48 protein-coding genes and 2 pseudogenes (2 of these 50 only partly in view) are annotated in these 57,671 nt (G+C 61.5%); 21 read left to right on the plus strand and 29 right to left on the minus strand.

The features are described 5' to 3' along the window. Positions 1-1,843: the 5' portion of a tetratricopeptide repeat protein gene (locus J2W46_RS10865; RefSeq protein ID WP_310353551.1), read on the minus strand. 308 nt of this gene lie to the left of the window's left edge; 1,843 of the gene's 2,151 nt are visible here — the first part of the coding sequence; the start codon lies at positions 1,841-1,843; its stop codon lies beyond the left edge, outside the window. A gap of 211 nt (positions 1,844-2,054) precedes the next feature. Between J2W46_RS10865 and J2W46_RS10870 the strand changes: the two genes are divergently transcribed. The 3 genes from J2W46_RS10870 (at position 2,055) to J2W46_RS10880 (ending at position 6,573) form a co-directional block, all read left to right on the plus strand. After that, positions 2,055-2,456: a DUF2946 domain-containing protein gene (locus J2W46_RS10870; RefSeq protein WP_310353553.1), complete on the plus strand. Its 402-nt coding sequence runs from the start codon at positions 2,055-2,057 to the stop codon at positions 2,454-2,456. A gap of 91 nt (positions 2,457-2,547) precedes the next feature. Then, the gene (locus J2W46_RS10875; RefSeq protein WP_310353555.1) at positions 2,548-4,992 is read left to right on the plus strand and encodes a TonB-dependent receptor; all 2,445 of its coding nucleotides are present in this window, start codon (positions 2,548-2,550) and stop codon (positions 4,990-4,992) included. 54 nt (positions 4,993-5,046) lie between these two features. Beyond that, complete coding sequence (locus J2W46_RS10880) at positions 5,047-6,573, plus strand: PepSY-associated TM helix domain-containing protein (RefSeq protein WP_310353558.1); 1,527 nt, start codon at positions 5,047-5,049, stop codon at positions 6,571-6,573. A 41-nt stretch (positions 6,574-6,614) separates the two neighbouring features. Here the strand turns inward: J2W46_RS10880 and J2W46_RS10885 are convergent, their stop codons facing one another. From J2W46_RS10885 to J2W46_RS10900, 4 genes are all read right to left on the minus strand, one after another. Then, the gene (locus tag J2W46_RS10885; protein WP_288828152.1) at positions 6,615-6,947 is read right to left on the minus strand and encodes a DUF2322 family protein; all 333 of its coding nucleotides are present in this window, start codon (positions 6,945-6,947) and stop codon (positions 6,615-6,617) included. A 77-nt stretch (positions 6,948-7,024) separates the two neighbouring features. Further along, positions 7,025-8,941 carry an SMP-30/gluconolaconase/LRE-like region family protein gene (locus J2W46_RS10890; RefSeq protein WP_310353565.1) on the minus strand — a complete coding sequence of 639 codons (1,917 nt, stop codon included), beginning with the start codon at positions 8,939-8,941 and terminating at the stop codon, positions 7,025-7,027. A 75-nt stretch (positions 8,942-9,016) separates the two neighbouring features. Continuing rightward, the gene (locus J2W46_RS10895) at positions 9,017-9,658 is read right to left on the minus strand and encodes a DsbA family oxidoreductase (RefSeq protein ID WP_088173382.1); all 642 of its coding nucleotides are present in this window, start codon (positions 9,656-9,658) and stop codon (positions 9,017-9,019) included. A 118-nt stretch (positions 9,659-9,776) separates the two neighbouring features. Next, positions 9,777-10,775, minus strand: a complete 999-nt coding sequence (locus J2W46_RS10900; RefSeq protein ID WP_310353568.1) for an SDR family oxidoreductase — start codon at positions 10,773-10,775, stop codon at positions 9,777-9,779. Positions 10,776-10,944: 169 nt separating this feature from the next. On the opposite strand from J2W46_RS10900, the gene J2W46_RS10905 reads away from it, so the two are divergent. After that, complete coding sequence (locus tag J2W46_RS10905; RefSeq protein WP_020068281.1) at positions 10,945-12,780, plus strand: thiamine pyrophosphate-requiring protein; 1,836 nt, start codon at positions 10,945-10,947, stop codon at positions 12,778-12,780. Between the two features lie 126 nt (positions 12,781-12,906). Beyond that, entirely contained in the window at positions 12,907-13,491 is a 585-nt protein-coding gene (locus J2W46_RS10910; RefSeq protein WP_310353572.1) for a glutathione binding-like protein, read from the plus strand. Between the two features lie 80 nt (positions 13,492-13,571). Here the strand turns inward: J2W46_RS10910 and J2W46_RS10915 are convergent, their stop codons facing one another. Next, positions 13,572-14,672 carry a lactonase family protein gene (locus J2W46_RS10915; protein WP_087753839.1) on the minus strand — a complete coding sequence of 367 codons (1,101 nt, stop codon included), beginning with the start codon at positions 14,670-14,672 and terminating at the stop codon, positions 13,572-13,574. A 42-nt stretch (positions 14,673-14,714) separates the two neighbouring features. Beyond that, entirely contained in the window at positions 14,715-16,265 is a 1,551-nt protein-coding gene (locus tag J2W46_RS10920) for a methyl-accepting chemotaxis protein (protein WP_020068278.1), read from the minus strand. Between the two features lie 287 nt (positions 16,266-16,552). On the opposite strand from J2W46_RS10920, the gene J2W46_RS10925 reads away from it, so the two are divergent. After that, positions 16,553-18,226 (plus strand): FAD-dependent oxidoreductase, encoded by a 1,674-nt coding sequence (locus J2W46_RS10925; RefSeq protein ID WP_310353582.1) that lies wholly within the window; start codon positions 16,553-16,555, stop codon positions 18,224-18,226. A gap of 3 nt (positions 18,227-18,229) precedes the next feature. Here J2W46_RS10925 and J2W46_RS10930 read toward each other — a convergent pair whose 3' ends face one another. From J2W46_RS10930 to J2W46_RS10965, 8 genes are all read right to left on the minus strand, one after another. Further along, positions 18,230-18,922, minus strand: coding sequence for an OmpA family protein (locus tag J2W46_RS10930; protein ID WP_020068276.1), 693 nt, complete (start codon positions 18,920-18,922; stop codon positions 18,230-18,232). A gap of 45 nt (positions 18,923-18,967) precedes the next feature. After that, positions 18,968-19,732, minus strand: coding sequence for a flagellar motor protein (locus J2W46_RS10935; protein ID WP_020068275.1), 765 nt, complete (start codon positions 19,730-19,732; stop codon positions 18,968-18,970). 89 nt (positions 19,733-19,821) lie between these two features. Then, on the minus strand, positions 19,822-21,057 hold the full coding sequence (locus J2W46_RS10940; RefSeq protein WP_310353586.1) for a Crp/Fnr family transcriptional regulator: 1,236 nt from the start codon (positions 21,055-21,057) through the stop codon (positions 19,822-19,824). Between the two features lie 233 nt (positions 21,058-21,290). Then, the gene (locus J2W46_RS10945) at positions 21,291-22,142 is read right to left on the minus strand and encodes a carbohydrate ABC transporter permease (RefSeq protein WP_204522968.1); all 852 of its coding nucleotides are present in this window, start codon (positions 22,140-22,142) and stop codon (positions 21,291-21,293) included. A gap of 10 nt (positions 22,143-22,152) precedes the next feature. Then, a complete protein-coding gene (locus tag J2W46_RS10950) occupies positions 22,153-23,124 on the minus strand; it encodes a carbohydrate ABC transporter permease (RefSeq protein ID WP_204522969.1) in 972 nt (323 codons plus the stop codon). 127 nt (positions 23,125-23,251) lie between these two features. Next, the gene (locus J2W46_RS10955) at positions 23,252-24,505 is read right to left on the minus strand and encodes an ABC transporter substrate-binding protein (RefSeq protein ID WP_374726819.1); all 1,254 of its coding nucleotides are present in this window, start codon (positions 24,503-24,505) and stop codon (positions 23,252-23,254) included. Between the two features lie 88 nt (positions 24,506-24,593). Then, a complete protein-coding gene (locus J2W46_RS10960) occupies positions 24,594-26,579 on the minus strand; it encodes a beta-galactosidase (protein WP_310353589.1) in 1,986 nt (661 codons plus the stop codon). 11 nt (positions 26,580-26,590) lie between these two features. Beyond that, entirely contained in the window at positions 26,591-27,742 is a 1,152-nt protein-coding gene (locus J2W46_RS10965; protein WP_310353590.1) for an ABC transporter ATP-binding protein, read from the minus strand. Between the two features lie 191 nt (positions 27,743-27,933). On the opposite strand from J2W46_RS10965, the gene J2W46_RS10970 reads away from it, so the two are divergent. The 5 genes from J2W46_RS10970 to J2W46_RS10990 all read left to right on the plus strand — a co-directional run bounded on the left by J2W46_RS10970 (position 27,934) and on the right by J2W46_RS10990 (position 33,586). Next, positions 27,934-28,965 carry a LacI family DNA-binding transcriptional regulator gene (locus J2W46_RS10970; protein ID WP_310353592.1) on the plus strand — a complete coding sequence of 344 codons (1,032 nt, stop codon included), beginning with the start codon at positions 27,934-27,936 and terminating at the stop codon, positions 28,963-28,965. 414 nt (positions 28,966-29,379) lie between these two features. Continuing rightward, positions 29,380-30,384 carry a sugar ABC transporter substrate-binding protein gene (locus tag J2W46_RS10975; RefSeq protein WP_310353593.1) on the plus strand — a complete coding sequence of 335 codons (1,005 nt, stop codon included), beginning with the start codon at positions 29,380-29,382 and terminating at the stop codon, positions 30,382-30,384. A gap of 87 nt (positions 30,385-30,471) precedes the next feature. Further along, positions 30,472-31,458, plus strand: a complete 987-nt coding sequence (locus tag J2W46_RS10980) for an ABC transporter permease (RefSeq protein ID WP_020068266.1) — start codon at positions 30,472-30,474, stop codon at positions 31,456-31,458. Between the two features lie 73 nt (positions 31,459-31,531). Continuing rightward, complete coding sequence (locus J2W46_RS10985) at positions 31,532-32,329, plus strand: ATP-binding cassette domain-containing protein (RefSeq protein ID WP_020068265.1); 798 nt, start codon at positions 31,532-31,534, stop codon at positions 32,327-32,329. A 30-nt stretch (positions 32,330-32,359) separates the two neighbouring features. Then, positions 32,360-33,586 carry an ROK family transcriptional regulator gene (locus J2W46_RS10990; protein WP_310354140.1) on the plus strand — a complete coding sequence of 409 codons (1,227 nt, stop codon included), beginning with the start codon at positions 32,360-32,362 and terminating at the stop codon, positions 33,584-33,586. A 21-nt stretch (positions 33,587-33,607) separates the two neighbouring features. On the opposite strand, the gene J2W46_RS10995 is transcribed toward J2W46_RS10990, so the two are convergent. Next, positions 33,608-36,694: a transglycosylase domain-containing protein gene (locus J2W46_RS10995; protein WP_310353599.1), complete on the minus strand. Its 3,087-nt coding sequence runs from the start codon at positions 36,692-36,694 to the stop codon at positions 33,608-33,610. A gap of 192 nt (positions 36,695-36,886) precedes the next feature. Beyond that, complete coding sequence (locus J2W46_RS11000; protein WP_310353601.1) at positions 36,887-37,936, minus strand: LysR family transcriptional regulator; 1,050 nt, start codon at positions 37,934-37,936, stop codon at positions 36,887-36,889. A 200-nt stretch (positions 37,937-38,136) separates the two neighbouring features. Between J2W46_RS11000 and J2W46_RS11005 the strand changes: the two genes are divergently transcribed. From J2W46_RS11005 to J2W46_RS11015, 3 genes are all read left to right on the plus strand, one after another. Further along, positions 38,137-39,069, plus strand: coding sequence for a dihydrodipicolinate synthase family protein (locus J2W46_RS11005; RefSeq protein ID WP_310353603.1), 933 nt, complete (start codon positions 38,137-38,139; stop codon positions 39,067-39,069). Positions 39,070-39,141: 72 nt separating this feature from the next. Next, positions 39,142-40,431, plus strand: a complete 1,290-nt coding sequence (locus J2W46_RS11010; protein WP_310353607.1) for an NAD(P)/FAD-dependent oxidoreductase — start codon at positions 39,142-39,144, stop codon at positions 40,429-40,431. A 224-nt stretch (positions 40,432-40,655) separates the two neighbouring features. After that, positions 40,656-41,366 carry a TetR/AcrR family transcriptional regulator gene (locus J2W46_RS11015; RefSeq protein ID WP_310353609.1) on the plus strand — a complete coding sequence of 237 codons (711 nt, stop codon included), beginning with the start codon at positions 40,656-40,658 and terminating at the stop codon, positions 41,364-41,366. Positions 41,367-41,455: 89 nt separating this feature from the next. On the opposite strand, the gene J2W46_RS11020 is transcribed toward J2W46_RS11015, so the two are convergent. From J2W46_RS11020 to aroQ, 3 genes are read right to left on the minus strand one after another with little or no spacing between them, the layout of a single operon-like run. Next, the gene (locus J2W46_RS11020; RefSeq protein ID WP_310353612.1) at positions 41,456-42,823 is read right to left on the minus strand and encodes an MFS transporter; all 1,368 of its coding nucleotides are present in this window, start codon (positions 42,821-42,823) and stop codon (positions 41,456-41,458) included. Between the two features lie 58 nt (positions 42,824-42,881). Then, a complete protein-coding gene (locus J2W46_RS11025; RefSeq protein WP_310353613.1) occupies positions 42,882-43,772 on the minus strand; it encodes a shikimate dehydrogenase in 891 nt (296 codons plus the stop codon). An 8-nt stretch (positions 43,773-43,780) separates the two neighbouring features. After that, on the minus strand, positions 43,781-44,236 hold the full coding sequence (gene aroQ / locus J2W46_RS11030; protein WP_020068256.1) for a type II 3-dehydroquinate dehydratase: 456 nt from the start codon (positions 44,234-44,236) through the stop codon (positions 43,781-43,783). 414 nt (positions 44,237-44,650) lie between these two features. Between aroQ and J2W46_RS11035 the strand changes: the two genes are divergently transcribed. The 3 genes from J2W46_RS11035 (at position 44,651) to J2W46_RS11045 (ending at position 47,598) form a co-directional block, all read left to right on the plus strand. Beyond that, positions 44,651-46,534, plus strand: coding sequence for a bifunctional sugar phosphate isomerase/epimerase/4-hydroxyphenylpyruvate dioxygenase family protein (locus J2W46_RS11035; protein ID WP_310353616.1), 1,884 nt, complete (start codon positions 44,651-44,653; stop codon positions 46,532-46,534). Positions 46,535-46,840: 306 nt separating this feature from the next. Beyond that, on the plus strand, positions 46,841-47,173 hold the full coding sequence (locus J2W46_RS11040) for a hypothetical protein (RefSeq protein WP_020068254.1): 333 nt from the start codon (positions 46,841-46,843) through the stop codon (positions 47,171-47,173). Between the two features lie 164 nt (positions 47,174-47,337). After that, positions 47,338-47,598, plus strand: coding sequence for a hypothetical protein (locus J2W46_RS11045; protein WP_020068253.1), 261 nt, complete (start codon positions 47,338-47,340; stop codon positions 47,596-47,598). Between the two features lie 8 nt (positions 47,599-47,606). Here the strand turns inward: J2W46_RS11045 and J2W46_RS11050 are convergent, their stop codons facing one another. The 4 genes and pseudogenes from J2W46_RS11050 to J2W46_RS11065 form a co-directional block, all read right to left on the minus strand. Continuing rightward, positions 47,607-47,936 carry a hypothetical protein gene (locus tag J2W46_RS11050; protein ID WP_027777611.1) on the minus strand — a complete coding sequence of 110 codons (330 nt, stop codon included), beginning with the start codon at positions 47,934-47,936 and terminating at the stop codon, positions 47,607-47,609. 10 nt (positions 47,937-47,946) lie between these two features. Then, a complete protein-coding gene (locus J2W46_RS11055; RefSeq protein ID WP_310353619.1) occupies positions 47,947-48,714 on the minus strand; it encodes an AraC family transcriptional regulator in 768 nt (255 codons plus the stop codon). 271 nt (positions 48,715-48,985) lie between these two features. Next, positions 48,986-49,096, minus strand: a pseudogene (locus J2W46_RS11060) (2Fe-2S iron-sulfur cluster-binding protein); the annotation flags it as partial. Positions 49,097-49,174: 78 nt separating this feature from the next. Further along, positions 49,175-49,897, minus strand: coding sequence for a response regulator transcription factor (locus J2W46_RS11065; RefSeq protein WP_020068249.1), 723 nt, complete (start codon positions 49,895-49,897; stop codon positions 49,175-49,177). Positions 49,898-50,291: 394 nt separating this feature from the next. Here J2W46_RS11065 and J2W46_RS11070 point away from each other — a divergent pair, with 394 nt between their 5' ends. Both J2W46_RS11070 and J2W46_RS11075 read left to right on the plus strand, forming a co-directional pair. Continuing rightward, positions 50,292-51,593, plus strand: coding sequence for an MFS transporter (locus J2W46_RS11070; protein ID WP_020068248.1), 1,302 nt, complete (start codon positions 50,292-50,294; stop codon positions 51,591-51,593). Positions 51,594-51,796: 203 nt separating this feature from the next. Next, positions 51,797-53,278: an MFS transporter gene (locus J2W46_RS11075; protein ID WP_310353624.1), complete on the plus strand. Its 1,482-nt coding sequence runs from the start codon at positions 51,797-51,799 to the stop codon at positions 53,276-53,278. Positions 53,279-53,411: 133 nt separating this feature from the next. Here J2W46_RS11075 and J2W46_RS11080 read toward each other — a convergent pair whose 3' ends face one another. The 5 genes and pseudogenes from J2W46_RS11080 to J2W46_RS11100 form a co-directional block, all read right to left on the minus strand. Then, the gene (locus J2W46_RS11080) at positions 53,412-53,684 is read right to left on the minus strand and encodes a hypothetical protein (protein ID WP_020068246.1); all 273 of its coding nucleotides are present in this window, start codon (positions 53,682-53,684) and stop codon (positions 53,412-53,414) included. A gap of 73 nt (positions 53,685-53,757) precedes the next feature. Continuing rightward, entirely contained in the window at positions 53,758-54,189 is a 432-nt protein-coding gene (locus J2W46_RS11085) for a DoxX family protein (protein WP_020068245.1), read from the minus strand. 139 nt (positions 54,190-54,328) lie between these two features. Beyond that, the gene (locus J2W46_RS11090; RefSeq protein WP_310353629.1) at positions 54,329-54,793 is read right to left on the minus strand and encodes an RbsD/FucU family protein; all 465 of its coding nucleotides are present in this window, start codon (positions 54,791-54,793) and stop codon (positions 54,329-54,331) included. 26 nt (positions 54,794-54,819) lie between these two features. Continuing rightward, complete coding sequence (locus J2W46_RS11095) at positions 54,820-55,128, minus strand: hypothetical protein (RefSeq protein WP_310353631.1); 309 nt, start codon at positions 55,126-55,128, stop codon at positions 54,820-54,822. Between the two features lie 50 nt (positions 55,129-55,178). After that, positions 55,179-55,547: pseudogene (locus J2W46_RS11100) on the minus strand (nuclear transport factor 2 family protein). Positions 55,548-55,773: 226 nt separating this feature from the next. Here J2W46_RS11100 and J2W46_RS11105 point away from each other — a divergent pair. Continuing rightward, complete coding sequence (locus J2W46_RS11105; protein WP_227471152.1) at positions 55,774-56,652, plus strand: helix-turn-helix domain-containing protein; 879 nt, start codon at positions 55,774-55,776, stop codon at positions 56,650-56,652. A gap of 200 nt (positions 56,653-56,852) precedes the next feature. Continuing rightward, a protein-coding gene (locus J2W46_RS11110) for a YeeE/YedE family protein (RefSeq protein ID WP_027777596.1) crosses the window boundary here: on the plus strand, positions 56,853-57,671 show its 5' portion. The gene runs 405 nt beyond the window's last position; the window shows 819 of its 1,224 coding nt (coding positions 1-819); its start codon is at positions 56,853-56,855; its stop codon lies off the right edge, out of view.

Raw genomic sequence — 57,671 nt, forward strand, 5'->3', positions numbered from 1 at the left:
CGGCAGGCGGATTTCGGGCTTCGTCCTCGCCCTGCCCCTTTTGCAGACTCACGAAACTCACGCCGTCTACGCTCCACAGCGGCGCAAGCGTAGCGAGTGACGGAATCGAGCGGTTCGCGTCGTTATGATGCTTCGCGTTGCCCTTCCATACGAGGCCGATCCTGCGACCTGGCGGCAGCGCGTCGATAACGGTCTGCCACCGTTCGACGAGCGACGGTTCCACCGCAAGCCGGACCGGTCGCGGGATGGTGTCGACAGCCGTGCGCAGATGCAGCGGCGCACTCAGCAGACTCGTCCAGCAGTCGTAAGCGGAGGCGCGCGCGACGGCCGTGTCGTGGTCGAGTACGGCATCAACGCCGTCTACGCGAGCCATCAGCCTATGCAGCGCAGGCGCACAGGCGAACGCGATATGCGCTGCGCCCTGCGCCTTGAGCAAGGCGAAATAACGGCTGAATTGCAGCATATCGCCGAGACCGTCTTCCTGCCAGACGAGCAGCGAACGCCCCGACAGCGCGTCGCCCTGCCACTGCGGACAACTCAGTCTCTGAGCAGAGTGCAGATGCACGAAACCGGCTAGTTGATAACGGCATTCGTATAGCCGCCACCCTTCGTCGAAACGCCCCATGCCGAGTAACAACGTAGCTAGCCCGAAGCGCGCTTCGCCGTAATCCGCACGTAATACAAGCGCGCGACGATACGCACTCTCTGCTTCGGGCCAGCGCTTCAGCTGTGCGAGCGTAGCACCGAGGTTGTAATGCGCTTCAGCGAGATCGGGATGAACGGATAGAGCCTGCTCGAAGCACTCAACAGCTTCAGGCAAACAATCGAGCAGGCGCAGCACGCAGCCGAGATTGTTGTGCGCGGGCGCGATGCCGGGCCGCAGACGAACCGCATCCCGGTAAGCCTCTGCGGCCTCGATCAGACGTTCGAGCTTGAAGAGTGTAATGCCGAGGTTGTAGTACGCCTCGGCGTAATCGGCACGAAGCGCGATTGCCTTGCGGTAGGCCGCCTCCGCCTCGGGCAGCCGCTGCAGATCGGTCAACGTGGCCCCGAGATTTACGTGGGCTTCCGCGTAATCGGGCCGCATGGTCAACGCAAGCCGGCACGCAAGTTCTGCCTCGGTCAGACGCTGCGCTGCCTTGAGCGCGCCCGCAAGATTGTTCAATGCCTCCGGATATTGCGGCCTGATCGTGAGCGCCTCGCGATAAGCCGCGTCCGCTTGCGCGACGCGGCCAAGGTCCATCAATACGTTGCCCAGGTTGTTGTGTGCTTCCGCATGCGCCGGCAATCGGACGAGCGTCTCGCGATAAGCGGCTTCGGCCTCATCCAGGCGTTGCAGTGCGTGCAGCACGACGCCGTGGTTGTAATGCGCTTCTGCGTGATCCGGGCGTAGCACGACCGCCCTGCGGTACGACGCTTCCGCATCCTCGTGGTAGCCCTGTGCATAAAGTACTGCGCCTAGCTGATTGTGGGCATCCGCATGGCCGGGCTGCAGAACGATCAGTTGCCGGTAGATTGCCTTTGCCGCGGACAGACGTCCACGCGCTTTCAGCAACGCGCCGAGGCTTTCATATACCTCGACGTAGCCGGGCATCATGCGCAGACACCGGCGCCAATAACGCTCGGCATCGTCCGGCTCGCCGAGACGGCACGAAGAAGCGCCCGCAAGGTTGAGCGCGTCGGCCATTGCGTGAATCGTAGCGTCGTCCAGCGCGCTTTCGTCCCGCTCGATCACCGGCATGACGGTCGATAATGCCGCAGCGAATTGATCCGCGGAATAAAGCGCCATCGCCTGCTGGTTCAGTTCGGTAATAGAAGAGGCGAGCGTCTGCGTGAGATTCATGAGTCGGGTTACGTTGCGGTCTGGCATTCGCGCACGGAGTCGCGCATGTTGCACGAAAGCGAACATGTAGCACGCAGATTAAGCGATGCGGCGCGATTGTAACGGCGCGAAATGAGCGGTTTTACACCGTCAATCCGCTGCTATAGCCGGGATCAGGCAGAAAAAAGCGGCGCGCAATGCTAGAATCGCCCGCGTTTCCTTGCTCATCGCCATGACTCCACGTTCCCGCAACCGTCTGACCGCCTGGCTTGGCCTCATCGCCATGTGGCTCGTCGTGTTTGCGCCTGCCGTGAGTCAGGTGCTGGCGTCAAACCGCGCGCAGGAGCCGATCGCCGCGTTGTGTTCGGCGCTGCAAACGGTCCCGCCCGGCGCGGCGAATCAGGCAGCCCACGCCGATGCAATGGCGGTGCATCTCAGTCACGACGACGCCTTCGGCGCTTGTGGGTACTGCCATCTCCTGCAACATCACGTGGCAATGCCCACGGTTGCCGCAACGCCCGCGCCGCTAGCCGTTATGGCTGCGGGCACTGCACCGCCTGTTCTCTCCACCCGCTTTACACCGCTCGGCGCGTTCCCGTCCGGGCGCCCAAGAGCACCCCCTGTCGTTTCCTGATTGTCGTTGTTCCTGATCGCGCATTGACCGCATTCGTCGCATCCGTCGACGGCGCGCGCGATCGTCCGTTCAATGCATCAAGGAAACTGTCATGTTCATCTTCGCGTTGCGAAGGTTGCCCGCTCGCGTCCGCTTCGAGCGTGGCGCCGGCGTCGCCACTCGTGCCGTCCACACCTTCCGGGGTTTCACATTCGCGCGATTGCATTGCGCTTCATTTGCGTCGTATTTGCACGCCTTGTTCCCGGCTGCTGTGACGGGCCTGGCATGGTTCGCGGCGTTGTCAGCGTCGCCCGCTCGTGCCGATACAGTCAGCGCCGACACCACGTTGCCCACCGTAAGCGTGAGCGCGAATAGCTCCGCCGATCAGAGTGCCGCAACGCGCGCGATCGATCCGGATCTGCCCGCCACGGTCGAAACGCTTACGCGCGATCAATTCTCCAATTGGAATGTCGTCAACACCGAAGACGTGTTGAAGTACATGCCGAACCTTGCGGTCCGTAAGCGTTTTATCGGCGATCTGAATTCGATCATTGCAGTACGCGGCACAAGCAACACACAGAGCGCACGCGGTCTCGTCTATGCGGACGGCCTGCTGCTCAGCAATCTGCTCGGCAACAGCTTTTCCTTTCCGCCGCGCTGGTCGATGGTCTCTCCCGACGAGATCCAGCGAGTCGATGTGATTTACGGCCCCTATTCCGCGCTATATCCGGGCAATTCGCTCGGCGCGACGGTGCTGATCAGCACGCGCATGCCGAAGAAGTTCGAAGCCGAGGCCGACGTAAAAGCATTCACCCAGCATTTCAGTCTCTACGGCGTGAATCGCAATTTCAACGGCAGCGAAGCGAGTGCTTCGCTAGGCGACCGGATCGGCAAGTTCTCTTATTCGCTGGGCGTGAACCACCTCGAAAACACGAGCCAGCCGCTGCAATTCGCCACACTCGCCAAATCTGGCACGCCTGCGAGAGCGGGCGACACGCCCGTGACCGGCGCCTATTTCTACAACAACCAGACCAATACGCCGACGGCCATACTCGGCATTAACGGCGAAGGCATTGAACATACGGTGCAAGACCAGTTCAAGCTGAAGATGCAGTACGACTTTACGCCGACACTGCAAGGCGGTTTCACGCTGGGCTATTGGCATCAAACGTATAACAGTCAGACGTCGAGCTTTCTGCGCGACGCAAACGGCAATCCTGTGTACAGCGGAAAGGTAGCCATTGACGGATACGAGTACACCGTTCCAGCAGCTGCGTTTGCACCGAGCCTCGGACATAGTGAGAACTGGCTGTACGGCGTGTCATTGAAAACGCGCCATGCGACGGGCTGGAATGGCGAGGCAATCGCATCGTATTACGACGTGGGCAATAGCGTCGCGCGTCTCGCCAATTCCGGAGCGCCCGGCAATGGCGCGGGCACTGTCACTTTCGGCGACGGTACCGGCTGGAAAACGCTCGATCTGCGCACCACCTACACACCGGAGTCGACGCAGGCGGGGCTGGCCAATCACGCGCTCAGCTTCGGCTATCACTACGACAACTACTTTCTCGACAACGAAAGCTACTCGACGCTCAACTGGCGCGACGGCGCAGCCGCTACGTTTGCCAACTCGTTCGCCGGCAAGACGCAAACTCAGGCGCTGTATGCGCAGGATGCATGGCGCTTCCTGCCGCGCTGGAAATTCGTGTACGGCATACGTTACGAAGACTGGCATGCATACGACGGATCGCAGTCTCTTTCGGGTACCACAATCGCGCTGGGCGACTCGAATCAGCGGCACTTTTCGCCGAAGGCTTCTCTTTCGTTCGACGTGAGCGACGACCTGACGTTGCGCGCTTCAATTGGCCGCGCGTATCGCTTTCCAACCGTTAGCGAATTGTTCCAGGGGCAAATCAATGGTTCGTCAATCGTCAATAACAATCCGAATCTGAAACCGGAAGACGATCTCTCGAAAGAACTCACAGCCGAATGGGCGCACTGGAATGGCATTTTCCGCTTCTCGCTGTTTCAGGACGACGTAAAGAACACGATCTTCAGCCAGACGGATACGACTGTGATTCCAAACGTGACGAACTTCCAGAACATCGGCAAGGTGCGCTCGCGAGGTGTCGAAACGAGTTATGCGGGCGAGAACGTATTCATGCGTGGACTGGATCTGCTTGCGAGCGTCGCTTATACGCAGTCGAAGATTCTCGCTAACGCACAAAACCCCGCAAGCGTCGGCAAGTACTTTTATCGCATTCCATTGTGGCGCGCGAACATTGCAGCGACCTATCACTTCGACGAGCGTTCGGCATTGACCCTTGCCGCGCGCTACTCAGGCCGCCAATACAACACGCTCACTAACACCGACACGAATCCGGACGTATTCGGCGGTACGAGCTCGTACGCAGTGGCGGACGCGAAGTTCACGTTCAAGCCCACGAAGTTAAGCGAAGTGGGCATTGGCGTAGATAACATTTTCGATGAGCGCTACTACGTCTATCACCCGTATCCGGGCCGCACCTTCTATGTGGAAGCGAAGCTGCGCATGTAATGCGCGGCGCCGTGCAAATCCGGAAGAACCAGATCATTTTTGCAGGAGGATTTCATGTCCACCACCATTCAGCAAAATGCTGCATCGGGCACCGCGACCAACAGCAGCGGCTATCGCACGCTGTGGCGATGGCATTTCTATGCCGGACTGTTCGTGATGCCGTTCCTCGTCATGCTCGCAATAACAGGCACGCTGTACTGCTTTCAACCGCAGATTGAACCGCTGCTTTACCCGCAGCTTCTCGTCGTCGAATCTCGAACCGCACCGCGTATGCCAGCCGACGCACTGCTCGCGCGAGCGCGGGCTGCGATGCCGACAGGTTCCGTTGCGGTGACCACCGTTATCCCGGACACGCCTGAGCGCAGCATGGAATTCATCTTCCGTCTCGCGGATGGAGAAAAGCAAAGCGTGTATGTGAATCCGTATAACGCAGAAGTACTCGGCACGTTGAGCGTCGAGAATCGCTTCATGCAGATCGACCGCATGCTCCATCGCAAGCTGTTGCTGGGCAAGCCGGGCGAGTTGCTGATGGAACTCGCCGCATGCTGGACTCTCGTGATGATCGGCACTGGCGTTGCGCTGTGGTGGCCGCGTGGAGCGACGCGGGCACGCGATGCGCTGGTTCCGCGCTTCACACTGAAAGGCCGCCCGTTGTGGAAAAGCGTTCACGCGGTAATGGGCATCTGGCTCGCACTCGGCGCGCTGGCATTCGTGTTGACGGGTCTTCCATGGTCCGGCTCGTGGGGCAAGCAGTTCAAGGCACTCGCGAGCGCCGCCAATCTCGGCGCGCCGCCCGGCAGCTGGGGCGGCTTGCCGTTGCGCTCCGTGCTGCCTGTCGCGGCGCGCGGCGACGTGACGGCGAACACGACGGAAACAAAAGCTCATGCAAGGCACGCCGGACACGCCGGGCACGACACACAGGCTGCGCAGGATAACTCGATGCCCGGCATGGTCATGGACGACTTGCCGTTGCCGCAAGCGCCGTGGGCCGTCGGCAATGCGCCTGTGCCCGCTTCCGCCAATGCAGGAACAACGCCCCCGCTACCGCTCGGGCGGATCGTCTCGCAAGCGGCGGCGCTCGGCGTGACGAGCGGCTACAACATCGCATTGCCCACCTCGGCAACGGGCGTGTACACCGTCTCCTACTTCCCAGCCGATCCGCAAAAGGAACGCACCATCTATATCGACCAGTACAGCGGCACGGTGCTCAAGGACATTCGCTATGCGGACTACGGCGCAGTATCGAAAGCGGTTTCCTACGGCACGTCATTGCATATGGGCCGCTATTTCGGCGTTGCCAATCAGATCTTGTGCGCCACGATCTCGCTCGGTCTTGCGATGATGGCCATAACCGGCTGCGTGATGTGGTGGAAGCGCAGGCCGCAGCGCTCGCTCGGAGCGCCTTCGCGGGAAAGAGCCGCACCGCCGATGCGCGGCTGGAAAACCGGCCTCATCATGCTGGGCATCGTCTTTCCGTTGATGGGCGCCACGCTGATCGTAGTGTGGCTCGGCGACCGCGTACTATTCGGACGTGCTTCGCGGCGCGAGAGAGTTACACCGTATGAGTCGGCGGAACGGTAACACCGTGCGCCCGAAAGACTTTCAAGCGCACCGTAAGCGGTTCAGTCCGCCTGAATAACGTCGATGCGCAAAGCCGGCGCGCCTGCTGCAATCGCGAGAAGATGATCGACATTCGGATGCGCGCCCGGCCGGTTGCGCGCGTCGGCGGTATGTTCGCCGAACACCGCGAGACCATGCTCGGCCGCTTTGGCATCGAGCGTGCCGAATGTCTGCTGCAAATAGTTGTACACCGCGAGCGAGCCCTGCTTGCCAGGCTTGTTCTCGATGCTTGCCACCACCGTGCCTTGCGCGTCGATCAAATCGATGCGCAGGATACCGTCGATCGCGGGCATTTGCGCAAGGTTCTCTTTGAATACGTTACTCGCCTGAATCACTGAAACCACTCCTTTTAAGCAGGAAAATTGCCACGAGGGCCGTATCTTATCCGATAGCCCCGTTGCATCGCGCCTGCTCACGGAGTCCAGCGGTAAACGATCATGCTCGACCCGTTGTAGTTGTCTTTTGTGACCACGTACCCACCGCTCGCTCGCATGAACGCGCGAAGCCCGTACATCGAATCGACGTCGTTGCCGACATCCACCGTACCGGGACTGTTGTTGATTAGCGTGGTGTCGAGTTGACCGGTGGTGAGATTGAACGCGTCGATGTTCGGCACCGTATGCACGTACCCGACAAAAAGATAATTGCCCGCTGCTGTAATCGACTTCGGATTGGCACCGGTGAGTTTGATCACCGGCTGCGGCCGCGTGGTATTGCCCGCGCTCCAGCCGTGATAAACCTCGATGCGCGATTGAATCGCCGTCCAGTCCCAACTCCCGGCAACGCCTTGCGCAAGAATCATCGTGTCGCTCTCCGGCAGATAGATGATGCGCGTCAACGGTCGGATACTCAGCGGAATGGAAATCGTGATTGCCGGTCCCCACAACGGTTTGCCGTTTCCGTCGAAACCTGTGAGCGGGTAGTGATAGATATGATTGGTCCTGTCGAGGCCGGCCCACACATCGCCGCGGCTATCGATGCAAAAGCCCCCCGTTATCTTCACCGTCGTGTTGAACGCGGGTCCCGGGATCGATCCGTCAGGTATCGCAATGTAGCCACTCGCCGCGTTGAAATGATAGAAGTTAAAGGTATCGGGATTCTGACCCGACGCAACCAGAATACGGTTTCCGCCCACGCTGACGAGTTGACCGAAATGCTGTCCGCGCTGGGTGTCGTTAATGTTCAGTCGCGGGTCTGAAGGATAGGTGAACGGATCGACGGTATTCGCAACGAAGGTGCCGCCCGCGCTGCCCGTATAAATGTGCGCACCGCTATAAAACCAGGCGCCGTCTGTCGCGGGGTCGGGCGCAGCGACGGCTTCGAAGTTCAGTGCCTGCAGCTTCCATTTCAGATTGCCGCCACTGTCGTATGCATGCAGATCCGTCGGGCCGTTGCGCCCGAGATCCCAGCCGCCGCCCCACGGATTGTTCAGCACATAAAGGGTACCGGCTGCGTCTTTGCCAATGGCCGCCACACGCGTGAAGCGCTTGTCGCCAACCTGTCCTTTGATTCCAGTCGTTGTGTCAAGATAGCCGCCCTGAACGCCGAACGTGCCGGCCAATGTCGGCGTACCCGCAACGTTGTAGATCTTGATGTTCATGTCGGGCCCTTCGTCGCCGACCATGAGTCGTCCCGTCGACACATCGAAATAAAGTGCCGAGGGCCGCGATGCAGCAGGCATCTGGATCGTACTCAAAGGCGCACCGCCCGCACTGAATTCGGCTACGATGCCTGCACTTTTTCGCGCCACCCACAAATTGCCCGCGCTATCGAGGGCAAGCGCGCCTGGAGCGGATACGTTAATGTCCTGCTGCCAGACGCCGTCGGTTGTATAGACGCGGACACGGTTGCCATAAAAGTCGCTGACGTAAAGCAGCGTGCCTGCCGTGGCGAGCCCGGTGATGACATCGGCGTGAGGTATGCCGGTCCACACGCTGACGGGAATACGAAGTTCGAGCGCTTTCGTCGCGCGGTTATAGCGTCCCACGGAGCCGCTGCCAAACGACCTGTTGTACTGCAATGCCGTAAAGATCGACGTCGCATTACCTGTTATCGCGCTGCCCTGAAAGTCCGCGTGAGTGCCGATCGAGCCGATGCTCTGGCCATTCTGATAGATGGCCACACCGCCCTCGTTCTCGTCCCACAGCGACGACGTATAAATCACCCCTTCGGGCGCAACCCACAACGAGCGCGCGCCATTGCCGACGTGCGCCGCGAGCGTGCCGTAGGTATTGGCGAGCCAGTCGGTCGTGTATTGCGCATGGCACACGCAGGCAAGCGCCATCAACACGAAGCTGAACAACGCGGCAGCGATCCGCTTTGTGATCATCGACGATTGCCTCCAGCAGTACTTCGTTTGCGTCACCGCGCGCATGACGGCATGCGGCCATTCGGGAGTGCCGGCTTACGCCTCGGCGAGAATCTGCTGGATGACCTGCTCGAAGGTCTCGACAGGTTGGCCGCCGCTCACCAGGTAGCGGCGATTGAAAATGATCGCAGGTACCGACTGGATGCCATGTGACTGGAATTCCTCTTCTTCCGCGCGGACCTCGTCTGCGTAGTCGCCGCTTTGCAGCACGTTGCGCGCTGCATCGGCGTCCAGTCCCACCGCTTGAGCTGCTGCGACGAGTACGTCATGGTTGCTCGGGTCCCGGCCCTCGGAATGATAAGCGCGCAGCAATTCGAGCTTGAGCGGCAACTGCTTGCCTTCGAGACCGGCCCAATGCAACAGGCGGTGCGCATCGAAAGTGTTATAGACATAATTGCGCGGTCCGAAATTGAAGCCGACGCTTGCGCCGCGCTCGCGAATCATTTCCTGCGTCTGCGCGATCTGCTCGGGCGTGCGCCCATACTTCTTGCCCAGATAGTCGACGATCGCCTCGCCCTCGGGACCCATTTGCGGGTTCAGTTCGAACGGATGCACGACGATCTGTGCATCTACGGCATCTCCCAGGCGCGCCAACGCGAGTTGCAGCGAGGAAAGGCCGATGGCGCACCAGGGGCATGCGATATCGGAGACGAAATCAATTGTGAGCGGTTGGGACATGGCTTCCCTAAAGGCGATGGGGTAACAGGTCGAGACAGTCGGAGACAGGCATATTGTTACCGATCCCGGCTATTCACGTCTCCCAGCGCGGCAAGGCGCACCGCTGCACGCGTGCGCGTTATGCGCCTCGGCTCTTTCTGATCAGCAAACCGATGCCGCCAACGATCCCGATACTGGCCAAAGCGCATAAAACGCCGCGGTGCCGAACCGCTAACATTTCGAGGCTTGCCGGCTTCGACTCGCGGTCAAAACGTCCGTGCGCGCCAAAATCGCCGGGTACTGGATCGAAGAGATTGCTGGGCGCGTCGGGGCTGAGCGGTTCGTCGGTGAGTTGCCCCTCGTAGCCCGCCTTTGCCAGATATCTGTCGAGCAATCCGGGTGCGATGCGGTTTGCAAGAATTGCTTTGGCCGTCGGAAGGCCCACCCATACCTGGCGCCGTTTATGCGTTGCGGCGAAATAGATGGCACGTGCGGCCACTTCCGGCTGGAAAATAGGCGCGACCGGTTTTGCCTTCCTGCCCATCTTGTTGAGCGCCCAGTCGAATTGCGGCGTATTCAGTGCCGGTAGATCGACCATGGTCAAATGCACATTGAGCCGGTCGTGGATGATCTCGGAACGCAACGCGTCGGTGAAGCCGCGCACCGCGAACTTCGCTCCGCAATAAATCGACTGCAGCGGCACCGAGCGATACCCAAGCGCGGAACCCACGTTGACGATAGTGCCGCGATTGCGCGTACGCATTCGCGACAGCGCGGCCATCGTGCCATGCACCTGGCCGAGATAGGTTACCTGGGTTCCTCGCTCGAATTCCTGAGCGGTAAGTTTCGACACGGGTGCAAAGACGGTGGCCATTGCAACGTTGACCCATACGTCGATAGGACCGAGTTCCGACTCCGTGCGCGTGGCGGCTTCTTCTACGCGTTCAGCATCGGCGACATCCGTCGGAATGGCTAGTGCGCGAACGCCATAAGCATGCTGGATCTCGTCGGCGGCGCGCGCAAGCCGCGCCGGGTCACGCGATAACAATGCCACATCGTAGCCGTGCCGCGCGAACTCCTCTGCAGCCGCGCGTCCCACTCCGGCACCCGCCCCGGTTACGACGACAACTTTGTTCATAGCGATCCCTTGTGCTTCGTGCGCACAACACGTCCGCATAGCAGTGCAGCAAAAAGCGAGCCCACTCGATTCGCATGACATGTTGATTCTTTCTGCATGAAAGAACGCGGAACGCGCTTTGCAACGCTGTCTGGATCTACATCGTGATTACTTTTGTGAGGAGCCATCCATGTCCATCACCGTCGGCGACTTCATTATCGAGCGACTACAGGCGTGGGGCGTGCGCCGTATTTTTGGTTACCCTGGCGACGGCATCAATGGCGTATTCGGCGCGCTGAATCGCGCACAAACGGAGGCCAAAAAGCATCGCAAGACCACCGGTCAGCCGGAGCCGATCGAATTCATTCAGGTTCGTCATGAGGAAATGGCGGCCTTCATGGCATCGGCTCATGCCAAATTCACCGGCGAACTCGGAGTTTGCATCGCGACGTCCGGACCCGGCGCATCGCACCTTGTCACAGGACTCTACGACGCCCGAATGGATCACATGCCAGTGCTCGCGATAACAGGTCAGCAGGCACGTTCAGCGCTCGGCGGTCATTATCAGCAGGAAGTCGATCTCGTCTCGCTGTTCAAAGATGTCGCAGGGGCGTTCGTCCAGCAGGCCACGGTGCCCGCGCAAGTGCGCCATCTCGTGGATCGCGCAATACGTACCGCACTTTCCGAGCGCAAGGTGACCGCGCTCGTTCTGCCCAACGACTTGCAGGACTTGCCTTACGAGCCGCCCGCTCGCAAACATGGCACGTTGCATTCGGGTGTCGGCTATCGGGCGCCGCGTCTCGTTCCACAAGCGGAAGATCTGCAACAGGCCGCGGACGTGCTCAACGCCGGCAAGAAAGTCGCGATACTCGTCGGCGCCGGCGCATTGCACGCGACCGATGAAGTCATCGCCGTTGCTGAGAAACTCGGCGCGGGTGTCGCGAAGGCGCTGCTCGGCAAAGCCGCGCTGCCCGACGATCTGCCGTGGGTCACCGGCTCCATCGGTCTGCTCGGCACCAAGCCGAGCTACGACCTCATGACCGAGTGCGATACGTTGCTGATGATCGGCTCGGGCTTCCCATACGCAGAGTTCCTGCCGAAGGAAGGCGCGGCGCGCGGTGTGCAGATCGACCTGAAGGCCGACATGCTGAGCCTGCGTTATCCAATGGAAGTGAATCTTGTCGGCGATAGCGTGGAAACGCTGCGCGCGTTGCTGCCGTTGCTCGAACACAAGCAGGATCGCGAGTGGCGCAAAACGATCGAAGGCTGGACTGCCGACTGGTGGAAGACGCTCGACAAGCGCGCACACGAGCCGGGCAAGGACGCGGTCAATCCGCAACGCACCGTGTGGGAACTGTCGCCGCGCGTCCCGTCGAACGCCATTGTGACGAGCGATTCGGGCTCCTGCGCGAACTGGTACGCGCGCGATCTGAAAGTGCAACGCGGCATGATGTGCTCGCTGTCGGGAGGTCTTGCGTCAATGGGCGCGGCCGTGCCGTATGCGATCGCGGCGAAGTTCGCTTATCCAGAGCGCCCAGTGATCGCTCTGGTCGGCGACGGCGCGATGCAAATGAGCAACATGGCTGAACTCATTACCGTTTCGAAGTACTGGAAAGGCTGGGCCGATCCGCGCTGGATCTGCATGGTACTGAACAACCAGGATCTGAATCAGGTGACGTGGGAACAACGCGTGATGGAGGGCGATCCGAAATTCGAGGCATCACAGGACATTCCCTCCGTGCCGTATCACAAGTTCGCGGAGTTGATCGGCCTGAAAGGCATTTATGTAGACGACGCGGAGCAGATGGGCGCCGCGTGGGACACAGCGCTGGCCGCCGATCGTCCCGTCGTGATCGAGGTGAAGGCGGATCCGAACATTGCGCCGTTGCCGCCGCATATCACGCTGGCGCAGGCCAAGGCATTTGCATCGACCTTGCTGAAGGGCGATCCCGACGAAGGCAATGTGATCGTGCAGACCGCGAAGCAGGTGCTTGGCGCAGTGCTTCCGGGTCACCACGACGAGTAAGTGTGCGGCGCTGGCAATTCGCCGCTTTACATGGCGGACGGTAACTCGCATAGCTGAACATTTCGTAGGGCATGCCGAATGCTGCCCAGAGGAAATGGCCAACTAATCTATATGGAGGACCGCATCATGAAGCTCTATTACTCACCGGGCGCGTGCAGTCTGGCCGATCACATTGCCATGCACGAAGCAGGTATGGATTTCGACCGCGTGCGCGTCGACCTGAAAACGAAAACCACGGAGACGGGTCAGAATTTCAACGAAATTAACCCGAAGAGCTATGTCCCGACATTGGAGTTCGACGACGGTCAACGGCTCACGGAGAACGTCGCAATCCTGTCATGGGTCGCACAACGCAAACCGTCACTGTCACCGTCGGGCGAGCTAGGCGCGACACGTCTGGTCGAGATGCTGGCTTTCATTTCAACAGAGTTGCACAAGCAATTCGGCCGCGTATTCAAACCCGCGTCGAATGAAGAAGCAAGTGCCGCGCGGGAGAAACTGGGCCAACGCTTCCAGCTCGTTTCGACCATGCTGAAGGGCGACTATCTGTTCGGTGCAGAAGCAACCGTCGCAGACGCGTACCTGTTCACAATGCTTCTATGGGCCAAAGAAGCGAACATCGAAGTGCCGCAAAAACTCGCGGACTTCGCACAACGCATGCGGACGCGGCCTGCTGTACAACTCGCGTTGAAACACGAAGGAATCGAGTAAAGGAGCATGCTCGCGTTAGCCGCGGCCGCCGACGTGGTTTTGCATCGGCGGCTGCGAGCGGTCGCAGCTCGCCTTGATATCTACTCGGCGTTCGAACCGTCGAACTGCACTATCTCGATCCAGTTCGCGCCTTTGCCCACCGGGTATTGCCCCAGCGCGCTCAATGCACCGGTCTTCCGGTCGATCCTGTATGCGCTCAGGCTCGTCGACAACTGTCCGACTGCGAGCAGATAATTGCCCGACGGATCGACGTTGAAGCCGCGCGGCTGCTTTTCGGTAGCGTAAGTGCCGATACGTGTCAGCTTGCCCGATGCCCGCTCCACGCGATAAGCAGCGAGCGTGCTCGAAGTGCGTTCCGACGCGTACACGAAGCGGCCATCCGGCGTGATGTGAACATCGGCGCCCCATGGCTTATCGCCGGAAAAATTGGGCGGCAGAATGGAAATGGTCTGCACCGGTTTAACCGAATCACGCTGATTGTCGAATGCGAGCACATGCAGCTTGCCGTCGAGTTCATCGATCAGATAAACAAACCGGTGATCCGGCGAGAACACGAAATGGCGTGGTCCCGATTTGGCGGCAAGCGAATACGCGGGCGCGGCGTCTTCGGTCAATGAACCCTTTGACGGATCGAACTTCAGGCGCAACCAGGCGTCGGAGCCGAGCACCGACGCGAATACATAACGGTTATCCGGCGCGTTGCGAATAGCATGCGCCATTGGGCCTGTTTTGATGATCTGCTGAACGTCTTGCGCCACACCATTCGAGTCGATGCTGTTCACGGCCAGCAGATTGCCGCCGTAAGAAGCAGAGAACAGGTAACGGCCGCTTGCATCGGTGGACACGTAGGCCATGCTTTCCGCGAGCGGCGCCTTGCCCAGTTCGCTGAGGCGGCCGTCGAGCGGATTGATCGCGAAGCTCACCACGCGATAAGGTTTCGAACGCACACCGGCGTAAAGCCGCAAGTGGTTCGGCGACAAAGCCATTGGCATGACGGTGCCGGCGAGCCCCACCGTCTCCACTGGCTTCAGTGCGCCATTCGCTGTATCGAGGCTGAACACCGAAATGTCCTGACTGTCCGCGTTGGACACATACGCGTAGGTGGCGGCATGTGTAGCGGCGGACATCGTTACACCGGCTAACAGAATTGCGAATACACGCGAGACGGCTTTAACGCCCATGTTTTTATTTTCCGATCGAGTGGATACGAACATCAACCTGGGTTAGCGGAGGCGGAATGCCGACACCGCATCGGTCATCGACTGGGCCTGATGCTCAAGAGCACTCGCTGCAGCTGCAGCCTCTTCAACGAGGGCCGCATTCTGTTGCGTCACCTGGTCCATCTGGCTCACCGCCTTGCCAACCTGCTCGATGCCAGCGGTTTGCTCGACGGTTGCCGACGTGATCTCCGCCATGATGGTCGCAACGCCTTGAACCGCTCCGACGATTTCGGTCATCGTGTGGCCGGCCTGCGTGACGAGTTCATTACCGTGCCGCACGTCATCTACCGAAGCGGAAATGAGCGACTTGATTTCCTGCGCGGCACTCGCGCTGCGCTGAGCGAGCGTGCGCACTTCGCCGGCAACGACAGCGAAGCCGCGACCCTGCTCGCCGGCCCGCGCCGATTCCACAGCGGCATTGAGCGCCAGAATGTTGGTCTGAAACGCGATGCTGTCGATCATGCCGGTAATCTCCGCGATCTTCTGCGAGCTAGCGGTGATGGCGGTCATCGTCTGCACCGCGCGCTGCACGACGTCGCCGCCACGCTGCGCCACGTCGGCAGCGCTTGCCGCGAGCGTGCTCGCCTGGCGAGCGTTATCCGCGTTCTGCTTCACGGTGGAAGTCAGCTCCTCCATGCTCGCCGCCGTTTCTTCGAGCGATGCCGACTGCTCCTCGGTGCGGCTCGACAAGTCGAGGTTGCCCGCGGCAATCTCACGCGCGCCGCCGTGAATCGCCTCGCAATTGACGCGAACGTTCGACACTGTTTGCGCGAGCCCGGCCTGCATGCGCGACATCGACATGAACAACTGGCCGATTTCGCTCTTGCTGCCTTCAGGAATAGAGGTGGTCAAATCATTGCCGGCAATCCGGTCGAGCAGTCTCGACGCCTGCTGTAATGGGTTGATCACGATCTTACGCAACGCGAAGTGCGTGGCAACGATCAATGCGAGAGCGAGTGCGACGCCCGTGACGACCATCGTGACAATCCAGCCGTATTCCCGTTCATTTCTCGCCGCGGACTCCTTCGCCAACGCGCCAGCAAGGTTCTGAAACTTCTCCACGTTCGCCGAATAGACCTGACCGGCAAGCGTAATGTCGCGGTCGTTGATTGCAACGTAGGCGTCGGTGTCGCCACGCTGGAGTGCGTCGAACGACTTCTTCAGTGTTGCGGCCAACGCATTCGACGAGTCGACAAGCTGCTGTTTCAGCGCATCGTCCTGTCCCACGAATCGGGACGCCGACGCGAAAGCACGCGTTTCGGCGTCCGCGCGATCGAGGGTTCGCTGCGCGCTAGCGAGTGCGGAATCGCGAGTGGCGAGATCGTTGCGCTCCTTCAGCGCCGCGTAGGCACGAGTGAGGGCTGCGCGGGTACGGGTGCTGTCTTTGTAGCCGTCGTTGGCGAGTATCTCCTGAGTCGCAATCTCCTGGAGCCGTTGCGCGTTCTCGTTCGAGCGGCCAAGCGCGAAGACACCCACCACGCCGCCAAACGTGATCATCGCGGCAAACAGGACCAGTACTGCGAGTAAGCTTTTTCTTACTGTGAAATCGCGCATGCTTTCCGAACCCGTTCGTTGTCTGTCTCTCTGGTTATTAACGGCAGATGATGCGTGAACTTGAATGTGACCAGCCCCGCGCGATATGGCATCGGCACCCCACTGCATGCGCCGCCTTGCCCTGTCCGGCCTGACGCCGCTCTTTACTGGCGGACCGACTCTGGCGCACAATCTCAGCCGAAACCGCTGTCCACAGCCATTCCCATGATGCCTATTATTCGCATCGTCGTTCCAATCCGGCAGCGTAGCGACGTGCTGCACCGTGCGTCTTTCTAATTGGACACCTCATGAGCGACAAAACTTCTGGTAAGCGTGAAGATCTGCTGGCAGGCGGCAGCCGTCACCACCAGATCTTTCCCAGGCTGAACGACGCGCAGTTTGCGGTACTGGAAAGATACGGCGAGCGGCGCAAGCTGAGCGCCGGCGAGGTACTGTTCACCGAAGGGGATCGCCACGTTCCGATGTTCGCGATTGTGTCAGGCACCATCGAGGCGACGCGCGGCAGCGGCGAGAACCTGCATTTTCTGGGTACTCACGGGCCCGGCAGCTTTACCGGCGAAGTCGGCACGCTGGCTGGGCGCGGGGCGGTGGCGTCGACACGCGCAACGAGCGATTGCGAGGTGATCGTGATCGACGAGGAATCGCTGCGCGCACTCGTGGTTGCCGAAGCGGAACTGAGCGAGACGATCATGCGCGCCTATATCCTGCGCCGCGTCGCGTACATTCAGGATCAAAGCGGCGGCGTAGTCGTCATCGGCAGTTCCGGCTCTTTTCCGACACTCGTATTGCGGCATTTCCTGAGCCGCAACGCGCAACCGTCGGCGTATTTCGACATTGCCGAGCACGAAGAGGCCAAAGCACTGCTCGATCGCTACGGCGCGACTGAGGAAGATCTGCCGGTACTCGTCACGTTGCAGGGCACTATTCTCAAGCGCCCGACGAATCGCGCCGTGGCGGACGCGATTGGCCTGAGCCCCGACAGATTGAATGGCGAGCGATTCGACGTGGTGGTGGTCGGCGCGGGACCTGCCGGTCTTGCTGCGGCCGTGTACGCCGCATCGGAAGGACTGAGGGTTGCGGTTCTCGACACCAAGGCGCCCGGTGGCCAGGCGGGCACCAGCTCGAAGATCGAAAATTACTTTGGCTTTCCGACGGGCATCTCCGGCCAGGCACTCGCCGGTCGTGGCCTGTCCCAATGCCGGAAGTTCGGTGCGGAAGTCGGTGTGCCGATCGAGGCACTCGGTATCGAATGCGACAAGGGACGACCGTTCCATATCCGCCTGAATTACGACGAGCATGTTTATGCCCGCGCCGTTGTGATCGCAACAGGCGCGCGTTATCGCAAGCCCGAGCTTGAGCGGCTCGAGCATTTCCAGGGTCGGGGCGTCTATTACAGTGCAACGTTCATGGAAGCCGCGTTTTGCGGAAATGAAGAACTCGTCATCGTCGGCGGAGGCAATTCGGCGGGACAGGCAGCGGTCTTTCTCTCCGGATTCGCCCGTCATGTGCATATCGTGATTCGCGGCGAAGGACTCAACGCCAGCATGTCCAGCTACCTGATCCGGCGGATCGAAGCGGCGCCGAACATCACGGTTCACGTGCGAACACAACTCGTCGCGCTAAATGGCGAAGAACATCTCGAGTCGATTCAATGGAACCAGCAGGGGCGAATCGAGGAAATGGCTATTCGCCACGTGTTCCTGTTTCTCGGCGCGCAGCCAAGTACCGGCTGGCTTGGCGACTGCGTCGAACTGGACAAAAATGGTTTTGTGCTGACGGGCCCCGATGTCGCTCACAAGTGGACGTCGGAACGCCCCGCGCATTTCCTCGAAACCAGCAGACCCGGCATTTTCGCAGTGGGCGACGTGCGCAGCGGTTCGGTGAAAAGAGTCGCGGCGGCCGTCGGGGAAGGCGCGGCCGCGATTCAGTCCCTACACCAGTACCTTGCGCTCGCACCGTGACATTCAATACTCGACGAGTATGGTGACGCGGCGATTCGCAGCATTGGCCGCCGCGTCGTTGCCGATAACCAGCGGAAAATTGTCCGCGCGGCCAATGGCGGCCATACGGTGCGCTTCAATACCCTTGTCGGCGAAGAAGCGCACGACAGCCCCAGCACGAGCAGAAGACAGTTCCCAATTGGATTCGTACTTCGCCGTCGATATTGGCAAACTGTCCGTGTGTCCTTCAACCAGAACGTTGTTTCTCGCGCGCTCACGCAGCACCTTGGCGATCTGATCCAGCACAGCGAACGATTCGGGCAAAAGGCGAGCGTCGCCGGAATTGAACAGTACTTTCGCGTTGATCGCAATTTCGACACCTTGAGGCGTGTGCGAAATCGTGATCTGACGGTTGCCCTGCAAAGGCTCCAGCAACGAGAGAAGTTGCTTCTTCGCAGCTTCTTTTGCATCCGTTGCGGCAACGGGCGGCTGCACGTCGACAGCCTCTTTCACCGGGTGATGTTGCAGCGTTTTTATTTGCAACTCGCTGTTCTTCGCGAGTTGCAACACATACAGCGCGAGAAAGAGCACCATCAGCGTGGTGATCAAATCGGCGTATGAAAGCAGCCAGCGGTCCGACTGCTCGCCGCTATCGTGCCCGTCCTGATGCGCTGTCTTGTCCGTCGGAAGACGCTTGCTGCCAGTCGAAGTGCTCATACACGCGAGTCCGCTATGAATTGATGCTCAGGCATTGCCGAGCCATTAGCCGAGCAGTTCGGCGGATCGTTCGCGCACGTCGCCAGCCAGGCGCGTTTCGATGGTGTGCGGCGATTCCTTTCGCGAGATGGCGAGTAGGCCGTCGAGATACAAACGCCTGAAACGCAATTCGCTGTCCACCTGAGCGCGGATCTTTCCGTATAGCGGCAGAAACACGAGGTTGGCTACGGCCAGGCCATACAGCGTTGCAACAAACGCGACCGCAATGCCCTGCCCCAGTTGCGACGGTTCCAGCATATGGCCCGTCACCTGAATGAGGCCAAGCACCGCGCCCAGAATGCCAAACGTCGGCGCATAACCGCCCGCCTGCTGCCAGATTCGCGCGGCCGCCATGTGATTGCGCTCATAGGCATCGACCTCGCGTTGCAACGCATCTTCGAGCACTGCGGTCGATACGCCGTTTGCCAGCAGCTCAAGACCTCGCTTGGCAAACGGGCTAATCCCGTTTGCGTCGATCGACTCGAATACCAGCATGCCATTGAGTTTCGCCTGATCGCCCCATTCGAGCAGAACAGAAAGGCTCTCGCGATCTACTTGCCGCGCCTTGACAAAAGCAAAGCGCAATTGCTTCACGCCGTCATAGAAGCGCGCCCACGTGTTCTGGATCATCACGGCCCCGAAGGTGCCCCCCAGCACGATGACAAACGCCTCAAGCTGAAAGAGCGACGTGAAGTTGCCGCCTTCGAGCGAGAAGCCCGCGACGATCGCCGTCAGGCCGAACACTACGCCAAATATCGTTAGAAGATCCATACGTCCTCGCCACCGGCTGCAGCAGCCTGCGAATTACAGTTAAACGTTCAAGCGTTGCGCCCGGTGTTGCGGACCGGGCGCCGCAGGCTTCAGGACTCAGCCGGAGCAGTATTTGCCACGGGTGACTTCAGCGCTCGCACCGTATCGAGGAACCGCTGCTCGATTTCGATGATCTCGACCGGGTCGATCTTGATCTCTCGACGCATGACCCACGACACCTCTTTCTTCCGGGCTTCCGTCATCACCGATTGCAGGCGCTCGTCAATCGGCTGCCCCTCAGACGCGGACAGCAGTTTCGCGAGGTCGTAGGTATCGAAAGCACTCACCGCTTCGAACAACGTGCGCTGATCGACAAACTCCAGATCGCCGAGCGATTTCAACTCGCCTGCGCCACGCGCGGTGCGGCGCGAGAAGTAGCTGAGACCTTTTTCCTCGACGTAGTTGAGTACCTTGGTCTTGCGGAACGCGAAGATGTCCTCGGCGATCTCCGCGTGAGAGAGCTTGTTCAGAATCACTTTCCGGTCGACGCCGATCAGGGCTTCCAGGTCGTCCAGTTCGATCAGTTCGAGTTCGCTGCTGATCGATACATCCAGATCGTGGTCCGCCACCTGCTGCGCGCGTTCAGTGATTTTCACTGCGTCGAACGTGACGAGCTGCCGGCCCGCCGCGCCGTCACTTGCCGAATAGCGCCCAGACGTATTGTTCAGCCGCTCCGAGCGTCCTCCTTCGATGGATACGAGATTGAGCTTCTCCATGCGCTTGAGCATTGCCATCACATGTGGACGCGAGTGGCCCGCTATCGCGTTGCATTTCTTGATGACTTCGGAAAGCGGAATCGAGATTTCCTCGTTTTGAGGACGGCGCGCGCGTCCGTCGAATCTGTCGTTCGGTTCGGCTCCGGCCATCAACGAAAGAACGTGCGCGTAGGAAAGGACGCCGGGTAGAAAATCGGCATGTGTATTAGTCGCGAGAATGTCGTCTTTCTTTTTGACGCGACGGATCATCGTGCGCACGATATGGCGCAGCAGCGGCGAGACGCGCTCGAGTTCTTCTTCGACAATGCCGCCCGCGATGGCGGTAAGTTGGCAGAAGCTCAGTGCCTTCGCGGTGTGGGCTCGCGGCTCGGGCGGCAACAACGCCGCTTCGCCGAAAAATTCGCCCTTGCCGAGCGTGGCCAGAATGACCTTTTTTTCGTCGCACTGGGTGGAGATTTCGACTTTGCCATCTGCAATGACGTAGATCACTGCGTCACCCAGGAAGCCTTCTGAATAGATGACTTCGCCCGGAGCCGCGGTGCGCGTCCATGGCGTGCGTTGTTGGTTCAAGATTGGTACCCCCGATGAGCTTTTGGTCCAGCGCGTGCCTTCTTCAGGCACGAGTCAGTTCGACGGTCTGACATATTTCACTAGATAACGACAAGCTCATCCCAATCTTTAATGAGGGCAAACGCGACGGCGGTCGCGCAAACGTTTGCCGTTCATACTCTCAACGCTCAATACGCGCGACTCGATTTGCTATTTCTTTGGTCACGAGTCGGCAAGGTCATCGGGTAGCCGCTTTAACCCTTCGTCGCGCCGAATGTCAAGCCTGCGACAAAGTGTTTCTGCATCGCGAAGAACATTGCGACGGAAGGCAGCGCCGCGAGGATCGAGCCGGCGGAAACGAGGTTCCATGCGGTCGTCCATTGCCCCTTCAGCGCGGCCACACCGACGGTGATCGGCGCGGCGTCGTCGCCTTGCGTCAGGCACAACGCCCAGAAATAGTCGTTCCACACGAAGGTGAACACGAGAATCGCCAATGCGGCGAGCGCGGGCCGTATCAGCGGAAGGACGATTCTGAAGAACACCGTCCACTCGTTCGCACCTTCGATTCGCGCCGCCTCGACCAGTTCGAACGGCAGCTGCTTGATGAAGTTGCGTAAAAAGAGAGCGCAAAAACCTGTCTGGAACGACACATGGAAAAGAATCAGGGCGCTCACCGTGTTAAACACCCCTAGTTGCAACGACAGATCGCGTACCGGGATCATCAACACCTGCACCGGCACGAAGTTGCCCGCGACAAAAGTAGCGAACAGCGAGGAATTGCCGCGAAAGCGGTAGATTGCGAGCGCAAAGCCGGCCATTGCGGCGAGTGCAATGGAACCGATCACCGCGGGCACGGTAATCAGCACGCTATTCCAGAAGTAATGCAACATTGGCGAAGTGGTCAGCGCCTCGCGATAATTGTCGAACAGCGCAAAATGCTTCGGCCATCCCCAATAGTTGCCCTCGCTGAGTTCTTCGCTCGAGCGTATCGATGTGACGAGCACAGCGATCATCGGTAGAAGCCAGATCAGCAATGCGACCGGCAGCGTCAGTTTGTAGACGCGGCGCGTTGCCGGTTTCCACTTGTCGATTGGAATTGGAAACATGGTTGGCTCCTTATTGCTCGGCGCGCAGCATCCGCCGCAAGTGATAAACGATGTACACCAGCATGATGCCGAACAGCACGACGGCCACTGCGGCCGAATAGCCGATGCGGTAGTACTTGATTGCCTGGTCGTACATGTAATAGGCGAGCACGGTCGAACTCTCGAAAGGACCGCCGCCGGTCATCACCGAAATCAGATCGAAACTACGCAATGCGCCGATGATCGTGACGACGATTGCCATAAAGGTGGTGGGCCGCAATTGCGGCAGGATCACATGCCATAGCATCGACCAGCCGCGTGCGCCCTCCATGCGCGCCGCCTCGATCTGTTCCGCGTTGAGCGAAGTGAGGCCTGTCAGATAGAGGATCATGCAATAGGCCGTTTGCGGCCATAGTGCGGCGAACACAATGCCTAGCGTTGCGTAGCGCGGATCGCCGAGTACCGGCACGCCGTGGCCGAGAATTACCGCGAGCAAGCCAAATGTTGGATCGTAGAACCACGAGAAGATCAGCCCGACTACCACACCGGACAATACGAACGGCGCAAAGAAGAGCGACTTGACGATCCGGATGCCTGCCACTGCCTGGTTCAGGTACAACGCGACGGCGAGTCCCATCGGCGGTGCGAGCAGAAACAGCAGGAGCCAGATAAGGTTGTTCTTTAGCGCCGTATAGAACGTCTGCGTATGAAACAACTCGGTGTAATTGGCGAGGCCGACGAAAGTCGGCTCCGTCATGCCGTCCCAGTTGAAGAAGCTCAAGCGTATCGTCGACAGAATCGGCCAGATCACGTAAATGGCCACCATCACACAAGCGGGCGCGAGAAACAGAAAGGCGGCGCGTCGTTGACGCCGTGCGGTAGGCGAAGGACGACGCCCGCGCGCGTGGCCCCGCGTGGTGCTGCCCGACGCAGGCAGCGGCGAGCCGCCTGGTCCAGCGGGACCGCCCACAGTATGACGAGTGACGGAATGCGACAAAATCATTCTCCATGCACAGCGCTCGACCGGAGTGAGCGCTTCAGCGTCTCACCCGATCCCTCGCAAAGCTGCCGACATACAGTTGCTGCCGTCCAGACACCCCGAAAGGCCCCTCAACGGCCGCCACCGCCCACTACTTCTTGTAAATGCGCTTGCGCGTCTGCTCCAGTTGCGCGAGCACGCTGTCCAGTTTCGACGGATCGGAGACGAACTGCTGCATCCCCTTCATGCCTTCATCGGCCATTTCCTTCGTCATGTCGCGGTCGTAGAACTGCGCAATGCCGCCTTTCGTATTGGCAAGAATCTGGAAGCCGATCTTGGAGATCGGATCTTCCGGCTCCGGCGACTTGCTATTCGCCGACAGCGAGCCGAGACCGGCAGCAAGCTTCGCGCCGATTTCAGGCGTTTCGACAAACGCGAGGAACGTGTGAGCGTCCGCCTTGTTCTTCGCCTTCGACGGGATATGCAGCGACTCGACCGGTCCGTCTTCGGCGGTCGGCACATTGGCGTCGATGATCGGGAACTGGAAGTAGCCCATCTCCGGTTTCACATTCGGCGGAAAGCCTGCGGTGATGAAGGTGCCCATCAGCATCATCGCGGCCTTGCCCTGGAACAGGAATGGCTGCACCGAATCCAGATCGTACGACAGCGAGTTGTCGATGAAATAACCCGCGTCGATCAACTGCTTCCAGGTCGTATAGACCTTCTTCACACGCGGATCGGTGTATGCAATTTCACCCGCCATCAGCTTCTGATGAAACGCATTGCCATTCAGGCGAAGATCGAGATAGTCGAACCAGCCGGCGAGCGTCCATGCATCGCGGCCCGCCACGGCAATCGGCGTAATGCCGGCGGCCTTCAGCTTCTTGCAGTCGTCGAGAAACTGATCCCACGTTTTCGGTTCACCAGAGATGCCGGCTTTCTGGAACAGATCCTTGCGATAGAACATGCCCCACGAGTAATACACCGTAGGCGCCGCATATTGCTTGCCCTTATACGACGACGCTTCCTTCGTCGAGGCATACATGTCGTTCCAGCCGTTCTTCGCCCAATCGCCGCTCAAGTCTTCAAAAAGGCCGCGCTGTGCGTAATACGCCATGCGCTCGCCGTCATGCCAGTTGACGATATCGGGCGCGACAGTGGAGAGCCAACCGGGCAATTGCACTTTGTACGCTTCTTCATCGATAAACGACACCTTCACGTCGATGCCGGGATGCGCCCTCTTGAATTCATCGACAACAGACTGCCAGACCGCGCGCTGACTCGCCCCCTTGAATGCGATATTCGCGGTCAGCGTGCCGGCCTGAGCAGTGCTGACGACCGACGTTCCGAGAGTCGCCGCGGCGACCGCGAGTGCCAGCAGAACCTTGCGTGGTTTCATTTTCATGCTACCTGTCTCCTTGATTCCTGATTTTGCATCGTTGTCGTTACTGCATGGAATTCCGGTTTGCACATCGTCCCGCTCCCCGCAACTGTCATCGGGCTCGATACACTGCCACGCCTTGTGGCTCGACAGTACCTGAGCCGATCACGAATGCGTTGTCTGCCGCACCGGTGATCGTGTGCGCGGTGCCGCCGTAGTTGAACACATAGGTCAGCGCGCCGCGCCGGCTAATGCGGACGCTCTCGCCGAGCTGCACCGTTTCGACGCCGGCGCGTTGTGCGATCTGCTCGAAGAGCCGGGTCGTCAGCGCGTCGTCGAACAAGCTGGCGAGGTAATGGAACGCACCGCTACGCACATACGCCGGTTGCCCGTCGGCGAAACGCGCCAGTACATCGAAAGAATTCGTGTCCTTGCTTTCGATGAAGTCGCGCCAGTGACGCGCGACGCCGTCTTCAACACTCGCGTCTTGCGTACCGGCAAGCCGCACGGCCTCGGTCACATTAGGCCGCATCGATTCGACGCGCCAGACACGCAGCGGCAACACATCGGCGAGCGCACCCGGCGGCAGATTCGCGGGAATCTTCAAGTCCTGAGTCTTCGAACCGGTGCGCGGCCCAAGCACGACCTGCGCCCCCGAGCTGGCAAGACGCGCGGCCAGATCCGCCGGCACGACCGGCAATGGCGGCACGACGATCAGGCTGTAGCCGTCGAGCGACGCGTCGACCGGCACGACATCGACATCGAGACCTAACGCACGCAATGCCGAGTAGTACTCGAATGCGAAGCGCGGATAGTGAAAGTCCGCACCCTGCGGATGGATCTCGAACAGCCACTTTGCTTCATAGTCGTAGAGGAGCGCCACTTTCGAACGGACCGCGGCATCGGCATGCGCATTAGCCGCGAGCACCGTGCGAATCTCCGACGCCACTTGCGCCGCTTCGCTACCGCCGACGTCGAGCCGGTTATCCGGCGTGTTCAGGCCCGCATGCATCTGCTCCTGCGCGAACGGCGCCTGACGCCAGCGGAAATACGATACGCAGCCCGCACCGTGCGCGAACGCTTCCCAGCTCCACAGCCGCACCATGCCCGGCAATGGCGCCGGATTCCACTGCGCCCAGTTCACCGGACCGGGTTGTTGCTCCATCACCCAGAACGGCAGCTTCGACATGCCGCGATATACGTCGTGATTGAACGATGCAAAATCCGGATGACCGCTGCGGAGCCAGCGCGCTTTCACATCGGGCGCGAACCATTGTTCTTCCAGCGCGCCGAGCGGATAACTGTCCCAAGCGGCAACGTCGAGATCGGCAGCGACCTTGTAGTGATCGAACTCGGTAAAGAGCTGCATGAAGTTGTGCGCAACCGGCCGCCCCGGCGAATACGCACGGATGATCTCGACCTGCATGCGGTTATAGCGCGCAACTTCGTCGGACGCGAAGCGCCGGTAGTCGAGCCGATGCGAAGGATGTGCCTCGGTCACAGTCGCCACCGGAGCGTCGATCTCGTCGAAGCTGCGGTACTCCATGCTCCAGAACACGGTGCCCCACGCGCGGTTTAATTCGTCGATTGTTTTGTAGCGTGCCTTTAGCCACTCGCGAAAGCGCGCCACTGCTGCGGGCGAATAACTCACGACTGTGTGATGACAGCCGAACTCGTTATCGGTCTGCCAGTACGCAACGGCCGGATGTTTGCCGTAACGCTCGGCGATTGCAGTGCAAATCTTCTGCGAGGCCGCGAAATACGAGGGCGACGAGAAGTCATAGTGACGGCGCGAGCCGAACGCGCGCGGTCGGCCATCTGCGCCAATCGGCAAGATGTCCGGATGGCGGTCGATCAGCCACTTTGGAGGTGTCGCGGTGGGCGTGCACATCACGACTTGCAAGCCTGCGGCGCCGAGTACTTCGATTGCGCGATCGAGCCACGCCCAATCGTATTCGCCAGGCGTCGGCTCAATGCGGCTCCACGCAAACTCGGCGATTCGCACCTGCTCGATACCGAGTGCTTTCATCCGGCGCGCGTCGTCTTCCCACATCGACTCGGGCCAGTGTTCCGGGTAATAACAGACTCCAAGGCGCATCCGAATGTCCTTTATGCGTAATGTTCGACGGATTCAAGCGAAGGAGCGGCGAAGCCGTCTTCGGTGAACAAATGAGTGGCGTGGCGCGGTACCCGCAGGTTCGCGCGATCGCCTGGTGCGAGTCGCGTATCACCCGGTGCTTTCGCGATGAGCGCGACGCCGCCGGGTTGATCGAGGTGCACATAGCTGTGCTCGCCAAGCTGTTCGACGAGCGAGACGGTGCGCGAAAGAATGGCGTCGTCGTGAGACGAGGACGGGTCGACGAATTCAAGGTGCTCAGGACGCACGCCGAGCGTCACCGCTTGCGAGACTTGCAACGCGGCACCATCCGCAGACACGCGGACGTTCTCTTGCGTGTGATCGAGCGTCACTACCACGCCTTGCGCGTCGACAGAAGCGATACGTCCCGGCAGAAAGTTCATGCGCGGCGACCCGATGAACCCCGCGACGAAGCGGCTCCTGGGACGGTGATACAACTCCAGCGGCGCACCGATTTGCGCGATGCTGCCGTAACGTTCGGTGTCTTTCCCGGCATGCAACAAGACGATCTTGTCCGCGAGGGTCATCGCCTCGATCTGATCGTGCGTCACATACACCACGCTCGCCTTCGCGAACTGCTTGTGCAGCCGCGCGATTTCGATGCGCGTCTGGCCACGCAGCGTTGCGTCGAGATTGGAGAGCGGTTCGTCAAAGAGAAACACGCCGGGTTGGCGCACAATCGCGCGGCCAATTGCAACGCGCTGACGTTGACCGCCGGACAGTGCTTTCGGCCTGCGCTCGAGCAGCGCTTCCAGTTGCAGAATGCGCGCGGCTTCCCGCACCTTGCGGTCGATCTCGTCTTTTGGGGTTTTGGCGAGCTTCAGTCCGAATGCCATGTTCTCGAACACGGTCATGTGCGGAAAGAGCGCGTAGCTCTGAAACACCATTGCCACGCCGCGTTGGGCCGCCGGCACGTCGTTCATGACCTCGCCGCCAATGAACAGGTCGCCGTCGGTGAGATCTTCGAGCCCTGCGATCATGCGCAGCAACGTAGACTTGCCGCAGCCAGAAGGGCCGAGAAAAACGCAGAACTCGTTCTCGCCGATCTCGAGATCGACGTCGCGAATCACCGGCGCACCGTCGCCATACGCTTTCTGCACGCCTCTTAACGAAATGCTCGCCATCGTCTCGACTCCGTGATTTAATCGGCTCGACGGCGGAGATTAAGCGCTTAATCAGCAGGGCCTAAAAAATCGATCGCGTGCGATCGTCGGGCCTTGCCTGTCTCCGCTATCGTTTTGTCTGTGCGACAGATGGTGCCGCGCCTTGCCCGCCGATGCAAATGCCGGGCAGCCATCCCAAATAATGAAGAGACATGCCCACACTTAGCGAAGTCGCGCGCCATGCCGGCGTCACGCCTGCCACCGTATCGAATGTGCTGCGCAATCGAGGGCGCGTCGGCGAGAGCACACGTCAACGCGTTCTCGAAGCCGTCGACGCGCTTGGCTACCGGCCACACCTCGCCGCTCGCGCGCTTGCCGAAGGGCGCGCCCCGACGCTCGCCTTGATGGTGTCGAGCATCGCCAATCCGTTCTATCCCGAGTTTGCGCTAGCCGTCGAACGCGCGGCGCGAACCAGCGGGCATTTCGTGATCATTTGCAATACTAACGAAGATCCGCTAACGGGCCGCGCGTACCTCGACCAGATAGCCGGCACGCTTTCCGAGGGCGTGCTCGTGACCAACGCGAACCTGCAATTCACGGACCTTCACGTGACGGAATCGCGCGGCACTCCCGTGGTTTTGTGCATGTGGGAGCGGCCCAACGAGCCACCGGGCCTGCCCTGCGTTGCGGTGGATTTTCGTCTGGCCGGCGAGCTTGCCGGAAAGCATCTGCTCGAATTGGGACATCGGCGGATAGGGGCGATTGTCGGCAGCAAGGCTTCCGGTATTCACGCGGCCCGCTATGAAGGGTTCGTCGATGCGCTGCGTGCGGCCGGGGTCCGCAAAAACCGCGTCAAACATGCTGCAGATACGATCCAGGGTGGCTACAGCGCGGCGCGCGAATTGCTCGAGGCCGATCCGCAACTCACTGCGATCTTCGCGACCAACGACCTGCCGGCGCTCGGCGCGATGCATGCCGCTGCCGACCTCGGCCTCGCCGTACCAGTCGATCTTTCCGTGATGGGCATCACCGACATCCAGCTCGCGCGCGAGTCGCGGCCTGCATTGACCACTGTCGCCGTGCCGACCGTCGAAGTCGCCGGGCTTGCGGTTTCGTTGCTGCGCGAACTCATCGAATCGTCGTATGGACAGGCCGGTTCTGGCGAGGCCAATGTGCCGATGCGAATTTCGTCGCCGCCGAAACTCGTGGTGCGTGCGTCGACTGGCACGCCGCGCTCCCGTTGAACGCGAAATTGAAGCTGGAAACCTCGTCGTCGTGAGCCGCTTGGGCGTCCCTCACGCCCTCCTCGATGCAGTCAAAACGCACGAAACACCTTTCTACCTGCTTTCACTGAAGCCAGGACTTTCCCCAATCCGGCCGTCCCGACGCTGCGCCGCACCATCTCGCCAAACCCTCGCCGCACAAGGCTTTCCCGGACTCCCCAAGGTGCATCAAGCTCTGTCCCCGTCCAACGGGATTCCTTGACGCGCCCCTCGCCGCCTGCTGTACTAAATCAACCAAAGTGATTTAGGCGACGTCCACGGTCCTGCTTCGACCGCTCGGACGTGCCGCATTCCAGGTTGCGCCCGCGCAGCGTTCGCGTGTGCAACCGCCAGCAGTTCCAAGAACGTCATTGCCAATAACCGGAGGAGCGTCCCATGAATCTGAATTCCCGCAGGCTTCCTGTCGCCAGGAAGATCGTCTCGATGTGCGTCGCGGCGTCGGCGGTCTGGTGCGCGAGCGCAAGTCAGGCAGCCGACCAGCCGGTCGTCGGTCTCATCACCAAGACCGACACCAATCCGTTCTTCGTGAAGATGAAGCAAGGCGCGGAGGCGGCAGCGTCGAAAGACGGCGCCAAGCTGATTACCGCAGCCGGCAGATTCGACGGCGACAACGCGAGCCAGGTGACGGCAATCGAAAACATGATGACGGCTGGCGCGAAGGCGATTCTGATCACTCCAAGCGATACGAAGGCGATCGTGCCGAGCATCAAGAAAGCGCGCGCCGCCGGCGTGATGGTGGTCGCGCTCGACACGCCGACGGACCCGCAAGACGCCACGGACGCCCTCTTCGCGACCGACAACTTCAAAGCCGGCGTGTTGATCGGCAAATACGCGAAGGCGGCGTTGAACGGCAAGCCCGCGAAGATCGCCACCCTCGATCTCGCGCCCGGCGTTTCGGTGGGCGTGCTGCGGCATAACGGCTTTCTGGAAGGGTTCGGCGTAAAGCAAGGCGACCCTTCGATCGTATGCAGCCAGGACACCCGCGGCGATCAGGCGAAAGGCCAGACGGCGATGGAAAACTGCTTGCAGAAATCGCCGGATATCAACGTGGTCTACACGATCAACGAACCGGCGGCTGCGGGCGCGTATCGCGCGCTGAAGGCAGCGGGCAAGGACAAGAGCGTGATGGTCGTTTCGATCGACGGCGGCTGTGAGGGTGTGCGCAACGTCAAGGCCGGTTCGATCGCCGCGACCTCGCAGCAGTATCCGCTGAAGATGGCCGCGCTCGGCGTAACGGCAGGCGTCGATTACGCGAAGACCGGCAAGAAGGTTTCGGGCTACCAGGACACGGGCGTGACGCTGATCACGGACAAGCCGATGTCCGGCATCGACAGCAAGGACACGACCTTCGGCCTCGACAACTGCTGGGGCAACAAGTAACACGCACTGTACGGCGGCCCGCTCGCCGGGCCGCCGGATGATTCGCCGCGCGGCGCACGCCACGCTCATGTTTCGAGGACATCCATCATGTCGACTCCTTCCGCTCCCGCGGGCCATCCGCGCCATTTCTCAGACCGTCTGCCGTCGCTTGCCGAAGTCGGGCCGCTCATCGCGCTCGTGCTGGCTTGCGGTTTCTTCATCTCGCAGAGCAGCCGTTTCCTGTCGTTCCAGAACCTCTCGTTGATCCTTCAACAGACAATGGTCGTTGCGGTGATCGCAATCGGCCAGACGCTGATTGTGCTGACGGGCGGCATCGATCTCTCCTGCGGCATGGTGATGGCGTTCGGCTCCATCATCATGACGAAGTTCGCGGTGACGCTGGGCCTGCCGCCCGCACTCGCGATTCTGTGCGGCATCGGCGCGAGCACACTGTTCGGCGTGCTCAACGGTGTACTCATTACGCGCATCAAATTGCCGGCGTTCATCGTCACGCTCGGCACGCTGAACATTGCCTTCGCGCTCACGCAGATCTATTCGAATGCGGAAAGCGTGTCGAATCTGCCGGACGCAATCATGTTCTTCGGCAACACGTTCAAGCTCGGACCCGCCGACGTCACCTACGGCACCGTCCTCACATTGCTGATGTATCTGGCCACATGGTTCGTGTTGCGCGACACGGTGCCCGGCCGCCATCTGTATGCGCTCGGCAATAACGCCGAGGCTGCGCGGCTGATGGGTTTGTCGTCGCAGAAGATCCTGCTGACCGTCTACACACTGGCCGGTGCCATTTACGGCGTTGCTGCGTTGCTGTCGGTGTCGCGCACCGGCGTGGGCGATCCGCAAGCAGGCCAAACCGAGAACCTCGATAGCATCACGGCGGTAGTGCTCGGCGGCACGAGTCTCTTCGGCGGACGCGGGTCGATTTCCGGGACGCTGCTCGGTGCGCTGATTGTCGGCGTGTTCCGCAACGGCTTGACCCTGATCGGCGTTTCTTCGGTCTACCAGGTATTGATCACCGGCATGCTGGTGATTCTCGCGGTGGCCGCGGACAAACTCTCTCATCGCCGCGGTTGAGCATTCAATCGCAACCTTATTGCATGGAGCCTGAGTCAGCGCATTGGCTAACTCAGGCCGACAGGAGCCCGTCATGTCGACAACTACTTCCGCTTCCGCCGCGTTGCCCGTTCTGCAGGCGCGTGGCCTCGTCAAACGTTATGGCAATGTGACCGCGCTCGACGGCTGCGACTTCGAAGTGCTGCCCGGCGAGATTCTCGCAGTGATCGGCGACAACGGCGCTGGGAAATCGTCGTTGATCAAGGCACTTTCCGGCGCGACGGTGCCGGATGAAGGCGAAATTCTGCTCGACGGCAAGCCCGTCAAATTCCGCAGTCCGCTGGATGCCCGCGCGCAAGGCATCGAGACCGTGTATCAGGAACTGGCGGTCGCGCCGGCTATGAGCATCGCCGAAAATCTGTTTCTGGCGCGCGAGTTGGTCAAGCCCGGCTGGCGCGGTTCGATCTTCAAGATGATCGACAAACGCCGCATGCTTGAAGAAGCAACTGCTCATATGAAGGATCTGCAAATCGGCATTCGCTCGATGCGTCAGGCGGTCGAAACGCTCTCCGGCGGTCAGCGTCAAGGCGTTGCCGTTGCGCGCAGCGCCGCGTTCGCGCGGCATGTGGTGATTCTCGACGAGCCCACCGCAGCACTCGGCGTGAAGGAAGGCAACATGGTGCTCGAACTGATTCGCCGCGTGCGCGACCGCGGGCTGCCGGTGATTCTCATCAGCCATAACATGCCGCACGTATTCGAAGTGGCGGACCGTATCCATATTCAGCGGCTCGGCCGCCGCGCCGCGCTCGTCAATACGAAAGACGTGCATATGTCGGAGGCCGTTGCGATCATGACCGGCGCGAAAGAGGCCGACGTCAAGGCGATTGCATGATGCAATCACATCGCTGAGGGGCACATGAGCATGGATACCACAGGCATGCGCCCGCCCCTCAAACGCACGGTCGGCTCGAATCAGGTCGGCATGCGGCAATTCAACGAGCGCATCGTGTTGCAGACGATCCGTCTGCATGGACCGTTGCCGAAGGCAGACGTGGGTCGTCTCACGCGTCTTTCGATGCAGACCGTGTCGATGATCGTCGATCGTCTGATCGACGATGGTCTGCTGGAAAAGCAGGCTCGAGTGCGCGGCAGGATCGGCCAGCCGTCGGTGCCGATTGCGTTGCGCGCGGACGGCGCGTACACGATCGGCATCAAGGTAGGCCGCCGCAGTCTCGACGTACTGGCGATGGATTTCGCCGGCCGCGTGGTATGTCGCGATGTGTTCGAGTACCCGTACCCTGATCCGCGCACGCTGTTTCCCGCACTCGAAAGCAAACTCGCGCGCGTGAATCAGGCGCTCGGCGCGAACGCCAGCAAAGTTGTCGGCGTGGGCGTGGCTGCACCGTTGTGGCTCGGCGGCTGGCGCGACTTTCTCGGCGCGCCGCCCGACGCGCTAGACGCATGGCACGAGATCGACTTGCGCTCGCGCATCGCGACCATGACGGGGCTGCCGGTCGAATTCGCGAAGGACACGACAGCCGCGTGCGCTGCAGAACTCGTGATGGGCCAAGGGCGCGGCATTCACAACTTCCTGTATCTGTTCGTCGGCACGTTCATTGGCGGCGGCCTTGTTATCGACGGCCGCCTGCACGGCGGGCCGCACGACAACGCCGGCGCGGTCGGCTCTATTCCGCTGCGCGACGGCGGCGGGCGCAAACCTGCGAGGCAACTGCTGCACGCCGCTTCCGGTTTCGTACTGGAACGCCTGTTGAGCGACGCGGGAAAACCGGCAGCCGCCGCGCACGATCATCGCGCGCTGGCACCGGAAATGTGGCGGCACACCGAGGAATGGCTCGATACCGCGTGCCCCGCGATCGCCAACGCGCTCACCAGCGCCGCCGCGTTGCTGGACCTCGAAGCGGTGGTGATCGACGGCGAACTGGACCGGCAAATGGTGCGCGAAATCATTCGCCGCACGGAACGCGTGCTGGACCGATTCGAATGGGAAGGCATGGTGCGCCCGCAACTATTGGAAGGCGCAATTGGTGCCGACGCACGTGCAATGGGCGGCGCAATTTTGCCGCTCTACGCGCACTTCGCGCCGGTGCACGAACTGTTTCTCAAACCTGCGACAGAAGCCGCATATTGATGTTGATGTACCGCGGCCGCTTCACTGCGCGACGACCTTCTCGACAGCGATAGAAGCGGTCTTTGCAGGCGCAGATTCGAGCAATGGCTGCAACGCGGGCGCCATCGACTTCAGCAGTTGCACGGAAAGCGCACTCGTGAATTCGTAGTGCGCCGCGTACGGTTCGTGCACCCACGCGGTCAGCGTGCCGTAAAAGCGGTCGCCAATGGCGAATACGAACGTCGCACTGCGGTTCACTTTGCGCGATTCAATGAGGCGCGCGCCCTTGGCGAATACGTTAAAGCGCTGATCGCCCGTACCTGTCTTGCCGTAAACCTCCATGGTCCGGCCGTCCGGGAATGTCATGCCCTGCGCGAGACGCCGCGCCGTGCCGCCCGTCACGACATCGCGCAACATGCCCTTCACGATTCCCGCAATTTCAGGCGAAAGTTGCTGTTGCGGAGCGACGGACGCACGACGGAAATGCGTTTCGTACGGCGTGTCTTTCGCGAAGTCCAGTTGCGTCAGATTTTCGGTCGGAACCTTGTTGCCGTCGTTTGCGATCAGGCCGATCAGTTGTGCAAGCGCTGCGGGCCTGTCACCCGATGCACCGATCGCAGCCGCATACGAAGGGGTAAGCGTTGCGAACGGATAGCCGAGCGCCTGCCACGACTTGCCGATTGTGTCGTACGCGCGCAGCTCGACCATGCGTTTGATGCGGCGATCCTGCGTTGCGTGATAGCGCGTCTTGAAGAGCCATGAATACGTCGACAGACGCACATCGCTGCTTGCGTTCTGAATGTCGCTGAGCGTGGCGTTCGGATGTTCGCGCAGATAGTTGAGCGTCCACAGTTCGAGCGGATGCACACTCGATATATAGCCCCGATCGTTCAGGTTGAAGCGGTCGATTGCGTACTTCGCGTAAAGGTTCGCGAGGTCTTCGTCGTCGAGTACCGAAGCGGCCGGCGTATTTTTCAGCGCGGCGCGCATCTTCTCGTTGAACCACGCGTTGGACTCGTCGGGCGCAACGCTACGCAACACCGTGGCGATCTTGGGCGGCGATTTGCGCACGCCGAGCAGCAACAGCGCCAATGCCTGCTCTCGCGTTTTGCCGTGATACTTCGTGTAGAAACGATTCATGTACACACGGCTTTCCTGATCGGCGAAACGCGTCAAGTACATTTTGCGGATCGCCGGATCGCCGAGCCATTGCGACGACGGTCCCGTGGTTTGCACCATCTCGTAGTGGACGATATCGCGCATCAGCCGCACGAACACCAGATTCACCGAATGCTGGAACGCACGACGGACAGTAAGAATGCGACCGTTGTCGTCGGATTCGAAGTTGTTGAAGGTTTGCGCGCCGCCGCCGGTGTAGAACGTTTCGCCGGGACTCGCGGAATACTTGCGCTCCACGGCCGCGTCGAGCATGGATTGAAGCGAACGATCCTTGGTGTGCGAGAGATAGTCCAGCGCCCAGCGTGTCAATTGATCGCTCGGATCGGGCTTGATGGTTTTGAGTTCCGCCGCGCTTCGAGCAGCGTAACGCGCATGCAGCTGGGACACGATCTGCAAATACGTCACTACGGTACGCAGTTTTGCAGTGGATCCGAGGTTCAAACGTGCACCCGAATTAATGTCGAATGGCTGGTTCACGCTGTCCGTTTGCACGCGCACGAGGTTCGCTCCGTCACGCCGCTCGAATAGCGTGAAGCTGTAGGAGATTTTCGACGGATCGTCCGATGCGCGCAGCATTTCGAAGCCGACAAGGCCCGCGGCCTTCGCGCCGTCGCGTGTGGCGGCACCGGCAAGCCGTTCGCTCACGGCCTGCTGCACCGCGTTGTTGAGCGTGCCGGTGGCTTGCAGATCAAGCCGGTCCAATTCGTAAAAGCTCGGAATGCCGAGCGCTGCGAGCAGGTTCGAGCGCATCGACGTGACGGCTTTGCGCGACACGAACGAGCCGGCGTTTTGAACGGGTTTGCCCGCGCGGTGCAAATCGACCGTGGCAGAAAGCGCCGCGTCGCGCAAAGCGGCGGAAATCACGCCGCCGTTCGCGAGCAGCCGCAAATAACTGTCGGTCAATCGTTCGAGCTCGGGGTAACCGCGATGCAGGAAATAGGACGGCGCGCGCTGGGCGATCATCAGAGAAAGCACCTGGCGAAATGCCTCGCCTTGCTGCGGCAGGTTCTCTGTGGTTGCAGGCGCGTTCAGTATGCGGTTCACATCCGCGAAGTCGCGTCCGTACCACGCGGCGAGACCGTCGCCCATGCCGCTGATTTCACCGACGCCAGGTTGCGCCGCAAGCGGCACCGAATTCAGATAGTGCATGACGATCTGCCGACGCGCGGGCATGGTCTGCGGACCGTTCAGATAGGCACGCACCGAAGCAGACGCAATCTGCCTCAGCTTCTCCGGCGGCGTCGCGGTGCGGCCGCCCGCCGAGTGACGGAATTTCTCGATCTGCGTGGCGAGCGTGCTGCCGCCGGGCGCCGCCTGGTGATGGTTGAATACGCGTGCGCCCTGATCGGCCAGCGCGCGGCTAAAGCGCCCCCAGTCGATGGCCGGATTGCGGTTAGGTTGATTCGGATCGAGCAGATAACGGTCTTCAATAAACAGAAGCGAGTTGACGATGACAGGCGGAATCGCCTCGAAGCTGTCGTACACTCGCCCCGGAAAACTCGCGCTAAAAAGAGCGGCGCCGGTGCCGTCGAATAGTTGCAAGCCGGCTTGGTCCTTCTCGGCGTACGGCAAGAAAAGGCTTCTATCTGCTATCGAAAGCATGCGCTCTGAATCCCGCGCCTGTGCGGTGACTTCGAAGCCGCGCTGCAGCAAGCGCTGCTGGATTGACGGCAGCAATGCGTAGCCGAGGCGGGTGTCGTACGGACCTTTGTCCGCCTCGGGAAAACGGATGGAATGGCTCGGGCCATCGTCTACAGAGAAGGCGATGTCACGCGTGAGTTCGGAGAGGTAATGGGCCTGCAGTCGGGAAGTTTCGATTTCAAGTTCGCACAGGCGCACAACCCACGCCAATCCCAACAACAACGCCGCCGCGAGCGCCCATTTGAACCACTTGCGCACCGAAGCGGTGCCGGTGGCGCGAAGCGGAAATCGAACCGATGGCCGATTCATGACTGCTCTCCCCGAATGGGCGCCAGCCTTTTCAATCCGACGCCCTCAAAGCAGTGTAGCGCGGGGGCACACGCGCAATTGGTTCGGATTTACCCCCAGTGTCGCCGCTACAACACCCGTCGCAAGAACATAGCAAAGCGCGAATTGCCGTGCGATATTCGACGTCTTGTCGCGCTCTGAAAAAACGCTGACTCAGGCAAGTTTTCGCTTCGCAGCTGCATGGGCGAATTTGCGCCCCGGCTTTGGCGTCAGGGTAGACGCCGACCGCGGCGCGCGTTTTGACTGACGGGCTTTTTCCGGCAAGTTCTCCTCTACTTGCATCTGCTGCCGCAGCAATTCCACGAAGCGCTCCGCAGGCGGCGACAGCACGCCGCCTTTACGCGTCACGACGCCGAACGTTTGCGAAGGCGACTTGAGCGCAACCGGCACGCGACGCAGCATTTTTTGCCGAATAAACATGTCAGCAATGGCGGTCGGCAACAACGACACCAGATCCGCACTGCTCTGCAGCAGGGCGACAGTCACAAAAGTGGATGCAGTGGAGATCGGGTTATCCGGCATGGCTAGCCCCGCGAGATCCATTTCCCGTTCGAGCAGCGCGTGCAGCGGCATATGCGACGGATACACCACCCAACGGTGATCCGCGAGGTCGCTCAGCTGCACATTCTTTCGCGGCAGCGCCGGATGACCGTACCCGACCACGACGGACAACGGCTCGTCGGCGAGCGGACGATACTGGTATTTCGACGGATCCGCAGCCACGGCGGCTCGGCCGATCACGAGATCCAGGCGGCCGTCGTCGAGTTGGGCGAGCATGCGCGCACTCGTGTTTTCCACCACTTCGATAGAAAGGTTCGGCTGCCGCGCATGCAACTGGTTGATGGCCGGAATCACGCATTCGGGAATCGCGCCCATGATCGCGCCGATCGCAAGGCGCCCGCCGTGCCCCGAGCGAATTTCGGCAACGTCCTGACATAGCGCGGCGAGATCCGTCGCCACGAGGCGCGCGTAGCGGATCACGCAATGCCCGAGCTGGTTCGGGATCATGCCGCTTTTCGTGCGCTCGAAAAGCGGCGCTTCGAACATTGATTCGAGTTCCTGCAACGCTTTGCTTGCGGCCGATTGTGTCATGGACATCATGCCTGCCGCTTTATGCAACGACTTCTGGTCGTCGAGCGCGATCAGCAACTGGAGTTGCTTCATGCGCAGTTTGCCCAGCAGAACATTCAACGTATTTTTCATGAAGACGGCGGGTGAGTCGTAAAAGCGATCACGAGATGGAAACAATTCAATATACCTGCGTGCCGCGCAGTCGTATAGTCGGCGGCAATAAGCACCATGAGACCGCTTAACGCACTTCACGCAGTTGAAGCACTTGAAGCGCGAATCGCGACCGTCAGAGACACTTCCACCGCCTCATCACATTCCAAAGCGCCCATATCATGACTCGACCCGTTAATCCCGCGGCAATGCGCGGCGTGTTCCCCGTTGCGCCCACCATTTTCGACGACGCCGGCCAGCTCGACCTGGAAGGCCAGAAGCGCTGCATCGACTTCATGATCGACGCGGGCTCGAACGGTTTGTGCATTCTCGCGAACTTCTCGGAACAGTTCGCCCTTTCCGACGAAGAGCGCGAGACGCTGATGCACGTCGTGCTCGAACATGTAGCGGGGCGCGTACCCGTTATCGTCACGACCACGCATTTCAGTTCGCATCAATGCGCGGAACGCAGCCGCCGCGCGCAAGCAGCGGGCGCCGCAATGGTCATGATCATGCCGCCCTATCACGGCGCAACGATCCGCATCGGCGAGCGCGGCATTGAAGAGTTCTACCGCACGGTGTCCGACGCGATCGATATCCCGATCATGATTCAGGACGCGCCGGTCAGCGGTACGCCGTTGTCCGCTCCGTTTCTCGCCCGTATGGCCAATGAGATCGAACACGTGTCGTACTTCAAGATCGAAGTGCCGCAAGCGGCGAACAAGCTGCGCGAGCTCATTCAGTTGGGCGGCGACGCGATCGTGGGACCGTGGGACGGTGAGGAAGCAATCACGCTGATGGCCGATCTCGATGCAGGCGCAACCGGTTCGATGACGGGCGGCGGCTATGCCGACGGTATCCGGCTGATCGTCGACGCCTATGCTGCAGGCGACACCGAAGCTGCCGCCGCTCACTATCAGCAGTGGCTGCCGCTGATCAACTACGAGAACCGCCAGGGCGGCCTCGCATCGTGCAAGGCGTTGATGAAGGAAGGCGGCGTGATTCGCTCCGACGCGGTACGTCATCCATTGCCGGCAATGCACCCGGCCACGCGTGAGGGACTGCTCAAAATCGCGCGACGGCTCGATCCGCTGGTGCTGCGCTGGGCTCACTAGAAGCGATATCGGCGCCATAGAAGAAGCGGCGCGGCTGGACGCGGACATGCGATTGCCGCTACGCTAGCCGCCATGGAAAGTTTCTACGAAGCCACTGTTACACGCCCGTCCGCCTATGCGCCGCTCGTCGGCCAACATAGCGCGGACGTTTGCATTGTCGGCGGCGGACTTGCGGGGCTGTCGACGGCGCTAGGTCTCGTTGAGCGAGGCGTGAAGAACGTCGCGGTACTCGAAGCGCGGCAGGTCGGTTACGGCGCATCGGGACGCAACGGCGGCTTTGTGTTCGGTGGCTACAGCCTCGATTGTGCCGACCTGCTGAAAACGCTCGGCGCGTCTCGCGCGCGCGAGCTATATGCGCTTACCACCGACGCCGTCGATCTGATGCGGGCCCGCATCACGCGTTACCGCATAGATTGCGATGTCACCGACGCCGGCGTAATTCTCGCGAACTGGTTCGACGAACCTGCGCGGCTAGAAGCTCAGCGTCGTCTCATGCTCGAATCATTCGGCGTCGACTGGGAACCGGTGGCAGCCGAACATCTGGCGCGCCAGTTGAAAACGCGCCGTTATCACGGTGGCCTGTTCGAGCGCAACGCGTTTCACTTTCATCCGCTGAAATACGTGCTTGGCGTGGCACAGGCAGCGGTCAGCGCCGGCGTGCGGATTCACGAGCAGTCGCCCGTCGTGCATTTGCAGCGCGACGGTGCGGGCTTCGTCCTTCGCACGCCGCAGGGCGCCATCGACGCGCGGCACGTCGTGATGGCGGGCGGCGGGTACGCGCGCAACGTCTACGCGAAAGTGGAGCGCGCGGTACTGCCCATCGCCACCTATGTGATGGCGACCGAGCCCCTCGGCGCACGGCTGCACGATGCGATCGACACGCGCGCGGCCGTCTACGACACGCGTTTCGCGTTCGACTACTACCGGCCGCTGCCCGACACGCGCATTCTCTGGGGCGGACGCATCTCGGTGCGCGACCGCGCGCCGGAAGTCATCGCCCGATTACTGCGGCGCGATCTGCTGAAGGTGTATCCGCAATTGCACGACGTGCGCGTGAACTACGCGTGGGGTGGCCTCATGAGCTACGCGCGTCACAAGATGCCGCAGATCGGTCGCACCGCGGACGGCGTCTGGCATGCGGTCGGCTTCGGCGGACATGGCATGGCACCGACCACCGTGTCCGGCGAACTGCTGGCCGCGGCGATTGCGGGCGAGCGTGCGGTTCCGGAGGCATTCGCCGCGTTTGGCCTCACACCCGCTTATGGCGCACTCGGTCTCGGCGCCGCTCAACTCACGTACACCGCGATGCAAACGCGCGACGTATTCGCCGCGCGCCGCACGCGGGCGCGCGGCTCCGTCTGAAAACACATCGCGCGGGCTGCAAACGCGCGGCTATGTCTGCACAGCTTAATGCGTTGCCGGTGCGGCGTGCCGAGGCAGCGGCACGTCGATGCAGGCGGCTTCCGCGTATGTGCTCGAAACGCCGCCAGACCGCTGCGATATGCCGCCTGTTTCGCGTAAAAACCCCCCGCCAGAGGCCATTTTCGCCATGCTAGAATGCGCGGTCACTGCCGCTCGAATACACAATGAAAAAGGGAAGCAAGGCCGCCGAGCCCGATACCAACGGCATCCCGTCCGACGCGCCGCGCAAAGACGCCCGACGTAGCGACGCCCGCCGCAAGTACGATCCCGAGCAGACGAAGCGCAATATCCTCGACGTCGCGACCCAGGAGTTCTCCGCGATGGGGCTGACGGGTGCGCGCGTCGATGCCATCGCGGAGCGCACCAATACCACCAAGCGCATGCTGTACTACTACTTCGGCAGCAAGGAAGGGTTGTACCAGGCGGTGCTGGAGAAGGTGTACGGCGACATTCGCGAGCTCGAACAGGATCTGCACGTCAGCGAACTCGACCCGGTCGAGGGCATGCGTGCGCTGGTCGAATTCACATTCGACTACCACGACCGCCAGCGGGATTTCGTGCGCCTCGTCACGATCGAGAACATCAACGGCGCGAAGTATGTCGAGCAGGTGAAGAGCTTCAAAGGCCGCAACGTCACCGTCATTCATACAATCGAAGACCTGCTTGCGCGCGGTATCGCGGCGGGCAAGTTTCGCGGCGACATCGACCCGATCGACCTGCATCTGCTGATCAGCTCACTGTGCTTTCATCGCGTCGGCAATCGTCATACGTTCGGCACGGCATTTGGGCGCGATCCGTCACATCCCAGATTGCGCGCGCGTCATCGCGCAATGATCGTGGATGCGGTGCTGCGCTTCGTTCGCAAGGAAAATTGACGAGCCTCTTATAGTCCACTTTCACGGACGAATGAAAAAAGGGACGTGGCCTGCGCCACGTCCCTTTTTTTTCGCAGTGGAACGAGTGCTCAATCCACCAGCACGATCCGCTTGATATCGCCGACGATAAAGATGTACGACAGCGCGCCAATCAACGCAATCACGCCGATGAACACGAGCGCGCCGACAAACGACCCGGTCGCCGCGACGATAAAGCCGACTACGAGCGGCGTCACGATGCCGGCCAGATTCGCGGCGAAGTTGAAGATGCCGCCGGTCACGCCGAGCAGTCCTTCGGGCGCGATATCGGACACCAGCGTCCAGCCGAGTGCAGCCATGCCTTGCGCGAAGAATGCGACCGACAGGATTGCGATCACCGCGACGTTACTCTCGACATAATTAGCCAGAATGATCGTCGAGGCCAGCAACAGGCCGGCGATGATCGGCAGCTTGCGCGCGACGTTGGCGGACTTGCCGCGGCGCAGCAACCAGTCGGAGAAGAGGCCGCCGAACATCACGCCAATCGACGCCGCGATGAACGGCATGATCGCGAAAAAGCCGATCTTCAGCCAGCCCATATGCCGTTCGGTGGCGAGGTAAGTCGGGAACCACGTGAGAAAGAACACGAGCGTCGAGTTGCCGGCGAACTGACCAAGACAGATACCCGTCAATTGACGGTGCTTGAGCAGGCGGCCAATGGTGCGCCATTCAAAGCCGCTTTTCGCAGGCGCCGCAGCAGCGCCGCTATCCTTGTGACGCTGGGTGAGACCGCCACCTGCCTCGATATAGTCGAGCTCCGCCTGATTCGCCGACGGATGATCTCGCGGCTCGCGATACATCAGCCACCAGATCACACCGAACACGATACCCACGCCGCCCACCACGTAAAACAGCGAACGCCAGCCGAATGCGCCCATCAGCATGAACAGGAACGGGCTGAAAAACGCGAGGCCGATATATTCGCCGACGGTGTAGGTGCCGGTTGCCATCGCGCGTTCGCTCTGCGGGAACCACGTCGCGACCACGCGGCTATTGGTCGGGAAACACGGCGCTTCCGACACGCCGAGACCGAGGCGAAACACGAACAGTCCGGCAATGCCGTGCACGAGCCCTTGCGCGAGCGTGCACAGGGACCAGAAAGTCATCGAGAGGAAGTAAGTGAGCTTGCTGCCGAAACGGTCCAGGAAGAGGCCGCCAGGAATCTGAGAAGCAACGTAGCTCCACGAGAACACCGAGAACAGCAGCCCCATCATTGCAGCGTTGATGCCGAGTTCTTTGGTCAGCTGCGGCGCGGCAATGCCGAGCACCGTACGGTCGAGATAGTTGATCATCGTGCCGACGGCCAGCAACCCCAGTATCTGGTAACGGGCGTTGGAGCGTCGCGCGGTGCTGGCAGTCGTGCTTGCGCCGGCCTGACGCGTCACGTCGGCCGGTCTGGTTTGAGTCGATTGCGGCATGGGGTTGTAGTCTCCTCTCATTGATCATCTATCGTCGTTTGCCGGTGTGCGCTACCGGTTAGCGTTCCAGCAACGACTGGAAATGCGTGTAGACGCGTTCGGCGTCCGGTTCGAGCCCGGTGAAAATGCGCATTGCGTCGACGGCCTGGTACACCGCCATGCCGCCGCCGCTCAGCGTGCGGCAGCCGAGCGCTTCGGCTGCCTGCAACAGCGCGGTGCGGATCGGGAAATAGACGATGTCGGCCACCCACAGACCGCTATGCAGCAATTCTGCGGGCAAAGGCAGTCCCGGCAATTTGGCCATGCCGGTCGGCGTTGCGTGAATCAGGCCGTTGGCGGCCGCGAGCGTCTCTCCGAGCGACGTGCCAGCAGTGACCGTCCGATCCGCAAAGCGCTTCTGCAACTCGGCAGCGAGCGACGCGGCACGAGCGGCGTCGACGTCGAACAGCGTGAGCGTTTGTGCGCCCATGGCGAGGGCTGCGTGAGCGACCGCAGCGCCCGCGCCGCCCGCGCCCAGTTGCACCACCCGGTCAAGCGACACGTCCGGCAAACCGCGGCGGAACGCGCGGGCAAAACCGGACCAGTCGGTGTTGTGCCCGATCCGTTTGCCGTCCTTGAAAAGCACGGTGTTGACTGCGCCCAGCGCACGGGCGTCGTCGGACAATTCGTCGAGTAGCGGAATGACGGCCTGCTTGCACGGATACGTTATGTTCAAACCGTTGTAGCCCATGCGCTCGGCCGCGACCAGCAGATCGGGCAGCGCTGCTACATCGAGCTTCAACGCTTCCAGATCGATGCGGCGATACACGTAATGCAAGCCGAGCTTGGTGCCCTCTTCCTCGTGCATCGCGGGACTCAGCGAGCCGCCGATGCCCGATCCGATCAGACCGACCAGATAAGAATTTGCACTGGCCTGTGCGCTCGTTTTTGCATTCGCTTGTTCATTCATTGGCACGTTCATTTCGCCGCCCTATTCTTGAGGATGGTGGCCATTCGCTCCAGCGCGAGCACGTAGCCTTGTGTGCCGCACCCGACGATGATTGCATCCGCCACCGCAGACACATACGAGTGATGACGGAACGGTTCACGTCGATGCACGTTTGAAATATGCACTTCGATGACGGGCTTTTCGATTGCGCTGAGCGCGTCGGCGATGGCCACCGACGTGTGTGTGTACGCAGCGGGGTTGATGACGATGCCATCGACCTTGGTGCGCGCTGCGTGTAGCCAGTCGATCAGTTGATGCTCGGCGTTCGACTGGCAGAAGTCGATTGAAAGATCGAGGCGTTCACCGGCATCGCGGCAGAGTTTCGCGACATCGTCGAGCGTTTCGGCGCCATAGATGGCCGGCTCGCGGGTGCCGAGCAGGTTGAGGTTGGGCCCATTGAGGACCAGTACGGAAGCAAAACTCATGACATCGATCTCCTGTCGGCGAGAGTTAGCGCTTCAGCGCTTACTCCCGTCCCATGCAAAGCTGTCGACTGGAGTTAGCGCTTCAGCGCTTACTCTCGCCCCATCCAACGCAGTTGCAACAAACTCGAACAATGAAGCGGATCGCGACAAGCGCAAAACGCTCCTCAACGTAAAGCGAAGTGTGCTCGCATGAGCCCTCTCCGTCATTCGGGGTTTATACGAATTTGTACCATCTAGTTAGTTTGTATAGACTATCAAAAAATGCGCTTACTATGGACAGTTGCGGCCTGTCGCTTGCTTCACGAGTAACGAACTAGCCCATTTTGCGCGCCGCAACATGGCAGTGGCCGGGCGCGTAGGCTTCAATGGCGCGCGCTCGCAATCTCCGTCCGACTGTTTTTGCAGGAGCTGTTCATGCAACGTTCGATTGCCACCGTTTCGATCAGCGGCACCCTCGTAGAGAAGCTCACCGCGATCCAGGCGGCCGGTTTCGAGGGCGTCGAGATCTTCGAAAACGACCTGCTCTATTTCGATGGTTCGCCCGCCGACGTGAGGCGTATCGCCGAAGATCTCGGGCTGCAAATCATGCTGTTTCAGCCGTTCCGCGATTTCGACGGCGTAAGCCCTGAGCGTCTCGCGCGCAATCTGGACCGCGCAAAACGCAAATTCGACGTGATGCATGAACTGGGCACGGACCGCATTCTCGTATGCAGCAACGTGTCGCCGGACACCGTCTGCGACGATGCGCTAATGACCGACCAGCTCGGCGCGCTCGCGGAAGCTGCAGAGGCGGCGGGCGTCGTCGCCGGTTATGAAGCGCTCGCGTGGGGGCGGCACGTCAAGACGTACCGGCACGCGTGGAAGCTCGTGAACGCGGTGAATCACCGCAATCTCGGACTCGTGCTCGACAGCTTTCACACGTTGTCGCTCAACGATACGGTGGACGCGATCGCCGACATTCCGGGCGAGCGCATCGCGTTCGTGCAGATCGCGGACGCACCCAAGCTCGCCATGGACGTGCTGGAATGGAGCCGCCATTACCGCTGCTTTCCGGGCCAGGGCGATTTCGACGTAGCCAACTTCACCGCGCAGGTCGTCAAGACGGGCTACAAGGGCCCGCTTTCGCTGGAGATTTTTAACGACGGCTTTCGCGCCGCGCCCACCAACATCACGGCTGCGGACGGGCATCGCTCGCTGCTGTTCCTGGAAGAACAGACGCGTGCGTTGCTGCAAGCCGCGCGGCAGCCGGTCGGCGAGCTGTACGAATCGCCCGCGGCTCCCGCGCACGTCGGCTATCAGTTTCTGGAATTCGCCGTTGACGACACCACACGCGCGCATCTCGCCGACTGGCTCGGCAAGCTGCGCTTTCGCCAGGCAGGCCAGCATCGTTCGAAAGATGTGACGCTGTATCAGCATGGTGCCGCTTCGATCGTGCTGAACGCGGAACCGGATTCGTTCGCCAATGCGTTCTTCCAGCAGCACGGCTTGTCGCTGTGCGCGTCGGCGTTTCGGGTGAATGACGCGAATCAGGCTTTCGAGCGCGCCGCCGGCTTCGGCTACGCGCCGTTCTCCGGTCAGATCGGCCCTAACGAACGCGTGCTTCCGGCCGTGCAGGCGCCAGACGGCAGCCTGAATTATTTCGTCGACGAAACGCCCGATCAGCCCACGTTGTTCGAAGCCGACTTCGTTCTCACGGACGTCAACGGCCCGTTCGAAGTCGGGCCGTTGACCCGCATCGATCACGTGTGCCTCGCCGTGCCGGCGAATTCGCTCGATACGTGGGTGCTGTTTCTGCGCACCGCCTTCGGCTTTCAGGCGGAGCCGGGCGTGCTCGTGCCCGATCCTTACGGCCTTGTTCGCAGCCGCGCGCTGCGCAGCCGCGACGGCTCGGTCCGAGTGGTGCTGAACGCTTCAGTCGATCACCACACGGCGGTGGCTGAGGCGCTGCATACCTATCACGGCTCCGGTTTAAATCACGTTGCATTCAGCACGAGCGACATCTTCAGCGCGATTCCGGAATTCGTCGCCGATGGCTTGCCGGTGCTGCGCATCCCGCGTAATTACTACGAGGATCTCGCCGCCCGCTACGAACTGCCCGACGACATGCTGGAAGCGCTGCGCGAGCACAATATCCTCTATGACCGCGATGAACGCGGCGGCGAGTTTTTCCACGCTTACACGGAACAGCTCGATCAGCGCTTCTTCATGGAGATCGTCGAGCGGCGCGGCGGTTACGACGGCTACGGTGCAAGCAACGCGGCGGTGCGGCTCGCTGCGCAAGCGCAGCGGCGCAAGTAGGCGGCGCTCGCCGGCGCCTTGCGTGGACCGGCAACGCCAATCAAGATTCACGGCAAGTCGCGTCGCATCGGCCGCCTTGAGAAACGTGACGGCGCGGGCACGCGTCGTGCGGCATCCGCGGGAGTACGCCCTACGCCCGATATAATGGCGCCTTAAGTCGCGGTCCGCGCCGCGCGGCCGCGTCGGTACTCGGGTCGGGCGGTTCAAGCAGGTCGGCTAGGGCGGCGGCTACGCGATAGCAGCGCTCGCGACGCCTTTAGCTCGAACCCGCGGCCACCGTCAGCCGAATGAAACGCCAGGAGAGATATGAAGAAGTTTGCCGTAGTCCTGTCAGTTCCCGTGCTTCTCAGCGCTTGCGCCTACTTTCAGAAGAACCCGGATGCCGGCGAGCCGGTCACGGACACCAATACGCAGCGCTCGGTCAACGATGTCATCGCCTGCCTGACGCAGTTGGCGTCGAATCATAATGCCGCGTTCAAATCCACGTCGATTCCGCAAGGCCAGATGCTGGACTTCGGCGATTCGAACATCATCAAGGTGCGCAGCGACAACGGGGCGACCACTTACCGTTTCTATGCGGGCAAGCGCCACGTGAACAATCTGTGGATCGAAACGGCGGGAAAAACCTGCGCGCCGTAAGCCGGGGTTGCCCTAGCGGGCAAAAAACGCGGCGCTGTTAAGCGTTGGTAAGGTGCGGCGGTGCCATCTTCGTGTCACGGTGTTACAGGACAATGGGTCTTAAGAATCGTTTAAGACTTCGTCCGCATGATGCCTCGGACACGACCCAGCACGAGGTGCGCACCATGAACCAGCCTGAACCGAATACCAACGACACGCCCGCGCCGGCAAGGCGTCCGACCATCCTGCGGCGCCTCCTGAGCCATCACGAACTGGCGACGCTGCTGCTTTTGCTGCACGCGCCCATCGACGCGTCCGCCAAACCCGAGATTCCGCAACTGCACGAAGCCGGCCTGATCGAAACGATCTCGAACGAAGCGGGCGGCTCGCGCATCCGCCTCACGCCTGAAGGCAATGCCGTGCTGCGCGGGCTGGGCGTCAAGTAACGCACGCTTTACGCCTGCCACACGCCGTACCCTGCTTCGCGTAGTCCAATCGCCAGTTCCACTTCCATTTCCTGTGCGCCGCGATACGGCATGGGATTGAACACTTCATACAGCTCGGGTACAAGGCGCAGGCCATAATCGCGCACATAGCGATTTGCCTGAATGCCGGCTTTGTGCCGGTCGAAGCGCAGATCGGGATCGAGCCCGGTCATCCCCACATACACGCACGGCTTGTCGAACCGGTAATCCGGATTCGCGCGGCGAAAGCGCGCCTCGTTCCAGACCTTGTCGTCGAGTGCGACGACGTACACATAGTAATGATGCTTACGGCGAACCATATGCCGACGCTCAACTCCGCGAAGTGCCGTGCAGCAGCATCCGGTATTCGGTCGGCGTAACGCCGACGGTCGCCTTGAACTGACGCGTGAAGGCGCTGTGGTCCGTGTAGCCGCACAGTGCGGCGACGTCGGTAACCTTGTCGTGCGAGACCAGCAGTGCCGTGGCGGCGTCGAGCCGTGTCTTGAGCAGAACCTGGCGCGGAGTCAGATGAAATACCTTGTGGAAATACCGCTCCAGTTGCGCGACGGACATGTCCGCCATCACCGCCAACTGCTTGAGATTCAGCGGCTGCACATAGTTTTCCTGGATGAACTGCACCACTGCGGCGAGCCGGCTATAGGCCGGATGGCTGCTTTCGTCCGCCCGCAGATCGCGTGAAATGCCCGCAAGCCCGACGATCACGCCCGTGGCGTCGCGCAACGGCTGCTTGGTGGTCAGACACCAGCCCGGCTGGCGGCCAGGATAAAGGTGCAATTCCAGCTGATCGATCATCTGGTTGCCGACGTGGATCACCCCCTCGTCCTGCGCCGTATAGATACGGCCGAAGCGGCGCGGGAACACATCCTCCGCGGTTTTGCCCAACAGCGCCGTCTTTTCCTTGAAGCCGCAACGCGAAGCCAGCGTGCGGTTGACCAGCGCATAGCGCGCGTCCGCGTCTTTCACAAAGAAAACCACGTCTGGCAGCGCGTCGAACACGGGCTCCAACTGCCTGAAGTGCGACAGCATGCCGGACAACGTTGCTTCGTCAGGTGAAAGCTGATGAGCCAGCGTGTTCATCGTGCAGGTCCCGTGGGTCCGAGCCGTTTATAAGAGCGCAGGAGTAAGCGCTGCATGCCGGGCGGTTGGCTTGCGGTCGATTCGCGCTGCATGCGCGGTCGATTATAAGGCGGCAGGCTGGCCGACAATATCCGCTCGCCGGACGCGCGGTGCGAGTCAGTCCACCTGCGGCGGCTGTGCGCTTGCCGCGATCAGCGTGCCGATTTGCGTGGGACTGAATGGCGGACGGGGTGTCGCCAATGGCCAGCCGAAGTAGACACTCGCGGCCGGGTCATCGAGCGCCCTCTTGCTGCGTGCGTACCGCCTGGCCGTCGCGGCAAAGCGTCTGACACGCGTGCGCGTGCGCGCGGCCGTCGATCGCCACGCTGCATTCCTGGCACACGCACGAGACGATGGCGATCTACAAACTGCTGAAAGCGGGCCGGCTTGAAGAAGCGCGGACGAGAGCTAACCGCAAAGTTCAGGCGGCCTGCTGCTGCTCGTGTATCGCCTCTTCCTGACGCAGATGCAGTAGCCTGTAGCCGCTCTTATAGACCGGCTGCAAGCGGAACTCGTTTTGCGGCTCGATTTCGAGCAACAGGCGCAGCCGCGACACATGGCTGTCGATCGTGCGCGTGAACTCGCGGAATTCGCGGCCCCACACCATCGCGAAGATGTGATCGCGCGACATGACGCGGCCAATGTTCGAGAAGAACAGCGAAGCCAGCCGGTATTGCGTGCCGGATAACGAAACCGGCTGACCGCGCAGCATGACGATCTGCCGATGCGTGTCGAAACGGTACGGTCCTACGTCGAAGCTCGAAGTGCTGAAGCGGTCCGGATAGGCGCGCCGCAGCATCGCCGCGACGCGCTCGCGAAACTCCGCGGGCCGAACCGGGAGCGCGGTGTAGTCGTCGGCGCCGTTGACGAACGCGCGCACCATACTTTCTTCCGACGTGTCTCTCGACACGAAAATCACCGGCACGCGGTCGCCGCCGACCGCACGCGCCGTTCTCAACACCTCGGTGCCCGACAGACGGGTGCCATGCCAGTCCAGTACGAGCAGATCCACGGTGGACCGGGCCAGCGTTTTCGACATGGTGAGACCGTCGTCGTAGCCCGCGCAGGTATGGCCGGCACTCGTCAGGATTTTTTCAATCGACTGACGCATGACGGGATCACGTTGAAGAATGGCAATGCGCATGGGATGACTCTTAACAGGTGGCGTGGACGCGATTCTCAAAGGCGCCTGGCCCCTATCCCATAGGATCAATCCGAATTTGACGCGCGCTCTGACGAATCGCATCGACGAGTGGCCGACGGACTACAGCCGCCTTCGCACGACACGCAGGGTTCGTCGCAAGATCCGGGAAATTGCAGGACAGGCGGAACTTTTCTCAATCTAATTAAGCACTTCCCGAAGCGAATCGCTTTCATCCTGTAAAATCCCGCGCTGGCTTCTTTCGTCATCGCGCCGCCCTACCCGGGCCGGTGCGCCGGTGTCCCGCGCTCTACCCAGCCGCCGCCACACTTCTCGCCCGACGATCGCCGTTTTTCCACGCGACACGTGGTTTCCAATTCAAGACAACGACAAAGCAATGCAAGCGACAAATCTGGGTGGAGCGCAGGCTGTCACCCCACGCCCTCTTGGGCGCAGCGACTACAAGACACTCGGCCTCGCCGCTCTCGGCGGCGCGCTCGAGTTCTACGACTTCATCATCTTCGTGTTCTTCGCACCGGCAATCGGCCAGTTGTTCTTCCCGGCCGCGATGCCGGACTGGCTGCGGCAGGTGCAGACTTTCGGCATCTTCGCCGCGGGCTACCTCGCGCGGCCGCTCGGCGGCATCATCATGGCGCACTTCGGCGATCTGTTCGGCCGCAAGCGCATGTTCACGCTGAGCGTGCTGCTCATGTCCGTGCCGACGCTGATGATGGGCCTGTTGCCCACCTACGCGAGCATCGGCGTCATGGCGCCGGTCCTGCTGCTGCTATTTCGCGTGATGCAAGGCGCGGCGGTCGGCGGTGAAGTGCCGGGCGCATGGGTGTTTGTCTCCGAGCACGTGCCGCAGCGGCACATCGGCTATGCGTGCGGCACGCTGACGGCGGGCCTCACGGCCGGCATCCTGCTCGGTTCGCTGATCGCGTCGGCGGTCAATCGCAATTTCGCGCCCGCCGAAATCGCGGATTACGCGTGGCGCATTCCGTTTCTGATCGGCGGCGTGTTCGGCATGTTCTCCGTCTACCTGCGCCGCTGGCTGCACGAGACGCCGGTCTTCGCCGAACTGAAGCAGCGCAAGGCGATTGCCGCCGAAGTACCGCTCAAGGCCGTGCTGCGCGACCACGGCCGCGCGGTGATCGTCTCGATGCTGCTCACGTGGATGCTGTCCGCCGCTATCGTCGTCGTGATTCTGATGACGCCGACGCTGCTGCAAAAGCAGTTTCACATTGCGCCGGCCACCGCTTTGCTGGCCAACTGCGTGGCGACGCTGTGCCTGACGATCGGCTGTGTGTTGGCGGGCTCGATCGCCGGCCGCATCGGCGCGGGACGCACCATCTTCATCGGCGGCCTTGCGCTGGCCGTGACGTACTACGTGATGTTCCAGCAACTCTCCGTCGATGCCTCGGCGCTCGTGCCGCTGTACGGCGTGACCGGGCTGCTCGTCGGCGTAATCGGCGCGATTCCGTTCGTGATGGTGAAAGCCTTCCCGCCGGTCGTGCGCTTTTCGGGCATCTCGTTCTCGTACAACGTCGCCTATGCGATCTTCGGCGGCCTCACGCCAATCGCCGTGTCGCTGATGATGAAGTCCAACCCGATGGCCGCGCCGCTGTATGTCGGCGCGATCTGCGTGATCGGTGCACTGACCACGCTGTTCATCAAGGATGCGCCGCAGAAGCGCTGATCCCGCGCACGCGGTGGTGAAAGGAACGGCGCGCCTTCGGGTGCGCCGTTTTTATTTGCGGCGGCGTTTTCCTGCCCGCTCGTAGACAGCGCCCAACTCGTTACCCCATTCCGGAGACCACGGCAGCCACAGTTTTCGACCGACATCGACACTTCACGCCGGCCCGAAACATGGTGCGCCACATCGCGCCTACGATATAGCGCATGACCTCCACAAAACGTACCGTTTCGCCCGCCCTCGGCCGCGTGCTCGCGACCGTCAGCGTGGGCTTCGTCGTCACGCAACTCGACGTGACCATCGTCAATATTGCGCTGCCTGAAATCGGCGCGAATCTGCACGCCAATGTCGCGGGCCTTCAATGGGTCGTCGACGCCTACACGCTCGCCTTCGCGGTGCTGATGCTGTCGGCCGGTGCGCTCGGCGACCGCTTCGGCGCGCGTCGGCTGTACGCGGCGGGTATCGTGCTGTTCGCGCTCGCGTCGCTCGCTTGCGGTGTCGCGTCCGGCGCGCCGATGCTGGTCGCCGCCCGAGCGTTGCAAGGCATCGGCGCCGCCGCGATGCTGCCGAACTCGCTCGCCTTGCTGAATCAGTCGTACGGACACGACCCGAAACTGCGGGCTCGCGCCGTCGGGCTGTGGACGGCGGCGGGCGCGATCTCCATCGCGGCCGGCCCGGTAGCAGGCGGGCTGCTGATCGCCGCCTTCGGCTGGCGCAGCATTTTTCTTGTCAATCTGCCGATCTGCGCAGCCGGTTTTCTGGCGACCCTGTTATGGGTGCCACGCCCTGAAGCCGCTGTTCCGGCAACCGCTCGTGCTGAAACAGCCGGTCCTGAAACCGCTCCGCCGACGCCGCGCGGCATCGATCTGAGCGGCCAGACGCTCGCCATTGTCGCGTTGACCGCGTTCGTTGCCGCGGTGATCGAATGGCGGCCACTGGGCTTGAGCCATCCGCTCGTCGCGGGCGGTTTCGTGCTTGCGGCGCTCGCCGGCAGCGCGTTTGTCGCGGTCGAAGCGCGCGCGAGCGCGCCGATGCTGCCGCTTTCGCTCTTCGCCGGGCGCAGCTTCAGCGCGGCCGTGCTGTTCGGCATCTGCGTGAACATGACCTATTACGGGATGGTGTTCGTGCTGAGCCTGTACCTGCAGCGGGTGCGCGGCTATACGGCGCTGCAGGCCGGTCTCGCATTTTTGCCGTTGACGGGCGGCTTCCTGATCTCGAATGTCGCAAGCGGCTGGGTGGTGGGCCGCTTCGGCGTGCGTGTACCGATGATCGCCGGCGCGATCACCGCCGGACTCGGCTACGGCCTGCTGCATCTGGTCGACGCGAGCACGCCGCTGATCGGCCTGCTGTTGCCGTTCCTGCTGATTCCGTCAGGTATGGGACTCGCCGTCCCCGCGATGACGACCGCCGTGCTGGCGTCGGCGCAAGCGTCGCGGGCGGGCACGGCGTCGGCGGTATTGAACACGGCCCGGCAGGCGGGCGGCGCAGTGGGCGTGGCCGCATTCGGCGCGCTCGCGAGCGGGTCGGCGGCCACGCAAATCGTCTCGGGGATGCAAGCGGCGACCGCGATCTCGGTCGGCCTGCTCGCGTTTGCTGGCGTGATCAGCTGCCTCGTGCATCCGCAGCCGCATTCGTCGTCGCAGGCAAGGCGTGAGGCGGATTCCGCGCCGGTCGGCAATTCGCGCTGAGCCTGCGCGTCCGGCCAAACGGCCTATGCCGACGACACATGAAAAAACGACCCCCGCGGCTCGGGCGCCTCGGGGGTCGTCGACAGAATTGTCAGCGGTGAATAAGACCGCGTGCGTAAAGCAGCCGGGCGCGCTACAGCGACGCCTCCTGAATCGTTCCGGTATTGATCGCGGCTTCGATCAGGCCTTCGCTTTGCGCCTTGCTGATTGCGTCGGCAATCAGTTTTTCGGGCTCCTCGATCTCGGCCTTGATTGCGCTCAGGAAGCCGGACGCATCCAGCACCACGAGTGTTTTTGCGGACTCGGCGAGGCTGATGATCACGCGATGCGGCGTGGGCCCTTCTCCAAGACTCGCGCACAACTGCAACACTTTGCCGCCAATGGATTGCTCGAAACTTTGAATCATATTTACTCCCTTGTTTGCAGCCGGAATACGTCAGTCAGGCAAAACCAGCGGGGAATCGCCGAGCGTGGTGCGCTCAGAGACCCAACCCGCTGCGCGGCGCGCGCGCACCGTCGATACTGATACGCCCCGCGCCGGTCACGAACAGCAGCAGAAAACCGCCGGCGATCCCAATGTTTTTCCAGAAATGGATCACCATGTCGCGCTGCAAGGCGGCGTCCGTCACGTTCCAGAAGTCGTGACCCAGGACAGCCGTGGCCACCGTATAAACCGCCATGATCAGCGCGAGCGGGCGCACCTTGAAGCCGACTATCAGCAGGAGCCCGCCCACTGCCTCGACCGCGGTGGCGATCGGCGCGGCGATCTGCACGAAGGGCACGCCCTTGGAGTGCAGGTAGCCGACAAAGCCCGCATAGCCCAGCAGTTTCATCACACCGCCCCATAGAAACAGAACAGCGAGAGCAATGCGTGCGATGAGAATAACGCCGGAATCGACGGGACGCGTCATGGGGGACTCCTGTAGATGAATAAGCAGCAGACCCGACTAAAAGGCCGCAGTTCCCTACTTTGCCTCTGAGCATATGTGCATTGCCCGCGCTTTCCAAGACGGGCAAGCATTTGAACGACCCAAAGCGGCAGACTGGCGACTACGAGCGAGGGGCGTCCGGCGCGAGCAGAACGCCCTTTGTGAAGACGAAGCACCCATAGCCGCGCTCCTCGCCGGTGGCGATCACACAATACGCCTTGCGCGCGCGCTCATAAAACGCGAACCGTTCGATGGACGCAAACGGCACGTCGCGCCCTTCGGCGGCATTGACCTCGGCCTGCGCCTCGCGCTGCACGGCGGGAATGGTATGCGGCTCGCCGACCACTTCCATGCGCGATGCGGGTTGGTCGATGAACGTATCGAGCGGCATGACCGAGAGCACGGCGCGGATCGCACGCGGCGAGTTCACGCCGTCGAGACGAAGCAGCTTGCCGAGCACCGAGGAACGCGCGACGGAGTTGGCCGGAAAGTTGGCGTCGCAAATAACGAGCTCGTCGCCGTGTCCCATTGAGCGCAGGGCATGCAGTATGTCGGCGTTGAGCAGAGGATCGAGATTCTTAAGCACTGTGTCTCCATGCAAGTTGCTTGCGGTTATTCGAATGGCTCGCATTGCGGCAATCGATTGTAGCAAGCAACGTTGCGCGTTTCCGGGAGATTCCAGTGAAGAGTGCCCGACGTGCCGCCCACGCCTCGCAGCGCGCCGCCGCAACGCCACCGCAACCATCCGACGGCCGCGAGCAGCATCAGGCCCGCGCCGCCCGCCACTGGTTCGCGCCAGCCGAGTAACGCGGTAAACATGAATGCCCGCGGGCCGGCGAGCAGCGCGAAGCCGGCGATCGCGCCGCACAGCGCGTCGATGCCGTGTGCGTATCGCGCAAACTTGATGACGGGCTCGTGCATGATCGTCTCCACGCAAAGATGACAGTAGCGAAGCAGCGGGCGCTGTACGATCAGGCGCCCGTGGGCACCTGATCGAGGAAGCCGGTCACCGCCTGCAGACGGCCGTGCGCGTCGACCACGCCGAAGTCGGAGCCCTTGACGATCGCCTCGCCGTCGGGCGTGACGAGTGCCCACGAAAAGCGCAGACGGTTGCCGAACCCGTCCACGTCGGTCGCGCGGCGAAACGTGTGATGCGCAAAGCGCTCCTAGACCGCGCGGATCATCGCGTCGATGCCCTCGTGGCCGGAGCCAGCCATCAGCGGGTCGCGGTAGTCGGCGTCGGTCGCCCATGTCGCGGCGATCAGCTTGCGACGGCGCTCGCCATCGGTCTCGTTCCATGCGTCGAAATAACGGTCGATCAGATCGGTATGCGCGTTCATCTGCAACTCCTTGATTGGCAATGACTGAGCGCTACGCTCGGCATACACGTCGCATGCGGCGGGCTCGGAGTGAAGATTCGCGGTTAGCGGGCCGCGCGTCGATTACGTCGCAGGTAATCGTTGTGCGGCGCGTCCCGGCGGTCCCGGCGTTAGTGCGCGGCAATGCGTCGAGCGCATTACCTCGCAGGTAATGGATCGGCGCGGCGCTTTAGCTATCATCGTTGGCATGAACACACTTTCTTCTGCGCAAAGCGCCCCGTCGACACGGCCCGCGACCAGCCGCACCGTCGGCGATCTGCTGCGTGAATGGCGGCAGCGGCGACGGATGAGTCAGTTGCTGCTCGCCGCCGAAGCCGACATCTCGACGCGGCATCTGAGCTTCGTCGAATCCGGCCGCGCAATGCCGAGCCGCGAGATGGTCATGCATCTTGCCGAGCGCCTCGACGTGCCGCTGCGCGCACGGAATGCGTTGCTCGTCGCGGCCGGTTACGCGCCGCTGTTTCGCGAGCGTCCGCTATCGGATCCGCAACTGAGCGCTGCCCGCGAAGCCGTCGAGCTGGTGCTGAAGGGCCACGAACCGTATCCGGCGCTCGCCGTCGACCGGCACTGGAACATCGTCGCCACGAATAACGCGCTCGGGCCGCTCCTGTCGGGCGCGAGTCCCGATCTGCTGAAGCCGCCTGTGAATGCGTTGCGCCTGAGCCTGCATCCGGAAGGCATTGCTTCGTCCATCGTCAACTGGCATGCGTGGCGGGAGCACGTGCTCGCGCGGCTGCAACGGCAGATCGACGTAAGCGCCGACCAAACGCTCAGCGCGTTGCGCGACGAACTGGCGGCCTATCCAACGCCGCCGGGCGCGCAGCCGCCCGAGCCCGGCGAGAGCCCGCTCAACCAGATTGCGGTGCCGCTGCGTCTGCGCACGCCGCTTGGCGTGCTGTCGTTTTTCAGCACGACGACGGTGTTCGGCACGCCGGTGGACGTCACTCTGTCGGAACTGGCGATTGAAGCGTTCTTTCCGGCCGATCCGCAGACCGCAGCCGCATTGCACGGCTTGACCGACAACCGGCGCTCAGACGGCGTGCACGGGGCGACCGCCGGCACGTGAGGGGTTACGGGCGGCGGCGTCGGCGCCATCGGGCGCGGCAGCGGCAAACGGTGACAAACAGCGACGCGCCCCGCGCCTGCGAGGATATGCACTCCGTGCTATCTTTTTCGATCCTCATTGCGCTTTCGCTCGTCTGCCAACAACGCTCGCCAGCCGCCCGCCGGGCCGCCGGCGCGCGTGCGTTGACGGTCAATCTCATCATGTCCGAACTTTCCTCTACTCTTTCTCCCGCGCCACGCCGTTTCGACCTCAACCCGAAACCGCTTGCCGCGGCTCTCCTTCTGATCGCGCTCGGTGCCGTGTATCTGGCTCAGACCGTCAGTGGCCGTCAGGCCGCGCTCTATATAGTCGGTGCACTGCTCGGCATGTCGCTCTATCACGCGGCGTTCGGTTTCACGTCGGCGTGGCGGGTATTTATCGCCGACGGCCGCGGCGCCGGGCTTCGCGCGCAAATGCTGATGCTCGCCGTGGGCGTCGTGCTGTTCTTCCCGGTGCTCGCGTCGGGGACCTTGTTCGGCCATCCGGTGGTGGGGCTCGTTGCGCCCGCCGGCACGTCCGTCCTCGTCGGGGCCTTTATGTTCGGTATCGGCATGCAGCTGGGTGGCGGCTGCGCGTCCGGCACGCTGTACACCGTCGGCGGCGGCAGCACGCGGATGATCGTCACGCTCGCGGCATTTGTAACGGGCTCGGTGGTGGCGACCGCGCACATGCCGTTCTGGACCGCCCTGCCCGCCTTGAAGCCGCTGTCGATGGTCAACACGCTCGGCGCCGGCGCCGCGATCGCGCTGAACCTGGTCATTTTCGCGGCGATCGCGGCGCTGACCGTCATCGTCGAACGGCGGCGGCACGGGCGCCTCGTCAACGAGCCGGCACGTGCGCCGCGCGCATCGCCTTGGCTGCAAGGGCCGTGGCCGCTCTTTGTCGGCGCGCTCGCGCTTGTGCTGCTCAACTTCGCGACGCTCGCGCTGTCGGGCCGTCCGTGGGGCGTGACCTCGGCGTTCGCGTTGTGGGGCGCCAAG

The organism is Paraburkholderia strydomiana (assembly GCF_031456815.1).
Lineage (GTDB): Bacteria > Pseudomonadota > Gammaproteobacteria > Burkholderiales > Burkholderiaceae > Paraburkholderia > Paraburkholderia caledonica.

Bases quoted from the DNA above. Each gene is read 5' to 3' on its own strand.
- J2W46_RS10955 (WP_374726819.1), bottom strand. From the start codon at position 24,505: ATGAAAATGAAACCACGCAAGGTTCTGCTGGCACTCGCGGTCGCCGCG.
- J2W46_RS10965 (WP_310353590.1), bottom strand. From the start codon at position 27,742: ATGGCGAGCATTTCGTTAAGAGGCGTGCAGAAAGCGTATGGCGACGGT.
- J2W46_RS10960 (WP_310353589.1), bottom strand. From the start codon at position 26,579: ATGCGCCTTGGAGTCTGTTATTACCCGGAACACTGGCCCGAGTCGATG.
- J2W46_RS11075 (WP_310353624.1), top strand. From the start codon at position 51,797: ATGACCTCCACAAAACGTACCGTTTCGCCCGCCCTCGGCCGCGTGCTC.
- J2W46_RS11105 (WP_227471152.1), top strand. From the start codon at position 55,774: ATGAACACACTTTCTTCTGCGCAAAGCGCCCCGTCGACACGGCCCGCG.
- J2W46_RS10980 (WP_020068266.1), top strand. From the start codon at position 30,472: ATGTCGACTCCTTCCGCTCCCGCGGGCCATCCGCGCCATTTCTCAGAC.
- J2W46_RS11020 (WP_310353612.1), bottom strand. From the start codon at position 42,823: ATGCCGCAATCGACTCAAACCAGACCGGCCGACGTGACGCGTCAGGCC.
- J2W46_RS11040 (WP_020068254.1), top strand. From the start codon at position 46,841: ATGAAGAAGTTTGCCGTAGTCCTGTCAGTTCCCGTGCTTCTCAGCGCT.
- J2W46_RS11015 (WP_310353609.1), top strand. From the start codon at position 40,656: ATGAAAAAGGGAAGCAAGGCCGCCGAGCCCGATACCAACGGCATCCCG.
- J2W46_RS10995 (WP_310353599.1), bottom strand. From the start codon at position 36,694: ATGAATCGGCCATCGGTTCGATTTCCGCTTCGCGCCACCGGCACCGCT.
- J2W46_RS10910 (WP_310353572.1), top strand. From the start codon at position 12,907: ATGAAGCTCTATTACTCACCGGGCGCGTGCAGTCTGGCCGATCACATT.
- J2W46_RS10915 (WP_087753839.1), bottom strand. From the start codon at position 14,672: ATGGGCGTTAAAGCCGTCTCGCGTGTATTCGCAATTCTGTTAGCCGGT.
- J2W46_RS10880 (WP_310353558.1), top strand. From the start codon at position 5,047: ATGTCCACCACCATTCAGCAAAATGCTGCATCGGGCACCGCGACCAAC.
- J2W46_RS11045 (WP_020068253.1), top strand. From the start codon at position 47,338: ATGAACCAGCCTGAACCGAATACCAACGACACGCCCGCGCCGGCAAGG.
- J2W46_RS11050 (WP_027777611.1), bottom strand. From the start codon at position 47,936: ATGGTTCGCCGTAAGCATCATTACTATGTGTACGTCGTCGCACTCGAC.
- J2W46_RS10900 (WP_310353568.1), bottom strand. From the start codon at position 10,775: ATGAACAAAGTTGTCGTCGTAACCGGGGCGGGTGCCGGAGTGGGACGC.
- J2W46_RS10935 (WP_020068275.1), bottom strand. From the start codon at position 19,732: ATGGATCTTCTAACGATATTTGGCGTAGTGTTCGGCCTGACGGCGATC.
- J2W46_RS10930 (WP_020068276.1), bottom strand. From the start codon at position 18,922: ATGAGCACTTCGACTGGCAGCAAGCGTCTTCCGACGGACAAGACAGCG.
- J2W46_RS11005 (WP_310353603.1), top strand. From the start codon at position 38,137: ATGACTCGACCCGTTAATCCCGCGGCAATGCGCGGCGTGTTCCCCGTT.
- J2W46_RS11080 (WP_020068246.1), bottom strand. From the start codon at position 53,684: ATGATTCAAAGTTTCGAGCAATCCATTGGCGGCAAAGTGTTGCAGTTG.
- J2W46_RS10990 (WP_310354140.1), top strand. From the start codon at position 32,360: ATGGATACCACAGGCATGCGCCCGCCCCTCAAACGCACGGTCGGCTCG.
- J2W46_RS10945 (WP_204522968.1), bottom strand. From the start codon at position 22,142: ATGTTTCCAATTCCAATCGACAAGTGGAAACCGGCAACGCGCCGCGTC.
- J2W46_RS10905 (WP_020068281.1), top strand. From the start codon at position 10,945: ATGTCCATCACCGTCGGCGACTTCATTATCGAGCGACTACAGGCGTGG.
- J2W46_RS11070 (WP_020068248.1), top strand. From the start codon at position 50,292: ATGCAAGCGACAAATCTGGGTGGAGCGCAGGCTGTCACCCCACGCCCT.
- J2W46_RS10975 (WP_310353593.1), top strand. From the start codon at position 29,380: ATGAATCTGAATTCCCGCAGGCTTCCTGTCGCCAGGAAGATCGTCTCG.
- J2W46_RS11000 (WP_310353601.1), bottom strand. From the start codon at position 37,936: ATGAAAAATACGTTGAATGTTCTGCTGGGCAAACTGCGCATGAAGCAA.
- J2W46_RS10925 (WP_310353582.1), top strand. From the start codon at position 16,553: ATGAGCGACAAAACTTCTGGTAAGCGTGAAGATCTGCTGGCAGGCGGC.
- J2W46_RS11095 (WP_310353631.1), bottom strand. From the start codon at position 55,128: ATGCACGAGCCCGTCATCAAGTTTGCGCGATACGCACACGGCATCGAC.
- J2W46_RS11085 (WP_020068245.1), bottom strand. From the start codon at position 54,189: ATGACGCGTCCCGTCGATTCCGGCGTTATTCTCATCGCACGCATTGCT.
- J2W46_RS11055 (WP_310353619.1), bottom strand. From the start codon at position 48,714: ATGAACACGCTGGCTCATCAGCTTTCACCTGACGAAGCAACGTTGTCC.
- aroQ (WP_020068256.1), bottom strand. From the start codon at position 44,236: ATGAGTTTTGCTTCCGTACTGGTCCTCAATGGGCCCAACCTCAACCTG.
- J2W46_RS11010 (WP_310353607.1), top strand. From the start codon at position 39,142: ATGGAAAGTTTCTACGAAGCCACTGTTACACGCCCGTCCGCCTATGCG.
- J2W46_RS10890 (WP_310353565.1), bottom strand. From the start codon at position 8,941: ATGATCACAAAGCGGATCGCTGCCGCGTTGTTCAGCTTCGTGTTGATG.
- J2W46_RS11025 (WP_310353613.1), bottom strand. From the start codon at position 43,772: ATGAATGAACAAGCGAATGCAAAAACGAGCGCACAGGCCAGTGCAAAT.
- J2W46_RS11065 (WP_020068249.1), bottom strand. From the start codon at position 49,897: ATGCGCATTGCCATTCTTCAACGTGATCCCGTCATGCGTCAGTCGATT.
- J2W46_RS10970 (WP_310353592.1), top strand. From the start codon at position 27,934: ATGCCCACACTTAGCGAAGTCGCGCGCCATGCCGGCGTCACGCCTGCC.
- J2W46_RS11035 (WP_310353616.1), top strand. From the start codon at position 44,651: ATGCAACGTTCGATTGCCACCGTTTCGATCAGCGGCACCCTCGTAGAG.
- J2W46_RS10870 (WP_310353553.1), top strand. From the start codon at position 2,055: ATGACTCCACGTTCCCGCAACCGTCTGACCGCCTGGCTTGGCCTCATC.
- J2W46_RS10895 (WP_088173382.1), bottom strand. From the start codon at position 9,658: ATGTCCCAACCGCTCACAATTGATTTCGTCTCCGATATCGCATGCCCC.
- J2W46_RS10985 (WP_020068265.1), top strand. From the start codon at position 31,532: ATGTCGACAACTACTTCCGCTTCCGCCGCGTTGCCCGTTCTGCAGGCG.
- J2W46_RS10950 (WP_204522969.1), bottom strand. From the start codon at position 23,124: ATGATTTTGTCGCATTCCGTCACTCGTCATACTGTGGGCGGTCCCGCT.
- J2W46_RS10875 (WP_310353555.1), top strand. From the start codon at position 2,548: ATGTTCATCTTCGCGTTGCGAAGGTTGCCCGCTCGCGTCCGCTTCGAG.
- J2W46_RS10920 (WP_020068278.1), bottom strand. From the start codon at position 16,265: ATGCGCGATTTCACAGTAAGAAAAAGCTTACTCGCAGTACTGGTCCTG.